This window comes from Streptomyces sp. NPDC058371, from assembly GCF_042723265.1.
Classification (GTDB): domain Bacteria; phylum Actinomycetota; class Actinomycetes; order Streptomycetales; family Streptomycetaceae; genus Streptomyces.
On record NZ_JBHXJC010000001.1, the window covers coordinates 218625 to 275979 of the forward strand.

The following is a 57355-nucleotide window of genomic DNA, read 5'->3' on the forward strand; positions in this document are numbered from 1 at the left end:
TTGATCTTGTTCACCTTCCGCTCCCGAAAGGGGGAAGAGGAGATGTGTTTCGCCCCCGCCCCTTCCCTCTCCCCACTGGTGGTCTCCCTCCCCCCCCCCCCCCCCCCGACGCCGGTCGTTCGCCGCCCGGAGGCGGCGCAGTGGTGCGCCGGACGCACCGGACGTACGGCCGCCCAGGCCCGAACGCCCGCCTCGGAGCAGGGAGTCGACCTGGTCCGAGTGCGGCCGCAGCCGGCTAGGCGCCGTCTTCGGACGCGTCGGCCGATGGGGACGCCGCAGGGTGGACGACCGCTTCGGCCAGCTCTTGCACTGTCGCGTAGCGCGCGGTGCGCGGCAACCGCTCAAGGGGTTCCACGAGGCCGTCCGGCGCGTGCTTCTCGCGCAGCACGCCGATCAGCTCCCGCGGACCCGCGGGGAACGAGGTCCGGCCCAGGATCCGCGCCAGCTCCAGGCGCACCGCCTCCAGGGAGGCGGACGCGCGACCCGGTGTGACGGGTCCGCCCGCGATCGTCGGGTCGTCGTCGGCGGTCGGCTCCGGGTCGTTCCACTCCTCGGCCCGGGTGGGGTGCCCCGACCTGAGCAGACCCTGCAGTTCGTGCTTCATTTCGTCGTCCCGGTGGACGCTCAGCCGGTCGCTGCCTCGCTGCATTGTGTTCCCTCCAGAGGTTCGGGAGTGGTCGACGCGTACCCGAGGACCCGGAGCCAACACGTTGGTCCGCCTGCCGGTGCGAGACCCGGAGCGCGGGGCTGAAGCGGACGGCCCCGGGCCCCGGCGCCCCACGTCGCCGGAGCCCGCGCAACGGCGCCGGAGCCCGCCCGACCGGCTACTTCTTGTCGCGTCCCGGCAGGAACTCCTGGACCTTGGCCTTGAGGCCCTGGCGGATCACGGAACCGCGGTCGGCGTCGCCCTTCAGGATGGAGGAGGCGGTGGACTCCATCTGGTCCCAGGTGGCGTGCGGCGGGATCGGCGGCACGGCCGGGTCGGTGAGGAACTCGATCACCGTCGGACCATCGGCCGCCAGGCCCGCGCGCCAGGCCGTCTCGACGTCCTCCGGCTTCTCGACGCGGATGCCGGTCAACCCGAGGGAGCGGGCGAACGCGGCGTACTGCACGTCCGGCAGTTCCTGCGAGGGCAGGAACGAGGGGGCGCCTCCCATGGCGCGCAGCTCCCAGGTGACCTGGTTGAGATCGCGGTTGTTCCACAACCCGACGACCAGCCGCGGGTCCTCCCACTGGTCCCGGTACTTCGCCGCGGTGATCATCTCGGCGAGCCCGTTCATCTGCATCGCGCCGTCTCCCACCAGCGCGATCACGGGCCGGTCCGGGTGCGCGAACTTCGCGCCGATCGCGTACGGCACCGCACAGCCCATCGTGGCCAGCGTGCCGGACAGCGACGAGCGCATGCCGGGCCGCATCGTCAGATGCCGTGCGTACCAGTTCGCCGTCGACCCGGAGTCGGACGTGACGATCGCGTTGTCCGGCAGCAGCGGGTCCAGCGCGTGGGCGACGTACTCCGGGTTGATCGGGTCGGCCGACAGCTCCGCCCGCCGTCCCATCACCTCGCGCCAGCGTGTGACGTTCGCGCAGACCGTGTCGTACCACTCGCGCCCGCGGTTCCCGTCGAGCATCGGGATGAGCCGTTCGAGCGTCGCCTGCGCGTCCCCGACCAGATTCACCTCGTACGGATACCGCATCCCGACCATGTGCGGGTCGAGGTCGATCTGCACACCCCGTGCCTTGCCGAACTCCGGCAGGAACTGGGCGTACGGGAAGGAGGAGCCGATGGTCAGCAGCGTGTCGCAGTCGCGCATCAGCTCGTACGACGGACGGGTGCCGAGCAGCCCGATCGACCCGGTGACATAGGGCAGCTCGTCGCTCAGCGCGTCCTTGCCGAGCAGCGCCTTGGCGACGCCGGCGCCGAGCAGCTCGGCGATCCGCTCCACCTCGGCCCGCGCCCCGGCCGCGCCCTGGCCGATGAGGATCGCCGTCCTGTCGCCGGAATTGAGGACCTCGGCGGCCCGCTCCAGGGACTCCTGGGAGGGCACCGTGGTCCACGAGCCGCGGTCCAGGCTGGAGGGGACCATCTTGAACTCGTGCGTGGGCGCGGAGTAGTCCAGCTCCTGCACATCGCCCGGGATGATCACGGCCGTCGGGGCGCGGCGCGCGTACGCCGTACGGATCGCCCGGTCCAGCACGTTCGGCAGCTGCTCGGGAACGTTCACCGTCTCCACGAAGTCGGAGGCGACGTCCTTGAAGAGCGAGTGGAGATCGACCTCCTGCTGGTACGAGCCGCCCATCGCCGTGCGGTGCGTCTGGCCGACGATCGCGAGCATCGGGACATGGTCCAGCTTGGCGTCGTACAGGCCGTTGAGGAGATGGATGGCGCCGGGCCCGGAGGTGGCCACGCAGACGCCGAGACGGCCGCTGAACTTGGCGTAGCCGACCGCCTCCAGCGCCGACATCTCCTCGTGCCGCGCCTGGACGAACCGCGGCTGGTTCTCGGCCCGCCCCCACGCGGCCAGCAGCCCGTTGATGCCGTCGCCGGGATAGCCGAAGACCTGCTCCACGCCCCACTCGCGCAGGCGCTGCAGGATCTGGTCGGCGACCTTGGTGCTCATAACGGGACCTCCTGAAGGAACGGGCGGGGACTGCATCTGCCGAGTGACCCTCGCTCACCTCGGAAAACCTGTGGGTGTTTGGCGTACCGCACTCGGGGCAGGCGCGTGTCAGTGCTTCGGACAGGAGGCACGTCCGTGGGAGCGATGTTCCGCGCCACGGGTGTACCCGTCCGGCGCACGGGTCCGCTCCCACGGTGACTGTCCATACAAGGCACCCCCCAAGGGAGTTGCGACGCACCATGCGAACTCAAGCGAGCGTGAAGCCCCACCCGCACGACGACGCCCCCGACACCGCCGAGTCATTCCGCAGGCTCGCCATGCTCCCCCCGGGTCAGCAGCGTGACGCTCTCCGTGAGGAGATCGTCGAGGCCTGGCTGCCGATGGCCGAACGGCTCGCGGGACGTTTCCGCAGCCGCGGCGAGAGCTTCGAGGACCTGCGCCAGGTCGCGGCCCTCGGGCTGGTCAAGGCCGTCGACCGGTACGACCCCGAGCTCGGCAACGCCTTCGAGAGCTATGCCGTGCCGACTATCACCGGTGAGATCAAGCGTCACTTCCGTGACCACATGTGGACCCTGCACGTGCCCCGCCGGGTCCAGGACCTGCGTAATCGCGTGCGGTTCGCCAGCCAGGACCTGGCGCAGACCATCCCGGGCCGCAGGCCCACCGTCGCCGAGATCGCCGAGCACGCCCGGATGAGCGAGGACGACGTCCGTACCGGCCTGGAGGCCCTGGAGAGCTTCACCGCGCTCTCCCTCGATGCCGAGCTGCCGGGCAGCGAGGACGGCTACTCGCTCAGTGACGCCCTGGGCTCGGCCGATCCGGCGCTCGACACCGTGATCGACCGGGAGGCCGTGAAGCCGCGGCTGCAGGCTCTGCCCGAGCGGGAGCGCACGATTCTCTACATGCGCTTCTTCGGCGACATGACCCAGAGCAGCATCGCCGACGAGCTCGGTATTTCGCAGATGCATGTGTCCCGGCTGATCAGCCGGTGCTGTGACCGGCTGCGGGATCAGATCATGCGGGACGCCGTGTAGGTGCCCCTGGGGGCCGGGGCCCGTCGTTTCGGCTCCGTGCGGTGCCTGGTGCGGGTGCTCCGTGGCTGGACGCGCGATTCCCCGCGCCCCCCGTGGGGTGTCCGTCGCTGTTCGGGCGCGGGTGCGTCGGGGCTGAGCGCGCGGCCCCGGTGGGGCGCTCCTTCGGCGTGCGTGTCACCCGGGCGGCGGTCGGCCGCGGGCGGTGGGGGGCTGGGCGGGCTGTGATGGGGTGGGGGCACGACGGCCGTGCCCCGACGGAGAGCCGGCCGAAGGAGCTCATCCCATGCGCCGAACCGCCCGTGTCCTGTTCGCCACCGCCCTGGCCGGTGCCGTCGTGGGCGGGTCCGCCTCGGCCGCGTTCGCGGATCCGGCCGCGGAGGTCAGCCCCCGTACGGTCGCCCCGGGCGGCACGGTCACCGTCTCCGTGTCCTGCGACGCGGCCGACGGCACCACTCCACCCGAGTACATCGACGCCACGTCCCAGGGTTTCGAGGACGGCAAGGTCCGGCTGCACCGGGTCGCCGGCAGCGACGACAGCACGGCGGGCGCCGCCTACAGCGGGACGGCCCGTATCCCGTCGGGCAGCGCCGACCGGTCCGACGGAGCGGGCAACGACAGCAATGACCGCAGGAGTACGGCGGAGACGGACGCCGGTGACACCGGTGCGAGCGGTGATGGTACGGCGGTCCCGGACGCCGTGGCGCCTTCGGATGCCGGCGGGCGGGGTGAGGTGGGCGCGGACGTCGGTCCTGATGCCGTCGGTCCCGATTCCGTAGAGGTGGAGACGGATGTGGCCGGTACGGATTCTCCGGGGGCCGACGGCGGGGGACACGGTGACGTGGGCCCGGACGCGGTGGAGGCCGACGGCGAGTGGGATGTGGACGGGGCCTGTCCCGGCGGGGCGGGTGCCAAGGAGAAGGACTGGAGCGCCTCGTACTCCGTGTCGCGTGACAGCACTGGATCCCACGAGACGACGACCCCGCGGCACGACAGGGGCGAGGATGCCGTCGTCGGTGCCCAGCGCGGCGTGCACGCGGGAGAGGGCGGCACCTTCACCGACTCCCTGCCCGCCCTGATCACCGGCAGCGTCCTGATCGCGGGTGCGGTCGGCGCCGCCGTCTACCGGCTGCGCCACCGGAACTCCTCCGCCGAAGGCTGACGCTGTGACGGGCGCAACCATCCGGCCACCCATGGGTCGGCCGGTCCCGGGGTACTGAGAGTTTGGAACACCTCCCTCCCCGTCGGCCACACGGATCACAGACCAAGGAACTGCAGGCCACGGACGGGGAATCGGGGCACGGCACCGGAACAGAACACGGCACCACGGACTGCGCGGAGGTCACGTATGCGGCGGACGCATCCGGAGGGGCACGGTCCCGTTCGCTACGGTCCACCCCTCCCCGACCAGGGACTGCCCGTGCTGCCCGCGCTCTCCGCCGTGCTCGCCGCGTCGGCCGGCCTCGCCGGTGCGGGACCCCCCGCGGCCCAGCCCTCGGGCGGCGGCCCCGCCCTCCTCGACGCCGCCTGCGGCTACTGGGACCGCCGTGGCCTGGCCGCCACCCCCGACCGGGTGGCGGCCGCGCCCGGCGCCTCCGCGCTGCTCCTCGCGCTGACCGCCGCGCTCGGCGGTGACGTCCTGCTCCCGCGGCCCTGCGCCGCCTGGTGGGCACCGCAGGCCCGGCTGCTGGGCAGATCCGTCTTCCATGTGCCGACGCCCCCCGAGTGCGGTGGCGTTCCCGATCCGTACGCCCTCCTGGAGACCGTCCGCAGGGTCCGGGCCGAGGGCGGCGATCCCCGGCTGCTCGTGCTCTCCGTGGCCGACGACCCCACCGCCACCGTCGCGCCGCCCGAACTCGTCCACGAGACCGTCGAGGCCGCCGCCGGCGAGGGCCTGCACCTGGTCAGTGACGAGACCTGGCGCGACACCCTGCACCACCCGCTCGACACCGTGCTGCTCAGCCCCGCCGAGATGCTTCCCGACCAGGTCACGGTCCTCACGGATCTCTCCGGTCCGTTCCTGCCGCTCGGCTGGCCCGCCGCCGTCGCCCGCTTCCCCGACAACCCGGCGGGCTCCGGGCTGCGCGCCCGCGTCCTCGACGTACTGACCGCGCTCGGTGCCCGGCTCGCCGACCCGGTCGCCGCCGCCGCCGCGTACGCACTCGAAGAGCCCGACGAGATCACCGAGCGGCTCGTCGCCGCCGCGCGTCTGCACGCGCGCGTGGCCGCCGCCCTGCACGGCGCGGTAGTCGGCGCGGGCGCGCACGCGCTGCCACCGCAGGCCGGCCGGCACCTCTACGTGGACCTCGGCCCCCTGCACACCGGACTGGCCGCGCACGGCGTCGGCGACGCCCAGGAGTTGGAGGACTTCCTCACCGTCCGGCTCGGCCGGCCCGTGCCGGGCGGCCACCGGTTCGGGGACGACCTCGGCCGGCTGAGGGTGCGCCTGTCCACCGGCCCGCTGCTCGGTACGACGGCCGAGGAGCGGGCGGAATGCCTCGTGTCCCCCTCGCCGTTGGAACTGCCACACGTGCAACGCGCGTTGACCCATTTGGGATCGGCCTTCGACGATCTCCGCGACGACGCTCAGCGATGGGAGTCACCCCGATGACGCAGCAGTCCGAGTCGACCACGACGACCCAGGAGGACATCGCCGCACCGGTGTCCTCGCCGGCCGCCGTGGGCGCCCGCCCTTCCCCACCCGCTTCTGCCGAGTCCCTGGTCGCACCCCCCGAGTCCCCCGCGCTCCCTCCGGAGCCCGCCGATCCCCTCGCACCCGCCGCCCCGCTCGCCGCGCCCCGGCCGCTCGGTGAACGGCGGCTCTGGCCGCGGTCGTTCGTGAACCGGCTGACCGCACCGCTGCCCGGCCTGCGGTCCTTCGCGCGGTTCGCCCGCGAGGGTGCGGTGCGGCCCGGGCCCGAGGGGCTCGCCGACATCCCGCGGCTGCCGTTCGCGCCGGGTCCGCTGCCCCGGGTCGACGCCCGCACCATCGCCGTCTCCTGGGCGGGACACGCGAGTTGGGTGGTCCGCATCGGCGGCCTCACCGTGCTCACCGACCCGGTCTGGTCCCGCCGGATCATCGGGACGCCGGCCCGGATCACACCCGTGGGAGTGGCCTGGAGCGCGCTGCCGAGGGTGGACGCGGTCGTCATCAGCCACAACCACTACGACCACCTGGACGCCCCGACCCTGCGCCGGCTCCCGCGCGACACACCGGTGTTCGTGCCCGCGGGGCTCGCCCGCTGGTTCCGGCGCCGCCGGTTCACCCGGGTCACCGAGCTCGACTGGTGGGAGGCGGCCGAACTGGACGGCGTCCGCTTCGACTTCGTCCCCGCCCACCACTGGTCCAAGCGCAGCCTCGTCGACACCTGTCGCACTCTGTGGGGCGGCTGGGTCCTGACGGCGCCCGACGGACAGCGCGTGTACTTCGCGGGCGACACGGGATACGGCCACTGGTTCTCCCGCATCGGCGCCCGGCACCCCGGGATCGACCTCGCCCTGCTCCCCATCGGCGCGTACGACCCCCGCTGGTGGCTCAGCGACGTGCACTGCGACCCCGAGGAGGCGGTGCAGGCCGCGGTCGACCTGGGCGCCCGCCGGATGGCCCCCATGCACTGGGGCACGTTCGTCCTCTCCGCCGAGCCGGTGCTCGAACCGCTGACGCGGGTGCGAGCGGCCTGGGAGAAGGCGGGCCTGGACCGCGACGACCTGTGGGACCTGCCGGTGGGCGGCTCACGGGTGCTGGCCGGCTGAGGCACCGGAGCCCGGTGACCCGATCCCGGCCCACGGCGTTACGCGACCGCCCTGCGAACCCGGCGCCACAGCCCCGGTCCCACGCTGATCAGCAGGGTCAGGGCGACGGCCGCCAGCACGCCCTCCCACGGTTCCCGGAAGAGGGAGCCGCCGAGGATGCCGATGACCTGATAGGTGACGGCCCAGGCGAGACAGGCGGGGATGTTGCCGCGCGCGAAGGTGCGCAGCGGCATCTTCGCCATCAGACAGGCGAGCATCACCGGGATGCGACCGGCCGGGATCAGCCGGGACAGGACCAGTACGGCGACGCCGTGGTCCTCGAGCTTCTGCTGAGCCTGGGCGAGACGGTCCTCGGGGGCCCGGTCGCGGATCGCGGCCAGCCAGCGCGAGCCGTTCTTGGAGCCCATGCCCCGCTTGCCGAGCCAGTACAGGGCGACATCACCGAGGAACGCCGCGAGCGAGGCCACCCCGAAGAGCAGCGCCAGCGAGACGGGCGACTCCTGGTGGAAGGCCACCACCGCCGCCGAACTGACCAGCGCACCCGTCGGCACCACCGGCACCAGCGCCCCGATCAGCACCAGCAGGAAGAGCGACGGATAGCCGATCGCCTGCTGCGTGGACGCGGGGGTGACGGCGATGCCCGAGACGGACAGGACGACCGCGGACCGGGATATCACCGGGCGACCTCCGGCCGGACGCTCTCGCCGTGGCCGAGCCGGTGCACCGCGACCTCGGGCGCGCACTCCGCGGCACGGCGCACGAACTCCTCGCCCGGCGTGTGGAATTCGTGGGGGCGCACGTGGTCCATTCCGATCGGCCAGTACGTGCCGTAGTGCACCGGGACGGCGCTGCGCGGCGCCAGCCGGGCCAGTGCCTGCGCGGCCCGCCCCGCGTCCAGGTGCCCCTCGCCGAGATACGGGCCCCAGCCGCCGACCGGCAGCAGGGCCACGTCGACCGCGCCGACCTCCTCCGCCATCGAGTCGAACAGTCCGGTGTCCCCGGCGAAATACGTCCGCGCCTCGCCCTCGATCACGAACCCGAGCGCGGGGGAGCGATGCGGTCCGACCGGCAGCCGCCGACCGTCGTGCGCCGCGCGCACCACCCGGATCCGCAGGTCGCCGACCGGCACCGTGGTGCCCGGCTCGACCTCCGTCAGCCGGAGATGACCGAGTCTGCGCAGCCCCGGCACGGCTCGTGGTGCGCCCCGCGGCACCAGCAGCCGGGTGCCCGGTTCGAGGCGGGCCAGCGACGGAACGTGCAGGTGGTCGGCGTGCAGATGGGAGACGAGCGCGACGTCCGCCAGCGCCGCGGCGGGCGGGGGCGGCGCACCACGGCGGCGCCGCAGATGCGCGAGCCGGCGTGCGAAGAGCGGGTCCGTGAGCACGCGCGTCCCCGAGTCCTCCACCGTGCAGGTGGCGTGACCCCACCAGGTGATCTCCACCGGCACTCCCTTTGCCTCCTTCGCGCGACTCCCCCCGAGCCTACGGGCAGGAGTAGGGTCGGCGGCGAAACCCGGAGGTGAGGGGGGACGCCATGGGAGATACGCGCAGTACCTCGGGCATGCCTCGCCCCCGTCCCACGGCTTCGCTCGACCACGGGGGGCCCTTGGTGCGTGTCACGGCGATCGCCAGTCTGACTCCCCTGGAGGAGCTGGACGCGGATCCCTTCCTCGTCGACTCCCGCAGCCAGCACGCGATGTGCGCCCGCTGGGCCGCCGAGCGCGGCTACGTCGTCACCCGCGAACTCCTCGTCGGTGGGCTGCGCTCCGACCACTGCGCGCTGTGGGAGGACGTCGAGGCGGGCCTCGTCGACCTGTTCGTCGCGCCCAGCCGCCGCGTCCTGGAGCGCGCCCTCGCCTCCGTCGACGAGTTCACCGCCGAGTGCGCCCGGCGCGGGGTACGCGTCGAGACGGTCGGCCGCGCCGAGCCCTCGTACGACGCCCAGATGAAGGCCCAGGTCCACCGCCGGCTGTCGATGCCGACAGCGGGGTACGACGGCCGCTGACCGGGGACACCGGGAGGGGTCCGCCCGTTGTGACAGGGTGGGAGACGGCTCGCGCACCGGACGGGCCGGGCGGGCTCGCGCAGTGCGGCGGGTCGGGACACAGAGGTGGGCTGGGCGTGGGCGGCGGGCGATGGCGGACCGTGCTGAGCGGTGTGTGGCGGAGCATCGCGGTGTGGGCCGTGTCCACGGTCACGATGCTCGTCCTGGCCGGGCTGCTGCCGGACTTCCAGGTGCAGGCGGACGACGGGGACAGCGCGACGCGGATCGCCGTGACGGCGGCGGCCTGTGCCGGCGTCTTCGGCCTGCTGTCCTCGCTCGTCTGGCCGTTGCTCGTCAGGGCGCTGCTCCTGGTGCCCGCCCTCGTGCTCGGACTGCTGGTCTTCTTCCTCAACGGGTCGTTGCTGCTGATCGCCCTGTGGATCAATCCCTCGGGGCGGGGTGAGGCCGCCCCCGAGACCGCCGTGGTGGTCGCCGCCGTCATGTCGGCCGTCGCCTCGGCGACCGGCGGCGCCCTCGCCGTACGGGACGACGACGCGTACCGGCGCCGGCTCTACCGCCTCGCGGACCGCCGCCGGCGCGGCGGCGGAGCGGGCCCGTCCAGCCCCGGCACCGTCTTCATCCAGCTGGACGGCGTCGGTCACGACGTACTGCGGGAGGCCATGGGCAAGGGCGTCATGCCGACCGTGGCCGGCTGGCTCGGGTCGCATCCCGGCAGCGGGCCGGCCGCCGCGCGGCGCGCGCCCCGCCCCACCCACCGGCTCACCGCCTGGCGCACCGACTGGTCCAGCCAGACCGGCGCCAGCCAGCTCGGCATCCTGCACGGCACCAACCACGACGTCCCCGCCTTCCGCTGGTACGAGAAGGACAGCCGGGAGGTGATGGTCTGCAACCGCCCGAGCAGTGCCGCCGAACTCCAGCGCCGGGCCGTCGAGCGCACCGGCGACGGCGGACTCCTCACCTTCGACGGCGCCAGCCGCGGCAACCTGTTCAGCGGCGGCGCCGACCAGCTCGCCCTCGTCCTGTCCATGGCCGCGCGGCGCGGCAAGGAGAACCGCTCCCGGGCGGGGTACGTCGCGTACTTCATCGACCCGGCCAACGCCGTGCGCACGGCCATGTCCTTCGTCGCCGAGGTCTTCCGGGAGATCGGTCAGTCCACCCGCGCCCGGGCCGGCAAGCGGCGGCCGCGGGTCAAGCGCGGCGGCCTCTACCCCTTGATCCGTGCCTTCGCGACGGTCGTCGAGCGGGACGTCGTGGTCGCCGCGGTGATCGGGGACATGCTCGCCGGACGTGCCGCCGTCTACGCGGACCTGGTGGCGTACGACGAGGTGGCGCACCACTCCGGGCCGCGCAGCCGGGACGCGGAGAAGGTGCTGCAGCGGCTCGACCGTTCGCTGGCGCTGATCGCGAACGTCGCCGAACACGCCCCTCGGCCGTACCGGATCGTGGTGCTGTCCGACCACGGCCAGAGCCCGGGGGAGACGTTCCTGACCCGCTACGGACTCACCCTCGGCAATCTGGTCCGGGCCGGCTGCGGGCTGCCCGTGCCGCGCAAGGCGCAGCGCACCCACAGCGGCGCCGAGGCGCGCTCCGCGGTGCGGGCCGCGCTGCGCAGGCCGGTCGAGGAGGGCGGCGAGCAGCACCGGCCGTCGAGCCGTCGTTCCGAGCCCATCGTGCTGGCCTCCGGCAACCTCGGGCTGGTCTCGTTCCCCGACGTGCCGCACCGGATGAGCCGGGAGGAGATCGACCGCCGCCATCCGGCCCTGCTGTCCACGCTCGCGAACCATCCGGGCATCGGGTTCGTGCTCGTACGGAGTGAGGAGCACGGCGGGCTCGTCCTCGGGGCGCACGGCGCACAGGCTCCCGTGGACGAGCTGACCGACGAACACCCGGGCCCGCTGGCCGACTTCGGGCCGGGCGCCGCCGACGCGGTACGGCGCACGCACTCGTTCCCGCACACGGCCGACATCATGGTCAACTCCTGGTACGACCCGGCCGAGGGCGAAGTCCTCGCGTTCGAGGAGCAGATCGGTTCGCACGGCGGACTCGGCGGCGCCCAGGGCCGGGCCTTCGTGCTGTCGCCGGTGGCGCTGTCGGCGCCGGTCGACGAGGACGCGGAACTGGTCGGCGCCGAGCGCGTCCACCACGTACTGCGGCGGTGGCTGCGGGAGTCCGACGGCCCGCAGGTGCCGCTGACGGCCCGCCGGGAGGACCGGCGGGCCGCCTGAGTCCGTACCGTGCGCCTACCGGGCCAGCGGGGCGACCACCCAGCGGAGGGTCTTGTACCTGCTGCCCTTCTCGCTGATCTCGATGAGCTTGCGAGCCGCCGGGAACGCCTCGTTGCCCTCGATCTCGTAGCCCACCTGGAGGGTGTCCGGCACGTCCTTGAGCTCCAGCCGACGCTGGACGTCGGCCGCCGGGCGCTCCTTGTCCGAACCCACCACGGCGAGGTGCTGCACCAGCCGGAGCTGGGCCGCTGCCAGGGACTCGGCCGGGTCCCGCGGTCGCGGTGCCGCCGCGGCCTTCTGGCCCTTCCCGGACGGCGGTGCGACAACCGAACTCGGCGTACGGGCCGCACCTGCCGGCTCCCGCGTGGACAGGTGCGCCTGCACCACCGTGCCGTCGTTGTCCAGCGCCACCCGGAGCTCGCCACGGCCCGGCGTGATGACGGGCACGCCGTCGAAGACCTGCCGGAACGTGACATGGGTTTGCAGCGACACCGGTTCGCCGAGCTGCGAGCCGTCCTTGGTGCCGGAGTTCTCCCACAGGTCGTGCACCGCGTCGACGATCAACTCGGCGCCGTCCGCGTGCTGTTCGGCGAAGGCGCGGGCCAGCTCGACGGCCCGGTCGGTGTCCAGCTGCCGGGTGTTGCGGCGATTGGCCTCGGCCAGCTTCACCCAGCGGGCGGCGAGCGGTGCGGTGGAGACGTACCGGTCACCGGAGTTGGCGCTGAGCACGCCCTGCCGCTCGACCTGGACCTCCTGGAGTGCGGCGGCCGGGAAGTCCGCGAGCTGCCCGAGCCGGGTGAGTTCGGCACTCGGGTCGCGCGGCGCGAGCTGAACGGTCTGCTTCGATACGGCGGTCGACGCGTCGCGCAGACTCGCGCGGGCGGAGTACCAGCGCCAGGCGTACCAGGCGTCGGACACGTGGTCGCGGAAGAACGTGCGCTCCGCGTTGAGTCGGTTGGTCGCCTCGGCCTGGGTCGGCCCGGTGGCGCACACCGAGGGCGCCTGCCCGTGGTAGATGTCCCACGACGCGTTGAGCCAGGCGTCGCAGTACGTCTGCCCGGCCCGCCACTTCTCCCAGAACTTCTTGCCGTAGTCCGGGCTGTCGATGCTCGTCGTCTCGAACCCGAAGATCATCCGGGAGCCGAGGTTGGGACCCGCCCAGGTGCGCACCGGCGAGTGCCCGCCCAGGACGCGCAGCGACTCGCAGGTGGACCAGAAGACGTAGTTCGCCCGCTCGTTGCCGAACGCCATCCGGGTGGACACCGCTTCGGAGCGGCCGTCCCAGGCGGCACCGAGCGGCGCGAAGAACACGCCGTTGCCGTCCATGCCGCCGTGCCCGGAGTGATAGACGGCGACCACGGCGTCCAGGCCGTAGCGGTCCTGCCAGTTGTCGTACGTCTCCTCGTACGCCCACGCCTGCGCGCCGCCGTCCGCGAACCAGAAGTTGCGGTCGTAGAACTGCTGAAGGTAGGCGAGCCAGCCGGTGGCGTCCTCGTGCGTGTGCGAGAGCGGGTTCTGGTTGACGAACTTCTGGATGCTGAACGCGCCCCACCAGCCGAACGTCGAGTCGCGCTCGGGCGCGCCCGGCTTGCCGGAATCGAGCGGCGAGGGACCGCGGTCGGAGTAGATCATGCGCATGGCCAAACCCCCTGAGATGTCCTCGCCCGCGCTCCGTACCGGAGGGGCGAGGGGGCCTCAAAGTGTCACCGCCGAAGGGGTTTGCCCAGCGCGGATACCGGCCATCGCGGCAGCGCCCCGCGGGTGCCGCCGTGCCCCACGCTGCCTACGCGGAACAGTGGCTCCGGGGCACGAGCCGGCCCAAGCGCCGCAGAGGCGCCCCGACTTCGGAGCCACCGCAGAAGGCCCTCTTCTGTCGAGTGCCGCAAGATGCCGAAAGAGTGGCGCGAAGGGCTCTGAACGCCCGTACGCCGCCTGCTGATCGACGCCGTGGAGGAGGAAACCGCGTCCTTCAGCCCGCCCGCCTCCGTCCGATCGTCCGTTTCCACAGCGCTGCCGGAGCCGTGGTGCCCGACGGAAAATGGGCTGCGCCGTGGCGCCCCCGCGCGGACACTGTTCGTATCGGACACCGCGCACCTGCGCGCCCCCTCTCGAACACCTTCTAGGAGTCGCTGCGTGCAGGCAGCCGTCACCGTCACTCCCGCCCGGATACCCGAACTGCTGCTCGGTCTCGCGACCGTGCGGCCGGTCTTCCTCTGGGGCGCCCCCGGCATCGGAAAGTCCTCGCTGGTCAGGGAGTTCGCCCAGGCGCTGGGACTGGAGTGCGTGAGCCTGCTCGGTACGCAGCTGGCGCCGGAGGACCTGATCGGCGTACCGCAGATCCGCGACGGCCGTTCGGTGTTCTGCCCGCCCGAGGCGATCGCCCGCGACGAGCCGTACTGCCTGTTCCTGGACGAACTGAACGCGGCGACGCCCGATGTGCAGAAGGCCTTCTACTCGCTGATCCTGGACCGCCGCATCGGCAACTACGAGCTGCCGAAAGGGTCGATCGTGATCGGCGCGGGCAACCGTGCCACGGACAACGCCCTGGCCCGCCCGATCGCCTCCGCACTGGTCAACCGCCTGGCCCATGTGCACCTGGCGGCCTCCTCGAAGGACTGGCTCCGCTGGGCCGCCGGCAACGACATCCACCCGTGGATCCTCGACCACCTCACCGACCGCCCCGACCACCTGTGGTCCAAGCCGCCCAAGACCGAGGAGCCGTTCTCCACGCCCCGTTCGTGGCACATGCTCTCCGACGCGCTGCACTCCTTCGGCCCCGGTCTCGACGAGGCGACCCTGAAGGTGATCGCCCACGGCACGCTGACGCCGGCGCACGCGGTCGCCTTCTGCGGCTACGTCAAGATCGTGCGCAGCCGGTTCGGCATCGAGGCGATCATCAAGGGCGAAGCCCGCTGGCCCAACCGCACCGAGGACCGCGACCTCCTGTACTACCTCGCGGAGTCGTTCCGCGGAAGGCTGATCAAGGAGCTGCCCGCCGCCAAGGAGCATGCGAGCGCCCACGGCAGGCAGACCGCCTACCGCGCCAAGTCGCTGCTCGTCCAGCTCGCCGAGATCTCCGTCGAGGTCGCCCAGAGCGTCATCGCGTCCGACGCCGACGGCAACCCCGTACTGCCCGCGTGGTTCCTGGTGGAGGCGGCGCGCGACATGCCGCGGCTCGTGGAGGCGCGGCGGTGAGCCGTAGCCGCAAGCAGGCGGAGCAGGAGAAGAAGCCGGACCCGGCCGCCGAGGCGTTCGCCGCCGGGATGCGGCTGGTGTGGGCGAATCCCGCCCTGGCCGCGATCGAGTTCGAGCTGTGCCGCGAGGAGGGCTGCGCGAGGGCGCCCCGCGACGGCCTCGTCCGCGTCGACTCCAACGGCCACCTCCACGCGCACCCCACCCGGCGCGCCGCCCCCGCCGAATGGGCCTGGGCCCTCGCGCACGGCCTCCTGCACCTCGGCTTCGGCCATGTCCCCGGCGCCAACGGCGAGCGCGTGCAGCCCGACCGCTTCGACCTCGCCGCCCGCTGTGTCGTCGTCAACCGCTTCCTGCTCACCTTCCCGGTCGGCCTCACCCCCGAGGACCTGCCCGCGTCCTACCCCGACGGCGACGAGGAGCAGCTCGCCGCCCGCTGGCGCCGCGACGGCGTGCCGGCCGCGTACGAACACTGCGGTACGGCGGCCGGCGCGCCGGACCAGCTGCTCGTGCCGTGGCAGGGCTGGCCCGGACAGCCCGTCGACTGGCAGATCGCCTTCGCGCACGCGCTGACCCGGACCATGTCCACGGCGATGGACATGGCGGGCGGCCGCCGAGAGTCCATGTACGGCGGACCGACCAGGCTGCGCCCCTGGGAGCGGGCGCTGAGCTGGTTCGTCTCCTCGTATCCGCTGCTCGGCGGCATCGCGGCCGGCATCACCGTCGTCGCCGACGCCGAACTCGCCCGCGCCCACGGCATTTCCGTCGCCGCCGTCGACACGGAGGCGGCCGAGATCTACATCAATCCGCTGCGCCAGTTCGACGACGAGGAATGGCGGTTCGTCCTCGCCCACGAGATGCTGCACGCCGCCCTGCGGCACGGCGACCGGACCGGCGGCCGCGATCCGTACCTCTTCAACATCGCCGCCGACTACGTCATCAACGGCTGGCTGTGCGAGATGGAGGTCGGCACGATGCCCGAAGGGCTCCTCCACGACCCGGAGTTGAAGGACCTGTCCGCCGAGGAGGTCTACGACCGCATCGCGGGCGACCTGCGCCGGATGCGCCGGCTCGGCACGCTGCGCGGCAAGGGCGTCGGCGACATCCTCGGCGGTCCCCTCGGCCCACCGCGCGACTACGTCGACCTCGACGAGTTCTACCGCCGGGGTCTGGGCCAGGGCCTCGACCTGCACCAGCAGCAGGAACGCGGATATCTGCCCGGTGGACTCGTCGAGGAGATCCGTGCCCTCAGCCATCCGCCGCTGCCGTGGGACGCCCGACTCGCGCGCTGGTTCGACGAGTTCGTGCCCCGTCCCGAGCCGCTGCGGACCTACGCCCGTCCGTCGCGCCGTCAGGCGGCGACCCCCGGCATCCCGCGTGCCGGCCGCTACTTCCCGCCCCAGGAGATCGCCCGCTGCACCTTCGGCGTGGTCCTCGACACCTCCGGTTCCATGGGCCACACGCTGCTCGGCAAGGCGCTCGGCGCGATCGCCTCGTACGCCGAAGCCCGTGACGTGCCGGCCGCGCGCGTCGTCTTCTGCGACGCGGCACCGCACGACGCGGGCTATCTGCCGGTCACCGAGATCGCCGGCCGCGTCCGGGTGCACGGCCGCGGGGGCACGGTGCTGCAACCCGGCATCGATCTCCTGCAGCGCGCCGACGACTTCCCGCCGGGCGCGCCCGTACTGGTGATCACGGACGGCTGGTGCGACGTCCTGCGGGTCCGGCGCGAGCACGCCTACCTGATTCCGGAAGGGGCCCGCCTCCCCTTCACGGCGGGCGGACCGGTCTTCAGAGTGCGCTGAGGCGGGCGCCGGCCCGGCCGACGCTGCCGGGCTGCCGCCCCGTCAGATGGGTGCGCCGCGCCCAGGTGTGGTCGGATGGTGGCTACGGAACCCGGGAACGGGACCACATTCGAAAGGACTCACCGTGGCTACCACGCGCTCAGCACACACTGTCTGGGAAGGCAACCTGTTCAAGGGCAACGGCGTCGTCACCTTCGACTCCTCCGGCAGCATCGGCGAGCAGCCGGTGTCGTGGGCGTCGCGCGCCGAGGAGGCGAACGGCAAGACCAGCCCGGAGGAGCTGATCGCCGCCGCCCACTCCAGCTGCTTCTCGATGGCCTTCTCGAACATTCTCGACAAGGCCGGCACCCCGCCGACCAAGCTGCTCACCTCCGCCGACGTGACCTTCCAGCCGGGTGAGGGCATCACCGGCATCCACCTCACGGTCGAGGGCACCGTGCCCGGCATCGACGAGGAGGCCTTCGTCGCCGCGGCCGAGGACGCCAAGGTCAACTGCCCGGTGAGCCAGGCGCTGACCGGCACCACCATCACGCTGTCGGCGAAGCTCGCCTGACCGCGTACGCGACACCCGTACGCCGATGCCGCGCCCCGGCCAAAGGGGCGCGGCATCGTCATGTCCCGGCCCCCGCGGGGCACTCGCCCCATTGACAAGCCAGTACGCGGGTTCTGTGCTGGAGGGCGGGCAGAGCCCTGGCGGAAGGGGACGGACATGGCACGTGCGGTCGGGATCGACCTCGGTACGACGAACTCGGTGGTGGCCGTGCTGGAGGGCGGTGATCCGTCCGTCGTCGCCAACGCCGAGGGAGCGCGCACCACGCCCTCCGTGGTGGCCTTCGCCAAGAACGGGGAGGTGCTCGTCGGCGAGGTGGCCAAGCGGCAGGCCGTGACGAACGTGGACCGCACCGCACGCTCCGTGAAGCGGTACATGGGCGACACCAGCTGGCGCTTCCCCGACCGGGGCGACGTCGACGGGACCCGCTACCGCGCGCAGGAACTGTCGGCGCGCGTCCTGCAGAAACTCAAGCGGGACGCCGAGGCGTACCTCGGTGAGGACGTCACGGACGCCGTGATCACGGTGCCCGCCTACTTCGACGACGCCCAGCGCCAGGCCACCAAGGAGGCCGGCGAGATCGCGGGCCTGACGGTCCTGCGGATCATCAACGAGCCGACGGCCGCCGCCCTCGCCTACGGGCTCGACCGGGGCGAGGAGCAGACCGTCCTCGTCTTTGACCTGGGCGGCGGCACCTTCGACGTCTCGCTGCTGGAGATGGGCGACGGGGTCATCGAGGTCAAGGCGACCAACGGCGACACCCGCCTCGGCGGCGACGACTGGGACCAGCGGGTCGTCGACCACCTGGTCGCCCGCTTCAAGGGCTCGTACGGCATCGACCTCGGCAAGGACCGGATGGCGCTGCAACGGCTGCGCGAGGGCGCCGAGAAGGCCAAGATCGAGCTGTCCAGCTCCTCCGAGACCACCATCAACCTGCCCTACATCACCGCCTCCGCCGACGGTCCCCTGCACCTGGACGAGAAGCTGACGCGCGCGCAGTTCCAGGAGCTCACCGCCGACCTGCTCGACCGCTGCAAGCCGCCCTTCCACCAGGCCGTGAAGGACGCCGGGGTGAAACTGTCCGCGGTCGACCACGTCATCCTGGTCGGCGGTTCGACCCGGATGCCCGCCGTGACCGACCTGGTGAAGGAGCTCACCGGCAAGGACCCGCACAAGGGCGTCAACCCGGACGAGGTGGTGGCCGTGGGCGCCGCGCTCCAGGCGGGCGTCATCCGTGGCGACGTCAAGGACGTGCTCCTCCTCGACGTCACCCCGCTGTCCCTCGGCATCGAGACCAAGGGCGGCATCATGACCAAGCTCATCGAGCGCAACACGACCATTCCCACCCGTCGTTCGGAGATCTTCACCACCGCCACCGACAACCAGCCCTCGGTCGGCATCCAGGTCTTCCAGGGCGAGCGGGACATCGCCGCGTACAACAAGAAGCTGGGCGTGTTCGACCTCACCGGGCTGCCGCCCGCGCCGCGCGGGGTGCCGCAGATCGAGGTCGCCTTCGACATCGACGCCAACGGGATCATGCACGTCTCCGCGAAGGACCTCGCCACCGAGCGGGTGCAGAAGATGACCGTCACCGGCGGATCGGCGCTTCCCAAGGACGACATCGACCGCATGATGCGCGAGGCGGAGCAGTACGCCGACGAGGACCGCCGGCGCCGCGAGGCGGCCGAGACCCGCAACCAGGCCGAGCAACTCGTCTACCGGACGGAGAAGTTCGTCGGGGAGAACGAGGAGCGCATTCCGTCCGACGTCAAGGCGGAGGTCGCATCGGCGGTCACGGAACTCAAGGCGCTGCTGGCGGAGCCGGCCGACACCGGCGAGCTGCGCGCCGGCGTCGAGAAGCTGGCCTCGGTGAGCCAGAAGGTCGGCCAGGCCCTGTACGCCCGGGCCCAGCAGACACCGCCCCAGGAGTCGGGCGGCGAGCACGCACCGGGTGACGAGGAGAGCGTGGTGGACGCGGAGATCGTCGACGAGGAGCGGGGCGACGGGGGTGACGGAGACGGCGGGGACGCGAAGGGCGGTAGCGCCTAGACGTCCGTCCTCTCCCAGCCCCGGCGCGCGGGCCGCGGTCCCAGCTGCTCGGGGTCGCGGCTGCGGTACACCACGTACGGCCGGAACAGGTACTGCACCGGCGCGCTGAACATATGGACCAGGCGCGTGTACGGGACCAGCGCGATCAGTGTCATGCCGACCACCGCGTGGACCTGGTACAGCACCGGCACGCCCTCCATCAGCTCCGTCCTGGGCCGGAGTGTGAACAGGCTGCGGGCCCAAGGGGCGATGGTGTGCCGGTAGTTGTAGCCCTCGCCCGACGCGTGTGTGAGCTTGGCGGTCATGCCCAGCACGATCGCGCCGAGCAGCACCACGTACATCAGCTTGTCGTTGGCCGTCGTCGCACGGAACACCGGCGCCTTCGTCCTGCGGCGGTAGAGCAGCAGCAGGATGCCGAACACCGCGAGCACCCCGGCCGCCGTACCGCCGTACAGGGAGAGCAGGTGGTACAGGCGCTCCTTGACGCCCAGCGCCTCGGTCCACGACTCGGGGACGAACAGACCCACCAGATGCCCGACGAGCACGAAGAGGATGCCGTAGTGGAACGCGGGCGAGGCGATGTTCAGCAGCTTCGACTCGTAGACCTGCGAGGACCGGGTGGTCCAGCCGTACTTGTCGTAGCGGTAGCGCCAGACCAGCCCCGCCACGAGCAGCACGAAGGCGACGTACGGCAGGGCGCCCCACAGCAGGGTCGTCATGGGCGGTCTCCGGTGAGGGTGACGGCGAAGGGTTCGAGGCCGACCTCTTCGCGGGGCGGGCCCGATCTGGCCAGCGCGAGTGCCTCGGCGCGGTCCTTCGGGGACGGGCCGGGCAGTGTCGCGCACACCGCGTCGAGGACCTGCGCGTAGGGCGTTCCGTGGTCGGTGAGCGCGATCCGCAGCAGCTCCAGGCCGCTGCGGTGCTCCCGGAGCAGCACCGGGCCGGCCAGCGCGGAGAACTCCAGCACCGCCGGCAGGAAGTCCGGCAGTTCCGCACCGCTGAACTCCAGGCCGTGCTCGCGGTACACCTCCTTGAAGCGCACCAGGGCCATGCCCCGCCGACGGGTGTCGCCGTCGCGCCACCAGCTCAGATAGAGGCTGTGCCGGCTTTTGAAGTCGAAGAGCCGGACGTAGTGCGCGGCGAGGTCGCCGGGGGGTGTGCCGGCCGCGTGGTCGAGGAACTCCCGTAGCTCCGGGGCCGCTTGGCGCAGCAGGGGCAGCCGCTCGAAGAACTCGTCGTCCGGATAGGACAGACAGTACGCGGCGGCCTGGTACAGCACGGCGTGGCGTGTCACGTGTCCTCCCGGTCCGCGGTCTGGCGCTTGCGCAGTGCGTGGAAGTTCTCCACCGACACCAGTGGGAGCTGCTTGCGGCCCGAGTCCTGGCCGAAGGGCCCGTCGCCGCCCATGCCGGGGCCGCCGTCGTAGTCGAGGCTGCACTCGTCGGGCAGCGCCGACTCCTCCAGGCGCTTGGCGTCCCCGACGGCCGCCGTCGGAATCACGTAGCGGTCCTCGTACTTGGCGATCGCCAGCAGCCGGTACATCTCCTCGATCTCCTCGGCCTTCATGTCGACGGACGCGGCGACCGACTCGTCGGGCGCCTCGCCGAGGTTGATGGCCCGCATGTGGGAGCGCATCGCGGCGAGTTTCTCCAGCGACGCCCGGACCGGCGCGACGTCACCCGCGGTGAAGATCTCCGCCAGGTATTCGAGGGGGATGCGCAGGGTGTCGATCGCGCCGAAGAGGTTGTCCAGGTCCTCGCCGTCGTGTCCGGTCTCGGTCAGCGCGTCCACCACGGGGGAGAGCGGCGGGATGTACCAGACCATCGGCATGGTGCGGTACTCGGGATGCAGCGGAAGCGCCACCTTGTACTTGCTGATCAGTGCGTGCACGGGGGAGCGGCGCGCCGCCTCGATCCAGTCGTGCGCGATCCCGGCCTCCTCGGCCGCCCGCCGCACGGCAGGGTCCTCGGGATCGAGGAAGACGCCCAACTGGGCCTCGTACAGGGCCTTCTCGTCCTTCGTGGACGCGGCCGCGGTGACCCGGTCCGCGTCGTAGAGGATCACCCCGAGATAGCGCAGCCGCCCCACGCACGTCTCCGAGCAGACCGTCGGCAGTCCGACCTCGATGCGCGGGTAGCACATCGTGCACTTCTCGGCCTTGCCGGTGCGGTGGTTGAAGTAGACCTTCTTGTACGGGCATCCGGTCACGCACATCCGCCAGCCCCGGCACTGGTCCTGGTCGACCAGGACGATGCCGTCCTCGGCCCGCTTGTACATCGCGCCGGACGGACAGGACGCCACACACGACGGGTTGAGGCAGTGCTCGCAGATGCGCGGCAGATAGAACATGAAGGTCTGCTCGAAGGAGAACCTGACCTTGTCCGCGGCCTGTTGGCGCACCTTCGCGACCATCGGGTCCAGCTCGCCGTACTCCGGTGCGCCGGCCAGGTTGTCGTCCCAGTTGGAGGACCACTCGATCTTCATCGGCTTGCCGTCGAGCTGCGAGACGGGCCGGGCCACCGGGTAGTCGTCACCGAGCGGGGCGTCGGTGAGGTTGCGGTACTCGTACGTCCAGGGCTCGTAGTAGTCCTTGATCTCCGGGAGCCGGGGGTTGGAGAAGATCCCCGCGAGCTTGCTGAAGCGTCCGCCGGCCTTGAGCTTCAGCGCGCCGCGTCTGTTCAGCTCCCAGCCGCCGCGCCACTTCTCCTGGTCCTCGTAGCGCCGCGGGTAGCCCTGTCCCGGCCGCGTCTCGACGTTGTTGAACCAGACGTACTCCATGCCGTCCCGGTTGGTCCACGCCTGCTTGCAGGTGACCGAACACGTATGACAGCCGATGCACTTGTCGAGGTTCATGACCATGGCGATCTGGGCCATCGGGCGCATCAGTACTCCACATCCTGCGAGCGGCGGCGGATGACCGTCACCTCGTCGCGCTGGTTGCCCGTCGGGCCCAGATAGTTGAAGGCCCACGACAACTGGGCGTAGCCGCCGATGAGATGGGACGGTTTGAGGATCAGCCGGGTCAGCGAGTTGTGGATGCCGCCGCGCTTGCCGGTCGTCTCGGTCTTCGGGACGCCCACGGTGCGCTCCTGGGCGTGGTGCATGTACACCGTGCCGGCGGGCATCCGGTGCGAGACGACCGCCCGGGCGACCACCACGCCGTTGCGGTTGACGGCCTCGATCCAGTCGTTGTCCCGCACGCCGATCGCGTCGGCGTCCTGCGGGGACATCCAGATGTTCTGCCCGCCGCGCGAGAGGGACAGCATGAACAGGTTGTCCTGGTACTCGGAGTGGATGGACCACTTGTTGTGCGGAGTGAGGTAACGGACCGTCACCTCCCGTTGTCCGTCGGCTCCGAGGCGCGGCTCGCCGAAGAGCCGGTGCATGTCCAGGGGCGGCCGGTAGACGGGCATCGCCTCGCCCAGTTCATGGATCCAGTCGTGGTCCAGGAAGAAGTGCTGGCGTCCGGTGAGGGTGTGCCAGGGCTTGAGGTGCTCGGTGTTGAGCGTGAACGCCGTGTAGCGGCGGCCGCCGGCCTCGCTGCCGGACCACTCCGGCGAGGTGATCACCGGAATGGGCGCCGCCTGGGTGTCGGCGTACGTGACGCGTTTGCCCTCGTGCTCGGCGGCGAGGTGGGCCATCTTCTGGCCGGTGCGTGCCTCCAGGGTGCGGAAGCCCTGGGTGGCCAGCCGGCCGTTGGTCGTCCCGGACAGCGCAAGGATGGTGTTCGCGGCCTTCACCGCCGTGTCCAGCGCCGGCCGCCCGTCGGCGGGGCCGCCGCGCACGGCTCCGTTGCGTTCGCGCAGGTCGGCCACCTCCTCGTCGGGCCGGAGCGCGATTCCCTTGGCGGGCAGGCCCAGTTCCTCCACCAGCGGCCCGAGCGCCGCGAACTTCGCGCCGATCGCGGTGTAGTCCCGCTCCACCACCGTCAGGTTCGGCATGGTCTTCCCGGGCACCGGCTCGCACTCGCCCCGCTTCCAGTCCAGGACGACCCCGCCGGGCTGGGCCGTCTCGCCCGGGGTGTCGTGCTGGAGCGCGGTGGCGACCAGGTCCTTGCGGACCCCGAGATGCCCGGCGGCGAGTTCGCTCAGCCGCTCGGCCAGCGCCTTGAACGTGTCGAAGTCGGTCCGCGCCTGCCACGGCGGGTCCACCGCCGGGGTGAAGGAGTGGACGTAGGGATGCATGTCCGTGGTCGACAGATCGTGCTTCTCGTACCAGGTCGCGGCGGGCAGGACCACGTCCGACAGCAGGGTGGACGAGGTCTGCCGGAAGTCCAGCGAGAGCAGCAGATCGAGCTTGCCCTCGGGCGCCTCGTCCCGCCAGGTCACGTCCCGGGGGCGGACCTCGGGCTCCGCCTCCTCGGCGCGCAGTGAGGAATGGGTGCCGAGCAGATGCTTGCTGAAGTACTCGGCGCCCTTCGCCGAGGAACCGAGCAGGTTCGCCCGCCACAGGGTCAGCACCCGCGGCCAGTTCTCGGGCGCGTCCGGGTCCTCGCACGCGAACTTCAGGGTTCCGGCGCGCAGTTCGGCCACGGCGTGGGCGACCGGATCGCCGAAGGCGTCCCCGAGGTCCAGCGGATTGCGGTCGAACGTCGGATACGACGGCATCCACCCGGAGCGGGCCGACAGGGCGAGGCAGTCCGCGCCGGTCATGCCCTTGAAGCGGCCTTCGCCGAGCGGTGAGGCGAGCACGTCGGCCGCGAACCGGTCGTAGCGCCACTGGTCGGTGTTGAGGAACCAGTAGGCCGCGCCGATCATCTGCCGAGGCGGCCGGCTCCAGTCGGCGCCCCCCGCGAGCGTCGCCCAGCCGGTGACCGGACGGCACTTCTCCTGCCCGACGTAGTGCGCCCAGCCGCCGCCGTTGCGCCCCTGGCAGCCGGTGAGCTGGAGGAGGGCGAGGAAGGCGCGGTAGATCGTCTCGGAGTGGAACCAGTGGTTGGTCCCGGCGCCCATCAGGATCATGCAGCGGCCCTGCGACTTCTCCGCCGTCCGGGCGAACTCCCTGGCGATCCTCACGCACTTGGCCGCGGGAACGGACGTGTGGACCTCCTGCCAGGCCGGCGTTCCCGGTGACTCCGCGTCCTCGTACGAGGAGGGCCAGCTGCCCGGAAGGTCCGGCCGGCCCACCCCGTACTGGGCGAGCAGCAGGTCGAAGACCGTGGTGACGAGCGGTCCTCCGGCCCCGCCGAGACGGGTCGCCGGCACCCCGCGGCGCACGACGTCACCGCGTCCCTGACCGTGCTCCCCGCCCTCGGTGTCGAAGCGCGGCAGCAGCACCTCCAGGCCCTCGGTGAACTCGGTGCCGTACAGGCTCAACTGCGGCTCGATGTCTCCCAGTTCGAGATTCCAGCTGCCTTTGCCCGACTCGGTCCAGCGGAAGCCGAGGGAGCCGTTCGGGACGACGGCGCGGCCGGTCACGGAGTCCAGCACGGCCGTCTTCCACTCGGCGCCCTCGCCGTCCTGGCCCAGGTCGGTCGCGCGCAGGAACTTGGAGGGGACGTACGCGCCGTCCCGCTCGGTCAGGGTGACCAGGAACGGCAGGTCGGTGAACTTGCGTACATAGTCCGCGAAGAACGGCGTCTCGCGGTCGACGAAGAACTCCTTGAGGATCACCTGGCCCATCGCGAGGGCGAGCGCGCCGTCCGTGCCGGGGTGCGGGTGCAGCCACTCGTCGGCGAACTTGGCGTTGTCCGCGTAGTCGGGGGCGACGACCACGACCTTCTGGCCGCGGTAGCGGGCCTCGGCCATCCAGTGGGCGTCGGGGGTCCGGGTCACCGGGACGTTCGAGCCCCACATCATCAGATACGCGGCGTCCCACCAGTCGCCCGACTCCGGCACGTCGGTCTGGTCGCCGAACACCTGCGGGGAGGCGACGGGCAGGTCGGCGTACCAGTCGTAGAAGGAGAGCATCGGGGCGCCGATGAGGGAGTGGAAACGGGCGCCGGCCGCGTGCGACACCATCGACATCGCGGGGATGGGGGAGAAGCCGGCGATGCGGTCCGGGCCGTACGTCTTGATGGTGTGGACGTGGGCCGCGGCGACGATCTCCACGGCCTCGTCCCACGTGGCGCGGACCAGGCCGCCCTTGCCGCGGGCCTGCTGGTAGCGGCGGCGGCGCGCCGGGTCGCCCTGGAGGTCCGCCCAGGCCAGGACCGGATCCCCGAGCCGCTGCTTCGCCTCCCGGTACATCTCGAGGAGCACACCGCGGATGTACGGGTAGCGCACCCGGGTCGGCGAGTACGTGTACCAGGAGAAGGCCGCGCCCCGGGGGCAGCCGCGGGGCTCGTACTCGGGGCGGTCCGGGCCCACCGACGGGTAGTCCGTCTGCTGGGTCTCCCAGGTGATGATGCCGTCCTTGACGTACACCTTCCAGCGGCAGGAGCCGGTGCAGTTCACGCCGTGCGTCGAGTTCACGACCTTGTCGTGGCTCCAGCGGTCCCGGTAGAAGGCGTCCGCCTCACGGCCGCCGGTGAGACCGATGCTGTGCAGGTCGGGCGCCGGGGTGCCGGGCCGGAAGAACCTCCCGGCGCGCAGCAGCGCCGCGCCCGGCTCCGTGGGCGGTCCCTGCGTCTCGGTCACGGTGCGCTCCCTTGCTTGCCCGTAGACCGAACCTAGGGGCGAGCCGGGCCGCGCACCTGCTCAGGGCATCCGTACGGGTCAGGCCGGCAGGGGCGCCGTCCGCGGCTCAGTAGGCCTCGCGGTACTCGCACAGCAGCTTCTTGGTCCGTTCGGCGGAGGCGGCGCGGGCCGACATGTGGTCCAGCACCTCCAGGTGCTGGGAGACCTCGGCACGCGAATCGAGGTAGAGGGCACCGGTCAGGTACTCGCTGTAGACCATGTCGGGCAGCTCGGGCGCCCCGAACCGGAACAGGGTGAAGGACGTGTACGTCCCCGGATGCGGGCCGTCCGTGTACTCGGCGACCTGGAGCGTGATGTCGTCGCTCTCGGTCGCTTCGAGGAGCCGGTCGATCTGCTCGCGCATGACCGCACCGCGGATGCTGACCGGCCGGCGCAGCACGGTCTCGTCCATGATCACCCAGAAGTGCGGCGGGTGTTCGCGGGTGAGCAGCTTCTGGCGGGTCATGCGCAGGGTCACATAGCGCTCCAGGGACTCGGAGCCCGCCTGCCCGACCGTGCCGGCCTCGAGCACGGCGCGAGCGTAGTCCTCGGTCTGCAGCAGCCCGGGCACGAAGTGCGGCTCGTACGACCGGATCAGCCGGGCGGCGCCCTCCAGGCTGATGTGCATGCTGAACCAGTCCGGCAGGACGTCGTGGAACCGCTGCCACCAGCCCGGCCGGTTGGCCTCCTCGGTCAGGGCGACGAAGGCGGCCACCTCGCCGTCGGGCACGCCGTACGTCGTCAGCAGCACCTGTACGTACGGGACCTTCAGCGCGACCTCGGCCGTCTCCATCCGCCGTACGGTCGCCGGGGCCACGCGCAGCACGCGCGCGGCCTCCTCCCGCTTCAGCCCGGCGGCCTCCCGCAACTCCTGAAGCCGCCGCCCCAATATCACCTGCCCCACGGTGGGCGCGGGCCGCCGCTCACTCACGCCACGCCTCCCCACGCGCCGAAGTACGCGAGCAGTGTGTCATGTTCCGGCGAAACCCTCATGGGGGCGAGAGCGGCGGACGAGGTCAAGCGGAACCGGACGGTCCGTCAGATTCCCTGTGTCTGCAGGTACTTGGCCGTGGCGGGATCCGCCGGCAGGAACGTCTCGATGGCCAGCTCGGCGACCGTCACATCCATGGGGGTGTTGAACGTGGAGATGGACGAGATGAAGGAGAGCAGCCGGCCGTCGTGCTCGATCTGCATCGGGAGAGCGAAGTAGGGAACGGGTTCGGCCGGCTCGCCGGAATCGGGGCGGTCCGCGACCGGATAGGCCGCCACCTCCTCGTACAGGGCACGCAGCGCGTCCGAGCGGTGCAGGGCGATCTGCCGGTCCATCTGCGCGAGCAGGTGGTCGCGCCACTCCCGGTGGTTGCGGATGCGCGGCGCGAGCCCCGCCGGGTGCAGGGTGAGGCGCATCGCGTTCAGCGGCGGTACGAGGAGCCGCTCCGGGACGCCCTCCAGGAGCAGGGCGATGCCCCGGTTGGCGGCCAGGACGGTGTACGTGGCGTCGACCACGAGCGCCGGGTAGGGCTCGTAGCCCTGGATCAGGCGCTCCATGCCCTCGCGCAGGGCCGCCATCGAGGGGTCGTCGAGCGGGGTCTCCGGATAGTGCGGGGCATAGCCCGCGGCCAGCAGCAGGGCGTTGCGCTCCCGGACCGGCACGTCGAGGTGTTCGGCCAGGCGCAGGACCATCTCCTCGCTGGGCCGGGAGCGGCCGGTCTCGATGAAACTGATGTGCCGCGCCGACGAATCCGCCCGCAGCGCCAGCTCCAGCTGACTCACCCGCCGCTGCTCCCGCCAGCCCCGCAGCAGCGGGCCGATTCCCTTGTCGAAAGAGGCACTTGGGAGCCGGGCGGGGCCGGCCGCGACATTGCTCATACGAGGACCGTAGTCGAGGAGCGCGCGGTGCGGACGGCCAGGGACGGGTGCGCGCCCCGGTGGAGGGGGCAGGTTCCCGGCGCGGGAGAGCCGCTCGCGGGACGGTGTTCCAGGGTGTGCGTGCGGCGCCGGTCCCTGGGGACTGTGACAGGCTGAGGACCGGCCCCGAGGCATGCCGAAAGCATTCTCACGGGCACCCGCCGTCGGACGAAGGAGCGAGGTCATGGCCGTCGAACCGCTGTCGCAGAAGGAGATCGAGGACCGACTGGCGGAGTTGCCGGGCTGGTTGCTGGAGGGGGATTTGCTCGCCCGCTCCTACCGGCTCGGTTCGCACTTCGCGGCGGCCGCGATGGTCGTGCACATCGCCGCGGTGCAGGACGCACTCGACCACCACTCGGACCTCACGCTCGGCTATCACACGGTCTCCCTCACCGTGAACACGCACAGTGTCGGCGGGGCCGTCACCGAGCTCGACTTCGATCTCGCCCGCAGGGTGGAGGAGCTGGCCCCGACCCACGGTGCGAGCTGAGCCGCGTGCTGGACTACGACAGGGAAGCCGACGCGTACGACGCGACGCGGGGCGGTGAACCGCGGGCCGCGGCCGCCGCGGACGCCGTACTCGGACTGGTCGCCGAAGGCGCCCGCGATGATGGTGGGCGGTCACGTACTAGGGACCGGCCGACTCGGCCGCGTCCGGTCTTCGGCGGCCCGCCGGCCCCGAGGCGGTCGCCGGGATCGGCCGGAGGCCGTCGCCGGGATGTGCTGGACACGGTCGCCGGAATTTTGCTGTTCGAGCAACGCGACTGGCCGTTTCCGGGAGTGGCGAGGCACGCTGGCGGCATCCCGGACGAGAGGCTCGGACCATGCCACACGATCACCACGGACACCGCAACGGCCACACCCACGACCACACGCAGATCGACTTCGCCGAGATGCTCCCCCTGCTGGAGCAGGAGGCCGAGCTCTACTCCCCCCTCTACACGCGAGCGGCGAACTGGCTGCGGGAGCTGCGCCCGGAGCCCGAGCTCATCGTGGACGCGGGCAGTGGTCCCGGCGTCGTCTCCTGCCTCCTCGCCGACACGTTCCCGCAGGCGCGGGTCGTCGCGGTGGACGGCGTGGACCCCCTGCTGGACCGTGCCCGGGAGCGCGCCGAGCGGTTGGGCGTGGCCGACCGCTTCAGCACCCTGCGGGCCGAACTAGCCGACGGAATCGGCGACTTGGAGTACCCCGCCGACCTGCTGTGGGCCAGCAGGTCGCTGCATCACGTCGGTGACCAGCGAGCCGCGCTGGCCGGCTTCGTACGGGGACTCGCGCCCGGCGGCACCCTCGCCCTCCTGGAGGGCGGGCTGCCCACACGCTTCCTCCCGCGCGACATCGGCATCGGCCGCCCGGGCCTCCAGTCCCGGATCGACGCCGTCCACGAGCACTGGTTCGCGGAGATGCGGGCCGCGCTGCCCGGCGCGGTGGCCGAGACCGAGGACTGGCCCGCGCTGCTGACCGGCGTCGGTCTGCGGTACGCCGCGACCCGCAGCTTCCTGCTCGACCTGCCCGCACCGGTGTCCGACGAGGCCCGCGCCTTCGTCATCACCTCCCTCACCCGCCGGCGCGAGGGCCTCGCCGAGGACCTCGACGCCGACGACATCGCCACCCTCGACCGGCTCCTCGACCCGGACGACAAGGCGAGCCTGCACCACCGGCCGGACATCTTCGTCCTGACAGCGCAGACCGTGCACGTGGGCGTGAAGCCGGAGTAGTCCCCGGGGCCTGGCGGGCGCTCGCGCCTGGATGTGCGGGGCGATGCCGATGCCGTCCGGCCTGCCCCGACGGTCCTAACCGCTGGCGCCGGGCCGGGCCGCCGACGCGGTGTGCGACCGGGCGGGCGGCGGTGCGACCGCGGAGGAGTGGCGTACCCATCTGTCCGGGCCGGCCTTCCGGCGTACGTGCTGACTGCCCGACGCGGGCGTGCCGTCGTCGGACCACGCGCCGAAGGGGCGTGAGGCATGGGCGTCGAGTGCGTATCCGAAGGGGCGTTGAGACCGAGGCATCGGCTGTGGCGCCGAAGAGGCGTTGACATCGAGTGTGCTCGAAGTGATGGACTCCCGCCGTTCCCCGGTAGCGGGTGACGCACACAGGAACGTATGGGGGTAGTCATGGCCGACTCACCGGTCGCGCTCATCACCGGCGGCGGAAGCGGCATCGGGGCCGCTGTCGCGCGGCAGTTGCTGGACGCGGGACATCGGGTCACCGTCACGGGGCGGGGTGCGGAGCGGCTTCGGGGGTTCGCCGCGGAGCTCGGCGATCCGGAGGGTCTGCTGACGGTCGTCGGCGACGCGGCCGAGTACGCGGACGTACAGGCGGCGGTCGAGGCGACGCTCAAGAAGTTCGGGCGGCTCGACGCGGTGGTCGCCAATGCCGGGTTCGCCACCCATGACACCGTCGCCGAGGGCGATCCGGCCGGCTGGACGGCGATGGTGCTGACCAACGTGCTGGGACCCGCCCTGCTGATCAGGGCCTCCATCGACGCGCTGAAGGAGACCCGCGGGCGGATCGTGCTGGTGGGCAGCGTGGCCGGCCATGTGAACGGTCCGGGCAACATCTACGGCGCGACGAAGTGGGCCGTGACCGGACTCGCGGAGAACACGCGGCGGCAGGTCACCGACTTCGGGGTGGGGGTGACCCTGATCTCGCCGGGACGGGTGGAGACCCCGTTCTGGGACGCCTACGGGAGTCTGCCGCCCGGGCATCTGCTCACCGCCGACCAGCTCGCCGACTCCATAGTCTGGGCGATCGGGCAGCCGAGCGGTGTCGATGTGAACACCGTGGTGATCCGGCCGATCGGACAGGCCAACTGAATGCCTGAATGGCTGAATGCCTGAATGCCTGAACATCTGACCGCCTGCCGGCCCGGCATCGCGGTGCTGCGATGCCGGGCCGAACTCCCTGCCCGCTCCGGTCAGTTGTTCGCGATGAACTGCTTGGCCAGCGAGTCGCCGAGGGTCACGGCATTGCCGTGATTCTCGATGGGGGAGACCTGCGAGTTCTTGAACAGGATGTACGTCACGCCGGAGTCGGTGCCGCCGGTCTCCGGGTTCGGGTTGATACCGAGCGCGCTCGCCGTGGCGTACGAGGCCTCGCCGATGATCTGTGTGGGGCCGGTGTCGCCCACGACGGCGTACTCGACCTTGTTGTTGTAGATCACGGCGACCACTCCGCCGCCCTTGATGCCGGCGCTCGAGTAGTTCCAGATGCTGCTGCTGCTGGGCACGACGACGTAGGGGAGGGTGTCGGCGCGCAGCGGCTGGCCGTTGGACTGGTGGAAGGCGGTGTCGTCCTGGAACCAGGGGTCGGTGCTGCCGTTGCACTTGGTGGTGACCTGGCCGTCGCAGTCGATGTCCATGTCACCCTTCCAGAACACGGCACCGTTCTTGCCGCACACCGGAATCGTGGCCGAAGTCTCCTCGTCGGTCCGGTACTTGCCGTTCGATATCTGCGAACAGGACGTCACCTTGGCCAGCAGGGAGGCCGCGCTGACCGTGCCCTCCTGGGCGGAGGCCGGACCCTTTGCTCCGGAGGTGACAGCGGTCGAGGACGAGGGGAACAGGGCGGTGGCGAGCAGCGCGGCGCCGGAGGCCGCGGCGAGGGTCAGTGTTCGAGTGCGCACTGTGGGGGACCCTTCTATTAGGAAAGTTTCCTTACCGGGTGCCGTACAAGGTGGACCCGTTTACATGAGCGCGTCAAGGCCTTCAGTTGAGATCGTCCGTCGCCGTGTTCGCCGTCGTGCAATCACCGAGGTCGCCTCCGCGCGCGGGCACACAAAAGGCGCCCCGGTGTGAACCGGGGCGCCTGTGTGGGACCCGAACGGGGCTTTCCGCAGCCCTTACGGCCCGGGGTCGTGACGTCCGTCAGGCCATGGGCCCGTCAGGACATGTCGAAGGTGGCCGGGTCGGGACCCAGTCGCCGGTCCTCGCTCAGCGCGCTGATCGCCGAGATGTCCTCGTCGTCCAGGGCGAAGTCGAAGACCTCGATGTTCTCCTTGATCCGGGACGGCGTCACGGACTTGGGGATCACGACGTTGCCCAGCTGGAGGTGCCAGCGCAGCACGACCTGGGCCGGCGTGCGCTCGTGCTTGCGGGCGATGGCCACGATCGCCGGGACCTCCAGGAGGCCCTTGCCGGAGCCGAGCGGCGACCAGGCTTCCGTCGCGATGCCGTGCTTCGCGTGGAACTCCCGGGCGGCCTGCTGCTGGAGGTGCGGGTGCAGCTCGATCTGGTTGACGGCCGGCACGACCGACGTCGCCCCGAGCAGCTGCTCCAGGTGCTCCGGCAGAAAGTTGGAGACGCCGATGGCCTTGGCGCGGCCGTCCGCGTACAGCTTCTCGAAGGCCTTGTACGTGTCCACGTACGCACCCTTGGAGGGCAGCGGCCAGTGGATCAGATACAGGTCCACGTACTCGAGGCCGAGCTTGTCCAGGGACGTGTCGAACGCGCGCAGGGTGGAGTCGTACCCCTGGTCGCTGTTCCAGAGCTTGGTGGTGACGAAGAGGTCCGCACGGGGGAGGCCGGAGGAGGCGATGGCCTTGCCGGTGCCTTCTTCGTTGCCGTAGATCGCGGCGGTGTCGATGCTGCGGTACCCGGCCTCCAGTGCCGTGGCGACAGCCTGCTCCGCCTCGTCGTCCGGGACCTGCCAGACACCGAAGCCCAGCTGCGGCATCTCGACGCCGTTGTTCAGGATGATCGGGGGGACCTTGCTCACGAGCTCTCGATCCTTCAGTCGTCGGGTGGTACTCCCATCGTCAACGATCACGGCCCGTGATGCATTCCTGACCGGTGGATTCTCCGGGGGAATCGTGTGAGCGACCGCGGATCGACCAAAACGGATCCGACCTTCTCGGTCCGTACCATTGACCGGTTCCCGTCAATTCCGCGACTCTGTATCGCGGCATCGAACGCGTCGATGAACCCGATGCACGCATGTGAACACCAGCACCTGTCTGGGCTCTCCACCCCCCACCTTTCAGGAAGCAGGTACGCGCACATGAACGAGACGACCCTTGAGGTCCAGCACACGGAACGGCAGCACCAGGAAGCATCGGAGGAACGGGTCTGGGAGGCCCCGGGGTATTCGGTCGTGGAGACCGCCCTGGAGGTCACCGCCTACGCCCTCGGCGAGCGCTGACCGCACGGTGGCCGCAGCGTGACCATGGCATCCGTGCGCGACGACGGCGCCGCCGCCCCCTGGGCAGCACCCGAGTTCACCGAGCGGCTGCGCGCCGTCGCCGAAGAGCACTACCACGACCGTCATCCCTTCAACCTCCGCATGCACGAAGGTGAGTTGACGCCCGGCGAGCTGCGCCGCTGGATCGTCAACCGCTTCCACTACCAGCGCCACATCCCCGTCAAGGACGCCCTGATCCTCGCCGGGCTCGACCGGCCCGACCTGCGCCGGGCCTGGCTGCGACGGATCCGGGACCACGACGGGGACACGGACGGCGAGGGCGGCATCGAACGCTGGCTGCGGCTCGGCGAGGCGGCGGGCCTGGACCGTTCGGTGCTCTGGGACGCGTCCCGGGTGCTGCCCGGGGTGCGGCTCGCGGTCGAGGGTTACGTCAACTTCTGCCGGCAGCGCCCCGTGCTCGACGCCGTCGCCGCCTCGCTCACCGAGCTCTCGGCACCCGGGCTGATGCGGACCCGTATCGCCGCCTTCGAACGCCACTACCCGTGGATCGAGGCGGACGGGCTCGCGTACTTCCGGACCCGCGTCGACCAGGGGCGCCGCGACAGCGAGGAAGCCCTCGCGCTCGTGCTCGACCGGGCCCGCACCCGCGAACAGCAGGAACGCGCGGTGGCGGCGCTGACCTTCAAGTGCCAGGTCCTGTGGGCGCTGCTGGACGCGGTGGACCACGCCGGCAGCGGGCCGGGGCCCGTCAACGGAACCTCCGGAGGGGCGCCACCGGCACACCTCGTCACCGGCACCAGAACCGCCGAGGGCGCGCCACCGGACGCACCACACCACGCCGGCAGCAACGGGACCTCCGGAAGCGTGCCCCGCACGCCGACCCGCCCGGCGGGGCGAGCCCGTGGGGCGTCATGACCTGGCGACCCGCCCTCGCCCGCTCGGTGATGCTCCGTCATGACCGGGTACGGGACACCGACTTGCTGCTCATGCCCGAGAGGGTCGTCGTGCTGCACGGCGCGGCGGGCAGCGTCCTGCGGCTCTGCGACGGCAGTCGCGAGGTGCCCGAGATCACCGCCGAGCTCGGCGAACGGTTCCCCGGCGCACCGGTGGCCGACCAAGTCCCGGCGTTTCTCCGGTCATTGCGAAAGGAGGGCTGGCTCCGGTGACCGATCCTCCCTGGGCGCTGCTCGCCGAGCTCACCCACGCCTGTCCGCTGCGGTGCGCATACTGCTCCAACCCGGTCGAACTGGTCGGTCGGTCAGGGGAGTTGTCCACGGAGCAGTGGACGGACGTGCTGCGTCAGGCGGCCGACCTGGGCGTCGTCCAGACCCATCTGTCCGGCGGGGAACCGCTTCTCAGGCGCGATCTGGTGCCGATCGTCGCGGCGGCCGACACCGCCGGCCTCTACACGCAGCTCGTCACCAGCGGTGTGGGCCTGCATGAGCGCCGGCTCGCGGAGCTGCTGGACGCCGGCCTGCGGAGCGTCCAGCTCTCCGTCCAGCACACCGATCCGTCCGTCGCCGAACGCATCGCCGGCGTCCGCTCGTTCGCCGCGAAGGAGCGCGCGGCACGCCTGGTCCGGGCCGCCGGGCTCCCGCTCGGCCTGAACGTCGTGCTGCACCGGGCGAACATCGACGCGCTCGACGACCTGATCACCCTGGGCGTCACCTGGGGCGTGGACCGGATCGAGCTGGCCAACACCCAGTTCTACGGCTGGGCGCTGGCCAACCGCGCGGCGCTCCTGCCCACCCGGGAGCAGGTCGAGCGCGCCCGTACGACAGTGACCCGATGGCGTGAACGCCTGCATGGAACAACGGAGTTGGTCTGGGTCGCGCCCGACTATCTCGACGGCACCGCGAAGCCCTGCATGGGCGGCTGGGGCGCGGTCTCCCTCACGGTCGCCCCGGACGGGACGGTCCTCCCGTGCCCGGCGGCGGGGACGCTCCCCGGGCTCGACCCGCCGAACGTGAAGGACCACCGGCTCGACCGGATCTGGTACGAGTCGACGGCCTTCACCCGCTACCGCGGCGAGAGCTGGATGCGCGACCCGTGCCGAGACTGCGCCCTGCGTGCCACCGACTTCGGCGGCTGCCGCTGTCAGGCGTACGCCCTCACCGGCGACGCGGCCCGCACCGACCCGGCGTGCCGTCTCTCGCCCGACCACCACCTCGTCCGGGATCCGGTGGACCGGACCGAGCCGGACACGGACATCGCGTACGTCTATCGGGAGGGCGGCTCGTGACGCGACGACGCGATCGGGCCGCCACCGTGGGACTGCCGACGGTGCCCGCGGCCTCGCCGTCGCCTCCACGGCCGTCCGGCAGCCCGACCGGTCGACCGCCTTCGCCGACTCTCCGCCGCACGCCGAGCACCCACGGCGGCTGGTCCCACCCGGTCGGCCCGTACCCCAGAAACCCTGAGAGGACGCACGCATGAAACCCACAAGAGCGCTGTCCTGGTGCCTTTCACTGGCCCTCGCCGTGCCGCTCGCCGGACTGACGGCCTCGGGAGCCGCGCAGGCGGCCACCGACCTCCAGGCCGAGGACGCCGCCATCTCGCAGGGCACCGTGGCCTCCGACCACACCGGATACACCGGCACCGGCTTCGTCGACTACACCAACATCACCGGTTCGTACGTGGAGTTCACGGTGAGCGCGGCCGCGGCGGGTCCCTCGTCGCTGGCCCTGCGTTTCGCGAACGGAACGGCCACCGACCGGCCTATGAACATCTCCGTCAACGGCACGGTGGCCGCCTCCGGCGTCTCCTTCCCGGCCACCGCCAACTGGGACACCTGGGTGACCAGGACCCTGGACGTTCCGCTGGCCGCGGGCACCAACAAGATCCGGGCGACCGCCACCACGGCCAACGGCGGGCCCAACCTCGACCGGATCAGCATCGGCGCGGCGGCCGACACCCAGACCCCCACCCGGCCGGGACAGCCGAGCTGTTCGGCGATCGGCGAGAACGGGCTCACCCTCTCCTGGGGCGCCTCCACCGACAACGTGGGCGTGAGCGCCTACGACGTCTACGAGCACGGGAACAAGCTCGGCGAGGCGCCGGGCGACGCGACCTCGAAGGCGCTCACCGGACTGACCGCCAACACGACCTACAACCTGACGGTCATCGCCCGCGACGCGTCCGGCAACGCCTCGCAGGCCAGCCCGGTCGTGGACTGCACGACCGCCCGCAGCTCCGACACCAGTCCGCCGACCACGCCCGGCACGCTGACGTCGTCCAACGTGACCGCCACCAGCGCCGATCTGAGCTGGGGCGCCTCGACGGACGACAAGGCGGTGACCGGGTACGACCTGCGCAGCGGAACGACCGTCTACAAGAGCGTGACCGGCGGCACGTCGACCACCCTGACCGGCCTCGCCTGCAACAGCCCGTACTCGCTGAACGTGGTCGCGCGCGACGCGGCCGGCAATGTCTCCCCGCAGAGCAACACCGTCGCCTTCACCACGCGGGCGTGCGTGACGGACGGCGGGGTGCCGTCGTCGATCGGTACGGTCTCCAGCGGCTGGACGGTCCCCTGGGGGACGTACTGGATGCCCGACGGTCAGACCGCCCTGGTCACCGAGCGGGACGACTTCCGGGTCTGGAAGGTCACGACGGACGGCACGCGGACCCAGGTCGGAACCGTGCCGAACGCGGTGACGACGAACGGCGAGGGCGGTCTGATGGGCGTTGCCGTCGACCCCCAGTGGGCGACCAACCACTACGTCTACTTCATGCACACGGCGGCCGAGGGCAACCGCGTCGTCCGCATGACCTACAACGGCAGCTCCCTGACCGGCTACACGATCCTCCTCCAGGGCATCAAGCAGAACCGCTACCACAACGGCGGCCGGCTCGTCTTCGGCCCGGACGGCTATCTGTACGTCTCCACCGGCGAGGCCCAGACACCCGCCCTGGCGCAGGACAAGAACTCCCTCAACGGCAAGATCCTGCGCATGACCACGGACGGCAAGGCCGCTCCGGGCAACCCGTTCGGGAACTACGTCTACAGCTACGGCCACCGCAATCCGCAGGGACTGGCCTTCGACCGCAACGGACGGCTCTGGGAAGCGGAGTTCGGCGACGTCTCCAAGGACGAGCTGAACCTGATCAAGCCGGGCGCCAACTACGGCTGGCCGACCTGCGAGGGCACGTGCAGCGTCGCGGGGATGACCAACCCGAAGAAGACCTGGAACACGTCCGAGGCCTCGCCCAGCGGGATCGCCATCGTCCGCAACGTCATCTACATGGCGTCCCTGCGCGGCGAGCGGCTGTGGCGCGTGCCGATCACCGGCGACACCGAGGAGGTCGGCACGGCGACGGCGTACTACGTGGGCACGTACGGCCGTCTGCGCACGGTCACCAAGGTGCCCGGCGTGGACCAGCTCTGGCTGTCGACCACCAACTGCGACAACGTCGGAGGGGCGGCGGACGGCTCGGACAAGATCTTCCGGGTGAGCATCAGCTGACCGGTCCGCACGGGGCGCTGTGCCGGCTCACGCCCGGTACAGCGCCTCGACCTCCGTCGCGTACGCGTTCTCGATCGCCTTCCGCTTCAGCTTCAGCGACGGCGTGAGCAGCCCGTGCTCCTCGGTGAACTGGTGGGCCAGTATCCGGAACGTACGGATCGACTCGGCCTGTGAGACCAGGGTGTTGGCGGCGACCACCGCGCGGCGCACCTCGGTCTCCAGGTCGGGGTCCCGCACCAGCTGGGCCGGGGACAGCTGCGGCTTGCCGCGCATCTGGAGCCAGTGCTCGACCGCCTCGCCGTCCAGGGTGACGAGCGCCGCGATGTAGGGCCGGTCGTTGCCGACGACGATGCACTGGGCGACCAGCGGATGGTCACGCACCCGCTCCTCCAGGATCCCCGGCGAGACGCTCTTGCCGCCGGAGGTCACCAGGATCTCCTTCTTGCGCCCGGTGATCGTGAGGTAGCCGTCCTCGTCGAGGGCGCCGAGGTCGCCGGTGGCCAGCCAGCCGTCGTGCAGGGTCGCGTCCGTCGCCTTGGTGTCGTTGAGATAGCCCTGGAAGACATTGTCGCCGCGCAGCCAGATCTCGCCGTCGTCCGCGATGTGCACGGTGGTGCCCGGGATCGCCTGGCCGACCGTGCCGAACCGGGTGCGCTCGGGCGGGTTGGCGGTTGCAGCCGCCGTGGACTCCGTGAGGCCGTACCCCTCGTAGATGGTCACGCCCGCACCCGCGAAGAACAGGCCGAGCCGCCGGTCCATCGCCGAGCCGCCCGACATGGCGTGCTTCACCCGGCCGCCCATCGCAGCACGCACCTTGGCGTAGACGAGCTTGTCGAAGACCTGGTGCTGCATCCGCAGGGCCGCGGACGGGCCGGGGCCGATGCCCCACGCCTTCGCCTCCACCGCGTCGGCGTACCGGACGGCCACTTCGACCGCCTTCTCGAAGGGCCCGGAGCGGCCCTCCTTCTCGGCCTTGCGGCGGGCGGCGTTGAAGACCTTCTCGAAGATGTACGGCACCGCGAGGAAGAAGGTCGGCCGGAACGCGGCGAGGTCGGGCAGCAGGGCCGCCGCATTGAGCTGCGGCTGGTGCCCGAATCTGACCCGGCCGCGGATCGCGGCGACCTGCACCATCCGTCCGAAGACATGTGCGAGGGGCAGGAACAGCAGCGTCGCGGCCTCGTCGCCGCGCTTGGTGTGGAAGACCGGCTCCCAGCGCTCGATGACCGTGTCCGCCTCGAACATGAAGTTGGCGTGCGTGATCAGACAGCCCTTGGGGCGCCCGGTGGTGCCCGAGGTGTAGATGATCGTGGCGACCGACTCGGGCGTGATCGCGACCCGGTGCCGGTGCACCACGTCGTCCTCGATGTGCGCGCCCGCCTCGTACAGCTCCTGCACGGCGCCCGCGTCGAGCTGCCACAGCTTGTGCAGCTGCGGCAGCCGGTCGACGACGGTGGCGATGGTCATCGCGTGGTCCTCGTGCTCCACCATGACGGCCGACACCTGGGCGTCGTGCAGCATCCAGAAGACCTGCTCGGCCGACGAGGTCGGATACACGGGCACGACCTGGGCGCCGATGGTCCACGACGCGAAGTCGAACAGGGTCCATTCGTAGCGGGTCCGGCACATGATCGCGATGCGGTCGCCGAAGCGGACGCCGTGCGCGAGCATGCCCTTGGCCAGAGCCAGTACCTCGTCGCGGAACTCGGCGGCCGTCACATCACGCCACTGCCCCTGGTCGTCCTTGCGGCCGAGGGCGACGCGCAGCGGGTCTTCCAGGGCATGGTCGAACACGACGTCGGCCAGACCGCCCATCGGCGGCGGTGACGCCAACGGAGGGTTGGTGAACTCGCGCAATCCCGCTCCCGGTGGCTCAGCACAGCGCCGTGAAAGCTACCCCACCGGACGGCCGCGCGGGAGGGGGGACGGAACGCCCGGGGCGGGATATATGTACTGCTCAGTCCTCGACAATGCGCCCAGATGGGGAAGGGCCGGACAGAATACTTACGGTTCGGTAAGTTTCGATACCGTAATCTCCACGGAATCTGTACGACCCGGTGACATAGGGGGCAGGACCCCGGTGGGGCCCGCGCCCGGCGCCGGCCGCCGGGTCCGCACCAACACCAGTACCAGCGCACCGGCGACCGCCCCCGTCACCCCCGCGGCCACGGACGCCGCGTTCAGACCGGAGGCGAACGCGGCCCGCACGGTGTGCTCGGACAGCGTTCCGCGCAGGGCTTCCGCACCGCCGCCCGCCAGCGTATGGGCCGCGTCGTGCGGAAGGGTCTCCTGGATCCGGGAGGTCAGCACGGCGCCGAAGAGGGTGACCCCGAGCGCGTACCCGAGCTGCCGGACCGTGTTGACGGCGCCGCCCGCCATGCCCGCCCGCTCGGCCGGTACCGCGGCCAGCGCGGCGCCCGCGATCGCGGGGGAGACGAACCCGGTGCCGATGCCCACCAGGACCAGGCCCGGCACCAGCACCGTCCAACCCGTGCCCGCGTCGAGCACGGCCTGGCAGAAAGCGCCAGAGCCGATGAGCAGCAGCCCGCCGCCTATCGTCAGCCGCGCCGGCACCCCGTGCAGCAGCTTGCCCGCGAGGATCGCGACGACCACGGACGCGCCGGTCAGCGGCAGCAGCGTCAGCCCGGCGCGCACCGGACTCATCCCGAGCACCGTCTGCATCCAGAGGGAGAGATACGGGATCACGCCGAACGCCGCTCCGTTGAACGCGAGCGCGCCCAGCATCACGCCGACGAACGCCGGCTTGCGCAGCAGCGACAGATCGAGCAGCGGGTGGACCGCACGGCGCTCGACCAGCACGAAGCAGAGCAGGGCCAGCGCCGCGAGCCCGAACGAGCCCGCGGTGACCGCCGACGTCCAGCCGTCGGTCCCCGCCCGCACCACGGCGTACGTCATCGCCCCCGCGAAGCCGGCGAACGCCACCGTGCCCGCCCAGTCGATGGTCGCCCACGGACGGCTCCCCGCCCCGCGGGGGCCGCGCGACTCCGGCACCACCCGCAGCGTCAGCCACACCGACGCCACGCTCACCGGCAGGTTCACGAAGAAGATCCAGCGCCAGCCCGGCCCCTCGGTGAGAACACCGCCGAGCACCGGCCCGACCGCCGCCGCGCCGCCGCTGACCGCGCCCCACACCCCGAGCGCCGCCGACCGCTGCCTGCCGTGGTAGACCGAGCCGAGCAGCGGCAGCGTCGTCGCGAACATCGCGGCGGCGCCGACCCCCTGCAGCCCGCGCGCCGCGACCAGCATCCCGGGCCCGGACGCGAGCCCGCACAGCAGCGACGCCACGGCGAACAGCACCACGCCCGCCACATGCACCCGCCGCCGGCCGAGGATGTCGGCCGCCGCCCCGACGCCCAGCAGCAGCGCGGCCAGGGCCAGCGCGTATCCGTCGATCACCCACTGCAGATCGCTCAGTGACGCATGCAGCGCCCGCGCCATGTCCGGCAGTGCGACGACCGCGATCGTCACGTCCAGCAGCAACATGAACGTCCCCAGGCACACCGCCGTCAGCGGCCCCCATGTACGCATGTCCTCAACTCCCCTGTGTCCCGGATGCGTCTGACTCCGTACGATCGGGGCTGCCCGGACGATCGAGAGGGTCACCGTCGCCGGTGCGCCGGAATCCGACAGAAAGAGGGTCATGGACAGGGGATCCCACGCATTCGACGAGCTGGATCTACGGCTGCTGCGGGCCCTGGAGATCGACGGCAGGGCGTCCTTCAGCCGGATCGGGGCCGTCCTCGGCGTCTCCGACCAGACCGTCGCCCGGCGCTACCGCCGGCTCTGCGCCGAGGGCGGCGTACGCGTCGTCGGGGTGCGCAACGCCGAAGCGCTGGGCCAGGAGCAGTGGATGCTGCGGCTGCGCTGCACGCCCGACAGCGCCGGGACGATCGCCGACGCGCTCGCCAAGCGTCCCGACACCACCTGGATCGGCCTCACGTCCGGCGGCACCGAGGTGGTCTGTCTGACCCGGCCGCGCAGCCGGGGCGACCACGACGACCTGCTGCTCGGCAAGCTGCCCAGGACCCCGAGCATCGTGGAGATCCGGGCCAACCAGCTGCTCCATCGCTTCTTCGGCGGCCCGGACGGCTGGCTCGGCAAGTTCGCCGCGCTGACATCCGCCGAGGAGAAGGCCCTGCGTCCCGACTGGCAGCCGAAGGCGGGACCCGCCCGGCTGGAGCCGGAGGACGCGTCGCTGCTGGCCGCGCTGGAACAGGACGGGCGGGCGACCTTCCCGGAACTCCAGCGGGCCACCGGCCGCTCCGAGTCGGCCGTCAAACGCCGGCTGACCGGTCTGCTCGCCTCGGGCGCGGTCTACATCGACCTCGACTACCCGCCCGAGCTCATCGGCTACCCCGTCGCCGCCATCCTGTGGATCACGGCCGCCCCCTCGGCGCTGCACTCCGTCGGCAGGGCGCTGGCCGCCCACGACGAGATCGCCTACGCCGCCGCCACCGCCGGCGCGTCGAACGTGGTCGCGACCGTCGTCGTCCGTGACACGGCGGGACTGTACGCGTACCTCAGCGGCCGCCTCGGCACCCTGGAAGGCGTCCAGCACGTGGAGACCGCGCCCTATCTGCGCCGCGTCAAACAGCTCACCTATCCACGTCCGCAGCCCTAGGCCGGTGCAGCTGGTCCCCGCCGCCCAGGATCGCTGCGGCGAGCGCGTCCGCCGCGCCCTGGGAGGAGGTCCGGCGCCGACCGTGCACCAGCACGAAATCGACCTCGCCCAGTTCGGGCAGTCCCGCCCGCTCCGGCATCCGGACCAGTCCGGGCGGGACGAGGCCCCGGGAGTGGGCCATCACGCCGAGGCCCGCGCGGGCGGCCGCGATCAGCCCGCTCAGGCTGCCGCTCGTGCAGGCGATGCGCCAGGGCCGGCCCTGGCGTTCGAGCGCCTCCAGGGCGAGGGCGCGCGTGATGCCCGGCGGCGGGTAGACGATGAGCGGGACCGGGCGTCCGGGGTCCAGCCGCAGCCGCTCCGAGCCGATCCAGACCAGCCGGTCGTGCCACACGAGCTCGCCGCGCGGCTCCTCGGGACGGCGTTTCGCCAGGACCAGATCGAGTTTCCCCGCGGCCAGCTGCTCGTGCAGCGTGCCCGAGAGCTCGACGGTCAGCTCCAGATCCACCTCGGGGTGGTCGAGGCGGAAGCGCTCCAGGATCTCGGTCAGCCGGGTCAGGACGAAGTCCTCCGACGCGCCGAAGCGCAGCCGGCCGCGCAGCCGCGTCCCCGTGAAGAAGGCCGCCGCCTGCTCGTGCACCTCCAGGAGCCGGCGCGCGAAACCGAGCATCGCCTCGCCGTCCTCCGTGAGCTCCACGGAGTGGGTGTCCCGCGAGAACAACTGCCGTCCGGCGGCGTCCTCCAGCCGCCGCACATGCTGGCTGACCGTCGACTGGCGCAGCCCCAGCCGGCGGGCGGCCTGCGTGAAACTCAGCGTTTGAGCCACCGCGAGGAAGGTACGCAACTGTGTCGGGTCGTACATATCCGCACGCTATCGCGGAACGTGATGACAGTCAGTGCGGTATGACGGTTTCCTGATCGCGCAAGGAGGAGGACGATGGAAAGGGCACGTCCGAACCCGAACGAACTACGTACAGAACTCAGCAGTGGAGCACCGTGAAACGCCTGCAGTGGCCGAGTTGGATGCCGATCGACCCGTACATCCTGCTGTTGCTCGGGACAGTGGGCCTGGCGGCCCTCCTCCCGGCGCGGGGTGCGGCGGCCGATGTGGCGTCGGGCGCCTCCACGGCCGCGATCGCCTTCCTCTTCTTCCTCTACGGGGCGCGCCTTTCCACCCGTGAGGCGCTGGACGGGCTGAAGCACTGGCGGCTCCACGGCACCGTCCTCGCCTGCACGTTCGTCGTGTTCCCACTGCTCGGACTGGCCGCAGGCGGCCTAGAGCCGGTGTTCCTGACGGACCCGCTGTACCAAGGCCTGCTCTTCCTCACCCTGGTCCCCTCGACCATCCAGTCGTCGATCGCCTTCACCTCCATCGCGCGCGGCAACGTGCCCGCCGCGATCTGCGCGGGCTCCTTCTCCTCGCTGGCCGGGATCGTCCTCACCCCGCTGCTCGCGGCGGCGCTGCTCGGCAGCAGCGGCGGCGGGTTCTCCGCGGACTCCCTCGTCAAGATCGTGCTCCAGCTGCTCGTTCCGTTCCTCGCCGGACAGCTGCTGCGCCGCTGGATCGGCGCGTTCATCACGCGCCACAAGAAGTTCCTCGGATACGTCGACCGCGGCTCGATCCTGCTGGTCGTCTACACCGCGTTCAGCGAGGGCATGGCGCAGGGCATCTGGCACCAGGTCAGCGCCCTGCGGCTGGCCGGCCTGCTGATCGTCGAGGCGGTCCTGCTCGCCGTGATGCTGGCCGTGAGCTGGTACGGCGCCAAGGCCCTGGGCTTCCGGCGCGAGGACCGGATCGCCATCCAGTTCGCCGGCTCGAAGAAGTCCCTCGCGTCCGGACTGCCCATGGCCGGCGTGCTCTTCGGCGCGCACGCCTCGCTCGCCGTGCTGCCGCTGATGCTCTTCCACCAGATGCAGCTGATGGTGTGCGCGGTCATCGCCAAGCGCCGCTCCCGCGACCCCGAGCCGGCCAGGCAGCCTAGGCCAGTCGCAGAGTCACGAATCGCGGTCGGTACAGGGACACGTTCCGGCTGAGGTTCGCCTGCGCGGACGCGCCCGTCGCGTCCAGCCAGTTGACGTCGTAGCTGAGCACCCAGCGGCCGTCGCCGCTCAGCGTCGGATGGGTCTGCGGGTTGTACGCGGCCACCTCGCCCGGCGGAAGGGGCGGGCTGAAGCTCCCGGTGGGTCCGTGCCACGGCCCCGTCGGCGAGCACGCCCAGTAGGACGTGATCGTCGTCAGGCCCTCGGTGCCGGCCGCCATCGTGAACAGCACGTAGGTGCCGCCGTCGCGCACCACCGTGAACGCGCTGCCCACGCCCTCGCGCTGTCCGTCGCCGAGCACCGCCGCCGGGCGGCCCCGGGCAGCCCACGCGGAGCCGTCCCAGTACTCCCAGGCGCCCGGTTCGGCGAGCCTGCCGCGCGGCACACGTGCGACATAGGCGTGCGAGGTGGGACGGGCGGCCGCCTGCCCGTCGTCGCCGCCGAAGACATACGTCCAGTCGCCGTCGTCGACCGCCGCGGTCCCGAACAGCACGCGCCGGGACGCGTCCGCCACGGAGCGCTGGTCCAGGACGGTCCGCACGCCTTCCAGCCGCAGGTCGGGCAGCGAGAGCGTGGCGACCTCGGTGGCCGTGGGGACGCCGTAGATCCACGGGGCCTGACCCGTCGTACGTGTCCACAGCAGGACCCGTACGACCTGTTCGGCGGAGCCGGGGGAGCGGGGCTCCACCCGGGCCGCCACCGGCCAGCGCCACTGCCCCGCACCGGGATCCGGGAACAGCGGGGCGGGCAGCGTGCGCTCCAGCCGGCCCGACTCGGACATCAGCACCGCCGAATTGCGCACCAGCGGCGCCGAGGTGTCCCGCCAGGCGTACGACTCGCCGACCGGGTTGGGCGGCCCGTGCACCTGGCCCAGATAGGTGTCCGAGAACAGCCACAGCACCCGGCCGTCCGGCAGCCGCACCGAGTGCGTACCGTCGCCGCCGGTCCAGTCGTCGGTGCGGGTCGCGTCGTCCCCGTAGCGCGCGAACTCGCCGGTGACCTTCGCGTCCGCCGTCCAGGACTTCACCGTGCGGGGCCCGCAGGTGCCGCCGCCCTCCCGGTCGTCGTCCGGGAAGGCGGTGAGCAGCACGGCTGCGCAGACCAGGGCGAGCAGGATGCCGAGCCCGGCCCCGTTCCGTCGTCGTGCTCCTGCGTCGTCGGGCACGGACGGGACGTTAGTGGCTGGCGCTCACGCGGTCCATGGGCAGCCACAGGACGGTGTCCCGTGTCACAGGGGCGTTGCGGGTGCGGACGGCGGTCAGCTCCTCGTCGCTCAACGCCCGGTCGTACACCCTGACTTCGTCGATTCCTCCGCTGAAGAACGCCCGGCTGTCCATGCGTTGGCCGATGTGCACCCCGAACGGCGAGTTACGGCTCGCCGATCCCGGCACGTCCGCGGTGCTGAGCGCCGTACCGTCGACGAAGAGCGTCAGCCGTCCGCCGCCGCGGCGCAGCGCCAGATGGTGCCACTGGCCGTCGTTGTACGCGCTCGTGGTGCGCACGGACGCAGAGGCCGGGGGCGCCGCGCCGTTCCTCGTGGTGATCAGCCCGGTGATCCGGTGGGAAGCCGGCTCGCCGCGCAGCCACACCTGCGGCTGGGACGTGCCGATCCCGCCCATCCACAGCAGCGGCTGCTCACCGGTCGTGGCCGTGTACCGGAACCACAGGGACGCCGTGAAGCCCTTTGTCCCGAGCGGCAGTCGGTCCTGATACGGCAGGCGTACGGCGTCGTCGGTGCCGTCGAGGGCGAGCGCGCCGCCGAAGACACCCGCTGTCTCCTGGGCGCCGCCGAGCACTGCGGCGCGAGAGGCGTGCGGGGCCCGGTCGGCGGTCGTCGGGTCGGGGCCGCGGCGCGGCGTCAGCCAGTCCTCGGTGAACCGGGCGAAGCGGATCTCGTCCCGCGCGTCGACCGCGCCGCCCTCGTACAACAGGCCCACGGTGTCGCCGTCGACGCGCACCAGGTCCGAGTAGCCGGACCAGTCCGTGGTGACGACCGTGCCGCGGTCCACGCTCTCCCAGGTGCGTCCGCCGTCGTACGAGGAGCGGATCATCATCGTGCGCCGGCGGTCCGGATCGCCGGGGCAGGCCAGCAGCATGCGGTCGCCGAGACGCAGCACGGACCCCTGGACCTGGGGCGTGTACAGGCCGGGGAGGTCCTCGAAGGGGGCCGCGAAGCTGTCGCCGCCGTCACGGCTGACGGCCTGGGTGCGATGACCGAGATCGGTGCCGTCCTGCTCGCGCCCGCTGACGAGGACCGAACCGTCGGTGCGTTCCGTGAGCGTCATCTCGGACGGCTTCTGGCGGAACGTGCCGTCGTCCGCGATCGGCCACGAGTCCGTCGCGCCGACCTCCCAGTGGTCGCCCCCGTCGTCGCTGGTGATCAGCGCGGCATGGTTGGCGGTGACCCGACTGCCGTTCCAGGTCTCGGTGTTGACGCCGAACACGAGCCGGCCGGCGTGCCTGCCGCGGGTGAGCTGGATGCCGTGCACAGGTCCGGTGGCGTACCAGGAGTTCCAGTCGGCCGGCAGGATCTCGTCGCTCAGATCGCGCGGCCGTGACCAGCTCAGGCCGTCGTCGTCGCTGTACTGAAGGTGCGGGGTGCGGTCACAGGGTATGGAGCAACTCCCGCTGTCCGTACGGCCCGTGTTGTACGTCTCGGCCAGGAGGATGCGTCCCGTCTCGCGGTCCACGACGGGCGTCGGGTTGCCGTGCGTGTCGCCACCGCCGTCGTTGACGACCTGGAGGGGGCTCCAGGTGCGCCCGCCGTCGGTGGAGCGCTTCACGACGATGTCGATGTCGGCCGAGTCGCCGCAGTTCAGGACGCGTCCCTCGGCGAAGGCCAGCAGCGTGCCCTCCGTGGTCCTCACCACCGCCGGGATACGGAAGCAGGCGTAGCCCGGGTCCTGGGACGCCCTGAAGAGCACATGCTGCTCGAACTCGCCGCTCGCCGCGGCCTGTTCGGCCCCCGCCGGGCTCGGTAACGCAAGCAGCGCGGTGGTGGTGAGAACGGCCGTGAGGGTGGATCTGAGACGTGCGCGGAGACTTGACGGCATGGTGCGGCCTGCCCTTCATGCGTCTCGACATCTGGACATCTGGACATCCCACGTCCAACGTTCCCGCCTCAGACGCTACTTGGGCTGTCAGGGGCCCACAAGAAGCGTGCACCGGTCGTGTTCACGCCAGATGTGCGGGCTCCCGGCGGCTGGTGACAGTGCGTCAGGTGCGCAGCACCACCTTGCCCAGGTTGCTCCGCGACTCGATCGCCTCGTGCGCCTTCGCCGCGTCCTCCAGGTCGAACTCCCCGTGCACGGCAGGCGCCAGCGCACCGTCCGCGAACAGCCGCCACAGCTCCTGGCGCCACAGCTCGTACACCTCGGGCCGGCCGCGGGCGATCCGCGCCATCTGGAAGCCGATCACCGACTTGGCGCCCACCAGTAGGTCGTACGCCTGGACGGTCCCGCCGCCCGAGCTGTACGCGACGAGGCGGCCGCCCGGAGCGAGCGCGGCGACGGCCGGGGTGAGCAGGTCGCCGCCGACCGCGTCGAGCACGTAGTCGACGGGCTCGCCCCAGGCGTCGGCGCCGTACGTGACGGTCTCGCCGCCGGCTTCGTACGCGACCGCCTCGTCGCCGCCGGCCCCGTACGTGACCACCTCGTCGGCGCCGAGGCCGCGTACGAAGTCCGCCTTGTCGGGCGTGGAGACGGCGCCCACCACGCGCGACGCCCCGCGCAGCCGGGCGAGTTGGACCGCGAGGTGCCCGACCCCGCTTGCCGCCGCGGTCACCAGGGCTGATTCGCCGGGCTCGGGGCGGGCCGCCGTCAGGGCGCCGAGCGCGACCAGTCCGCTGCGGACGAGGGCGACGGCGTCGACGGCGCTCGCGTCGGCCGGGACCGGGGTGGCCATGCCTTGGTCGAGGAGGGCGTACTCGGCGTATCCGTGCCCGAAGCAGAGCCCGGTGACCCGGTCGCCCACCGCGCACCGGGTGACGCCCGCGCCGGCCGCGACGACCTCCCCGGCGACCTCGCCCCCGAGGGGGATCGGCTCGGCCGCCTCCGTCACCTTGCGCACGACGGGCAGGGTCACTCCGACCGCCTCGGTGCGCACGAGGACCTCACCTGGGCCGGGGACGGGTACGGCGACCTCTTCGAGGAACAGGGGGCCACCGGAGCGCTCGTACCGGACACGACGCATCGCACCTCCAGAATTACCGAATACCGTTGGGAGTCCCAACGGTATTCGGAACTCATGGGGAAGTCCAACGGTATTTTCGTTAGGCTCCTCCCATGTCCGCCCCCCTGCCCGAGATCCGCGGCCTCCCCAGCTGGCTCCTCGGCCGGGCCGCCGCCCGCGGCCGCGCCCTGGTCACCGAGGCGCTGGCGGCCGAGGGCCTGAAGATGTGGCACCACGTCGTGCTCTCCGCCGTCTTCGACCTCGGCCCGGTCGCCCAGGCCGAACTCGGTCGCGGCATCGGACTCGACCCCAAGGACCTGGTCGGCGTTCTGAACGACCTGCAGGCCGGGGGGTGGGTCGTCCGCGCGCCGGATCCGAAGGACCGTCGCAAGAACGCGGTGTCGATCACAGAGGAGGGCGGCCGGCTGCTGAAGCGCTGCGAGCGGGCCGCCCGGACGGCGAACGACGCGCTGATGGCCCCGCTCGCGGCGGCCGAACGTGAGCAGTTCATGGAGCTGTTGATCCGGATTTCCGGTACGGACGGCTGACGCGGGCTAACGTTCCGTCATGACCGCACCCGAAGCCGAACCTCGTCTCGCCCTCGACCCCGCGCGCACCGCCCTGGTGCTCGTCGATCTGATGGACCGCATTGTCGGACTGCCCCTGGAACCCCGCAAGGGACCCGAACTGCTTTCCGTGGCCGAGGAGTTGGCCCGGTCCTTCCGGGCGGTCGACGCACCCGTCGTCCTCATCCGGGTCGAACGGCCCGGAGTCCCCGAGCAGCCGCCCGGCAGCGGGCTGGTCGCCGGGCTCGCGGCGGACGGTGACATCGAGATCGTGAAACGGACCATCGGCGGGTTCCAGGGCACCGGTCTGGACGAGCGCCTGCGTGAACGCGGTGTCACCACGCTGGTGTTCGGCGGCATCGCCACCAACCTCGGCGTCGAGTCCACCGCTCGCGCCGCCGGCGACCTCGGCTACGACCTCGTCTTCGTCGAGGACTCCATGGCCGCTCTCACCGCCCCCGAGCACGAGGCCGCCGTCGCCCTCAACTTCCCGCGCCTGGGCACGGTCGTGACCTCGCCGGAGGTGCACTTCATCGCCGGATGACGCCGGACCGGCAGCGAGCCGCCGTCGATGACGGAGATCGCCACCGAGGACCGGGACACCGTGTGAGGCGGGCCGGGCAGGGCTGAGGCGGGGGCCCTCCGGCGCAGGGGGCGCTCCCCGCCGGTCGGGGCCCCGCCGCCGTGACGCGGGGGGCCGGTCAGCTCTGAGTGGCCGGGGCCCGCAGAGCGATCCGGTGATCACCCGCGTACACGTTCATGGAGGCCCCCCGCAGGAAGCCGACCAGGGTCAGGCCGGTCTCGGCGGCCAGGTCCACGGCGAGCGAGGACGGGGCGGAGACGGCCGCGAGCACCGGGATGCCGGCCATCACCGCCTTCTGCGCCAGCTCGAAGGAGGCCCGGCCCGAGACCAGCAGGACCGTGCGGGAGAGCGGGAGTGCGCCGTCCTGCAGCGCGCGGCCGACCAGCTTGTCGACCGCGTTGTGCCGGCCCACGTCCTCCCGTATGTCGACGAGCTCGCCGTCCTCGGTGAACAGCGCCGCCGCGTGCAGGCCCCCGGTCCGGTCGAAGACCAGCTGTGCCGCCCGCAGCCGGTCGGGGAGGCTCGCGAGCAGTTCGGGTTCGAGCCGGACCGGGGGAGCGGTGGCGCCCGCCGTGTCGTCGATCGGCCAGCGGGCCGTCGTACGGACCGCGTCCAGACTCGCCTTGCCGCACAGACCGCAGGAGGACGTCGTGTAGACGTTGCGCTCCAGGGTGATGTCGGGGAGGACGAGACCGGGTGCCGTCCTCACGTCCACGATGTTGTACGTGTTCGAGCCGTCCACCGTCGCGCCGGCGCAGTAGACGATGTTCTGGAGCTCCTCGGCCGTGCCCAGCACCCCCTCGCTGACCAGGAAGCCCGCCGCCAGCGCGAAGTCGTCGCCCGGTGTGCGCATCGTGATCGCGAGGGGTTTGCCGTTGAGGCGGATCTCCAGGGGTTCCTCGGCGACCAGCGTGTCCGGGCGGGTGCTCACGGCCCCGTCCCGGATGCGGATCACCTTGCGTCGTTCTGTGACTCGTCCCATGTCCTGATCAGCCCCGGTTCTGTACGTGCTGGTAGCCGAAGCGGCCCTTGCTGCGGAGATCGCCGCGGGTCACCGGATGGTCGTGCGGTGAAGTGACCTTCACGATCTCATTGTCCTGCACGCGCGGAGTGGGCGTGCAGCCCACTCCGCGGTATGCGCCCACGGTGGCCGTCCCGGTCCGCGCCGGCTCGTCCCGCGTACCCGCCGCCCGCATCTCGGACTCCGCCGCCCACGACGGCGCTCCCGTCTGCTCATGCGGCGGTCCGCAGGGCGAGCAGGTCCGAGATCGCGTGCACGGTGCGGAGCGTGGGCACCGGGACCCCGGTGATCTCGGCCAGTTCCACGACGGCCGCGAGCAGCACGTCGAGTTCGAGCGGTTTGCCGCGCTCCAGGTCCTGGAGCGTGGACGTGCGGTGGTCGCCGACGCGCTCGGCGCCGGCGAGGCGCCGCTCGATGGAGACGCCGACCTCGCAGCCGAGGGCCTCCGCGACCGCGAGCGTCTCGGTCATCATGATCTCGATGACCTTGCGGGTGCCGCCGTGCAGGCACATCTGGCGCATCGTCGCGCGGGCCAGCGCGCTGATGGGGTTGAAGGAGATGTTGCCGAGGAGCTTGAGCCAGATGTCGTTGCGCAGGTCCGGCTCCACGGGGCACTTGAGGCCGCCCGCCTGCATGGCCTCGCTGAACGCGCTGCACCGCGCCGAGACCGAGCGGTCGGGCTCGCCGATGGAGAACCGGGTGCCTTCGAGATGGCGGACGACTCCCGGCCCTTCCAGCTCGGTCGCCGCATAGACGACACAGCCGATGGCCCGTTCGGGCGCGAGCACCGCACTGACCGCGCCGTCCGGGTCCACGCTCTCCACACGGTGACCGTCGTGCGGTCCGCCGTGCCGGTGGAAGTACCACCAGGGGATGCCGTTCTGGGCGGCCACCACCGCCGTGGTGTCGTGCAGCAGTGGCTCGATCAGCGGCCCGCACGCCGCGTACGAGTTGGCCTTGAGGCCGAGGAAGACGAAGTCGACCGGTCCGATGTCGGCCGGGTCGTCGGTGGCATGGGCGCGCGCCGTGAAGTCACCGCGCGCGCTGAGGACTCGGACTCCGTGCTGCCTCATGGCCGCCAGATGCGGTCCACGGGCGACGAGATGCACATCGGCGCCTGCGCGGTGCAGCGCGGCGCCGACATAGGCGCCGATCGCACCGGCGCCGAGAACTGCGACTTTCACTGGGAGAGCTCCGTTCGGTCGAGGGTACCGAGGAACTGGCTGAAACTGTCGACTACATATTGTCTACAGGATGGAATTCCGGGCAGCAAGGGTTCGGGCAGTACCCGGGGGAGGCCTTTGCGCGGCCACCGGCGACCGCTCGTCCGGCGTCGTCGACCGTTCGTCGTGTCAGCCGGACCGCTCATCGCATACGGTCGACCGTTCGTGTCGCGTGCCTTCCCAAACGGGGCAACCGCTTCCTATCGTTCCGGATCATGAGCCCCCCTGTCGCACCACCGGGCTGGAGCCGCTGGCTCGTTCCCCCGGCCGCGCTCTCGGTCCACCTCGCCATCGGCCAGGCCTACGCCTGGAGCGTTTTCAAGCCGTCTCTGGAGTCCGCGCTAGGTCTGAGCGGCACCCAGAGCGCGCTGCCCTTCCAACTCGGCATCGTCATGCTGGGGCTGTCCGCCGCGTTCGGCGGCACCCTCGTCGAGCGCAACGGACCGCGCTGGGCGATGACCGTCGCCCTCATCTGTTTCTCGTCCGGATTCCTGATCGCCGCACTCGGCGCCGCCACCGAGCAGTACTGGCTGATCGTCTTCGGCTACGGCTTCGTCGGCGGGATCGGCCTCGGCATCGGCTACATCTCGCCCGTCTCGACCCTGATCAAGTGGTTCCCGGACCGGCCGGGCATGGCCACCGGCATCGCGATCATGGGCTTCGGCGGCGGCGCGCTGATCGCCTCGCCCTGGTCGGCCCAGATGCTGGAGTCCTTCGGCGCCGACTCCTCCGGGATCGCGCTCGCCTTCCTGGTGCACGGACTGACGTACGCGGTGTTCATGTCGCTCGGCGTCCTGCTGGTGCGGGTGCCACGCGGCGAGAAGCCGGCCACCGCCGCCGCCGGCCCGAGCTCCCTCGACGGAGTGCAGGTGTCCGCCCGGAACGCCGTACGCACCCCGCAGTTCTGGTGTCTGTGGGTCGTGCTCTGCATGAACGTGACAGCGGGCATCGGCATCCTGGAGAAGGCCGCCCCGATGATCACGGACTTCTTCGCGGACACGTCCACGCCGGTGTCGGCGTCCGCGGCCGCGGGCTTCGTCGCGCTGCTCTCGGCGGCCAACATGGCGGGCCGTATCGGCTGGTCGTCGACGTCCGACCTGATCGGGCGCAAGAACATCTACCGCGTGTATCTCGGTGTGGGCGCGGTGATGTACGCGCTCATCGCCTGGTTCGGGGACTCGTCCAAGCCGCTGTTCATCCTGTGCGCGCTGGTGATCCTCTCCTTCTACGGCGGCGGCTTCGCGACGATCCCCGCGTACCTGAAGGACCTCTTCGGCACCTTCCAGGTGGGCGCGATCCACGGCCGGCTGCTCACCGCCTGGTCCACGGCGGGCGTCCTCGGACCGCTGATCGTGAACTGGATCGCGGACCGGCAGGAGGAGGCCGGCAAACACGGCTCCTCGCTCTACGGCACCTCGTTCCTGATCATGATCGGCCTGCTCGTCGTCGGGTTCGTCGCCAACGAGCTCGTGCGACCCGTCCATGCCCGTCACCACATTCCCGCCCAGAGGGAGGCCACCGATGTCGAGCGAGAGCAGTCCGAGTCCGCCTAGCCGCCGCGGACTGATCGCGTTCTCCTGGCTGTGGGTGGGAGCGCCCCTCTGCTACGGCCTGTACGAACTCGTCCTGAAGGCGAAGCAACTGTTCACGGGGTGAGGCAGGTCACTCCGCGCCGGGGCACGGGCAGGTGTACGGGAAGTGCTCGGGCGTCCGAGGGCCTGACGGAAGCCGACAAGGCCGGGGCCGCTTTCCTGTGGCATCAGCTGCCGCCGTACCCGTGAGTCACTGTTCAGACTGGTGAATCCCGCTACCCAAGGCAACGATGGGACACCCATGAACGGCTCACGCATCGCCGCCGTCGGCCACTACCAGCCCGCCAAGGTGCTCACCAACGAGGAGCTGGCGGGCCTGGTCGACACCAGCGACGAGTGGATCAGAAGCCGGGTGGGCATCCGTACGCGCCATATCGCCGGGCCCGACGAGCCGGTCGACGAGCTGGCCGCGCACGCCGCGGCCAAGGCGCTCGCGGCGGCGGGCCTGGCCCCGGGCGACATCGATCTGATCCTGGTCGCCACCTCCACGGCCGTCGACCGCTCCCCGAACATGGCCGCGCGGGTCGCGGCCCGCCTCGGTGTCCCGTCGCCGGCCGCGATGGACGTCAACGTCGTCTGCGCGGGGTTCACGCACGCGCTGGCCACCGCCGATCACACGATCCGGGCCGGTGCGGCGACCCGGGCGCTGGTCATCGGCGCCGACAAGATGTCCGACGTCACGGACTGGAGCGACCGTACGACCTGTGTGCTCGTCGGCGACGGCGCGGGGGCCGCCGTGGTCGAGGCGTGCGCGCCGGACGAGGAGCCCGGGATCGGTCCGGTGCTGTGGGGCTCGGTGCCCGAGATGGGGCACGCGGTACGCATCGAGGGCACGCCCGCCCGGTTCGCGCAGGAGGGCCAGAGCGTCTACCGCTGGGCGACGACCCGGCTCCCGCCCATCGCCCGCAAGGCCTGCGAGCGCGCGGGGCTCGCTCCGGAGGACCTCGCCGGGGTCGTGCTGCACCAGGCGAACCTGCGCATCATCGAGCCGCTGGCCGAGAAGATCGGTGCCGTGAACGCGGTGGTCGCGCGCGACGTAACCGACTCCGGCAACACCTCGGCGGCCAGCATCCCGCTCGCCTTCTCCAAGCTCGTGGAGCGCGGTGAGGTCTCGACGGGGGACGCGGTGCTGCTGTTCGGCTTCGGTGGGAACCTGTCCTACGCGGGACAGGTGGTGCGCTGCCCCTAGGGGCCGGTGCGGGGGCCGGCGCCGGGCCGTGCCGGAGCCGGTTTCCGGGCGCTTCGGTTCCGTCGGCGCACCGGGGGGTGACACCGGGTGCGGGGGCCCGGGTGTGAGAACCCCAACTCCTGTCCGTTCCGGCCCTTTGTGCGCCGTAGACTGTAGACGAAAGGCAATCCATACTGGCTGTCCGGATGCCATGCTGCCGCCGCTGTGCTCACCGGTGCCGCCGCTGCCTAGGAGGGGGACCGCGATGTTGTCGACCGGACTGCCGCAGGGGGCGGTGCCGAAGCTCGAACGGCCCGGCCCGCTGCGCGACCGTGTCTACGAGGCGCTGCTCGAACTGATCATCACCGGTTCCCTCCAGCCGGGCCAGCACCTGGTCGAGAGCGAACTCGCCGGGCATCTCGGAGTGTCCCGGCAGCCCGTGCGCGAGGCCCTCCAGCGGCTCAACACCGAAGGCTGGGTCGACCTGCGCCCCGCCCAGGGCGCGTTCGTCCACGAGCCCACCGAGGAGGAGGCGGACCAGCTCCTGACGGTGCGTACGCTCCTGGAGGCCGAGGCGGCCCGGCTCGCCGCGGCGAAGGCGGGCAGCGCGGGCATCACGGCGCTCGAGGAGCTGTGCGCGGAGGGCGAGCGCGCGGTCGCCGCCGACGACGTGGACGGCGCGGTCGCGATGAACGCCCGCTTCCACGCGAAGGTCATGGAGCTCGCCGGCAACGCGGTCCTCGCCGAGCTGGCGGCACAGGTGGACCGGCGCGTCCGCTGGTACTACACACCGGTCGCCCGGCAGCGCGGTCACCAGTCCTGGATCGAGCACCGCGACCTGATCGCGGCGATCGCGACCCGGGACGAGCAGCGGGCCACGTCGGTCTCCCGCGCCCACACGGAGCACACCCGCAAGACGTACCACGAGCGCGAGAAGTAGCCCGGCGTCACGCCCGGTTGGGGCGTGACAACCAAGCCGGCCCTGCGTCGAGTTCCCGGCCCGTCAGCCGTCCCCAACGGGGGCCAGTGGCGGGCCGCTTCCGTGCGCGGCCGCCGCGAACCGCAGCTGAGGGCGCTGCCGTCCCGTCGTACGGGACGGTCGTACGGGACAGCGGGACGCTCGTCTTTGTCCTGTGAGTGGAGAAAGTTGACGGTAATTACTGCTCAACTTCTTCCCACTCCCGGCACCCGCTGCTACGTTCCCCTCGAAAGCCCGACGGATCAGGCCGATTGAGGCGGGGAGGGACACGTGAGACGCATGACGGCTCGACCCGCGAACGCGCATCAGGCGCGACTGCTGCGCCTGCTGCGGGACGGCGGCCCCAACTCCCGTGCCCAGCTGGGCGATCAGGTCGACCTCTCGCGGTCGAAGCTGGCCGTCGAGGTGGAACGGCTGCTGGAGACCGGCCTCGTGGTGGCCGACGGACTCGCCGCATCCCGCGGTGGCCGACGGTCGCACAACATCCGGCTCGCCCCGGCCCTGCGCTTCCTCGGCGTCGACATCGGCGCGACCTCGATCGACGTGGCCGTGACCAACGCCGAACTGGAAGTCCTGGGGCACCTCAACCAGCCCATGGACGTACGCGAGGGCCCGGTCGCGGTCTTCGAGCAAGTCCTGGCCATGGCAGCCAAGTTGAGGGCCTCCGGGCTCGCGGAGGGGTTCGACGGCGCCGGCATCGGCGTCCCGGGGCCGGTCCGCTTTCCCGAGGGCATCCCCGTCGCACCGCCGATCATGCCCGGCTGGGACGGCTTCCCGGTCCGCGAGGCGCTCAGCCAGGACCTCGGCTGCCCGGTCATGGTCGACAACGACGTGAACCTGATGGCGATGGGGGAGCAGCACGCGGGCGTCGCACGCTCCGTGGGCGACTTCCTCTGCGTCAAGATCGGTACCGGCATCGGCTGCGGCATCGTCGTCGGCGGTGAGGTCTACCGCGGTACGACGGGCAGCGCGGGCGACATCGGGCACATCCAGGCCGTCCCCGACGGCCGGCCGTGCGCCTGCGGCAACCGGGGCTGCCTGGAAGCCCACTTCAGCGGCGCGGCACTGGCGCGCGACGCCACGGAGGCCGCCCAGCAGGGGCTTTCGGGGGAGCTCGCCGCACGCCTGGAGGCGGCGGGCAGCCTGAGCGCCGTCGACGTCGCCGCCGCGGCCGCCGCGGGTGACGCCACCGCGCTCGATCTGATCCGCGAGGGCGGCAACCGCACCGGCCAGGTCATCGCGGCTCTGGTCAGCTTCTTCAACCCGGGTCTCGTGGTGATCGGCGGCGGAGTGACCGGTCTCGGCCACACCCTGCTCGCCGCGATCCGCACCCAGGTCTACCGCCAGTCGCTGCCGCTGGCGACCGGCAACCTGCCCATCGTGCTGGGGGAGTTGGGCCCCACCGCCGGAGTCATCGGCGCGGCCCGGCTCATCAGCGACCACCTGTTCTCGCCCGCGTAGGACTGAGCCCGTACGGCGTCCTCAGGACGTCGAGTCGCCCCACCCGTACAGCGCCCTGCTTCGCCCTGCCCTGCAACCGGCCCGCACGCCTGCCAAGGGGAACCGCCATGGCATCAGAACCACCGCTGCTCACCATGTCCGGCATCACGAAGTCGTTCCCCGGAGTCCGGGCCCTCGACGGCGTCGACCTCGACGTCCAGGCCGGCGAGGTGCACTGCCTGCTCGGACAGAACGGGGCCGGAAAGTCCACGCTCATCAAAGTCCTGGCCGGTGCCCACCAGCCGGACGACGGCACGATCGGCTGGCGTGGCGAGAACGTCACGCTCAGGTCGCCGATCGCCGCCATGCGCCTCGGAATCGCCACCATCTACCAGGAACTCGACCTGGTGGAAGGCTTGTCGGTGGCCGAGAACGTCCACCTCGGGCACGAGCCCACGGCCGCCGGCTTCGTCGTACGGGGAAAGGTGGCGCGGGAGTCGACGGCCGCACTGCTCAAGCGGCTCGGGCATCCGGAGATCGATCCGGCGCGGCTCGTCGGTGAACTGTCGGCGGCCCAGCAGCA

The 57355-nt window shown here is 71.6% G+C and carries 48 protein-coding genes and 3 pseudogenes (1 of these 51 running past the window's edge); 29 read left to right on the top strand and 22 right to left on the bottom strand.

What is annotated here, in order from left to right:
- Positions 1–235 precede the first annotated feature (235 nt).
- Both ACFWM2_RS00970 and ACFWM2_RS00975 read right to left on the bottom strand, forming a co-directional pair.
- On the bottom strand, positions 236–649 hold the full coding sequence (locus ACFWM2_RS00970) for a DUF2795 domain-containing protein (RefSeq protein WP_383271605.1): 414 nt from the start codon (positions 647–649) through the stop codon (positions 236–238).
- Between the two features lie 175 nt (positions 650–824).
- The gene (locus ACFWM2_RS00975) at positions 825–2618 is read right to left on the bottom strand and encodes a thiamine pyrophosphate-requiring protein (protein ID WP_383271607.1); all 1794 of its coding nucleotides are present in this window, start codon (positions 2616–2618) and stop codon (positions 825–827) included.
- 239 nt (positions 2619–2857) lie between these two features.
- Here ACFWM2_RS00975 and ACFWM2_RS00980 point away from each other — a divergent pair, with 239 nt between their 5' ends.
- From ACFWM2_RS00980 to ACFWM2_RS00995, 4 genes are all read left to right on the top strand, one after another.
- The gene (locus tag ACFWM2_RS00980) at positions 2858–3652 is read left to right on the top strand and encodes an RNA polymerase sigma factor SigF (RefSeq protein WP_383271609.1); all 795 of its coding nucleotides are present in this window, start codon (positions 2858–2860) and stop codon (positions 3650–3652) included.
- A gap of 283 nt (positions 3653–3935) precedes the next feature.
- Positions 3936–4811, top strand: coding sequence for a hypothetical protein (locus tag ACFWM2_RS00985; RefSeq protein WP_383271611.1), 876 nt, complete (start codon positions 3936–3938; stop codon positions 4809–4811).
- 186 nt (positions 4812–4997) lie between these two features.
- On the top strand, positions 4998–6260 hold the full coding sequence (locus tag ACFWM2_RS00990; RefSeq protein WP_383271613.1) for an aminotransferase class I/II-fold pyridoxal phosphate-dependent enzyme: 1263 nt from the start codon (positions 4998–5000) through the stop codon (positions 6258–6260).
- Complete coding sequence (locus tag ACFWM2_RS00995) at positions 6257–7402, top strand: MBL fold metallo-hydrolase (protein ID WP_383271615.1); 1146 nt, start codon at positions 6257–6259, stop codon at positions 7400–7402. The genes ACFWM2_RS00990 and ACFWM2_RS00995 overlap by 4 nt, the downstream gene beginning before the upstream one ends.
- A gap of 38 nt (positions 7403–7440) precedes the next feature.
- On the opposite strand, the gene ACFWM2_RS01000 is transcribed toward ACFWM2_RS00995, so the two are convergent.
- Positions 7441–8079: a DedA family protein gene (locus ACFWM2_RS01000; RefSeq protein WP_383271617.1), complete on the bottom strand. Its 639-nt coding sequence runs from the start codon at positions 8077–8079 to the stop codon at positions 7441–7443.
- Positions 8076–8849, bottom strand: a complete 774-nt coding sequence (locus ACFWM2_RS01005; RefSeq protein WP_383271619.1) for an MBL fold metallo-hydrolase — start codon at positions 8847–8849, stop codon at positions 8076–8078. Before ACFWM2_RS01005 ends, ACFWM2_RS01000 begins: the two co-directional genes overlap by 4 nt.
- A gap of 86 nt (positions 8850–8935) precedes the next feature.
- Here ACFWM2_RS01005 and ACFWM2_RS01010 point away from each other — a divergent pair, with 86 nt between their 5' ends.
- Positions 8936–9406 (top strand): hypothetical protein, encoded by a 471-nt coding sequence (locus tag ACFWM2_RS01010; RefSeq protein ID WP_383271621.1) that lies wholly within the window; start codon positions 8936–8938, stop codon positions 9404–9406.
- 116 nt (positions 9407–9522) lie between these two features.
- The gene (locus ACFWM2_RS01015; protein ID WP_383271623.1) at positions 9523–11631 is read left to right on the top strand and encodes a phage holin family protein; all 2109 of its coding nucleotides are present in this window, start codon (positions 9523–9525) and stop codon (positions 11629–11631) included.
- Positions 11632–11646: 15 nt separating this feature from the next.
- On the opposite strand, the gene ACFWM2_RS01020 is transcribed toward ACFWM2_RS01015, so the two are convergent.
- Positions 11647–13269, bottom strand: coding sequence for a DUF6345 domain-containing protein (locus ACFWM2_RS01020; RefSeq protein WP_383271625.1), 1623 nt, complete (start codon positions 13267–13269; stop codon positions 11647–11649).
- A gap of 495 nt (positions 13270–13764) precedes the next feature.
- Between ACFWM2_RS01020 and ACFWM2_RS01025 the strand changes: the two genes are divergently transcribed.
- From ACFWM2_RS01025 to dnaK, 4 genes are all read left to right on the top strand, one after another.
- Entirely contained in the window at positions 13765–14826 is a 1062-nt protein-coding gene (locus ACFWM2_RS01025; protein ID WP_383271627.1) for an ATP-binding protein, read from the top strand.
- Positions 14827–14894: 68 nt separating this feature from the next.
- Positions 14895–16628, top strand: coding sequence for a hypothetical protein (locus ACFWM2_RS01030; protein ID WP_383274042.1), 1734 nt, complete (start codon positions 14895–14897; stop codon positions 16626–16628).
- A gap of 124 nt (positions 16629–16752) precedes the next feature.
- On the top strand, positions 16753–17181 hold the full coding sequence (locus ACFWM2_RS01035) for an OsmC family protein (protein WP_383271629.1): 429 nt from the start codon (positions 16753–16755) through the stop codon (positions 17179–17181).
- Between the two features lie 156 nt (positions 17182–17337).
- Positions 17338–19227 (top strand): molecular chaperone DnaK, encoded by a 1890-nt coding sequence (gene dnaK, locus ACFWM2_RS01040; RefSeq protein WP_383271631.1) that lies wholly within the window; start codon positions 17338–17340, stop codon positions 19225–19227.
- Here dnaK and narI read toward each other — a convergent pair.
- The 6 genes from narI to ACFWM2_RS01070 form a co-directional block, all read right to left on the bottom strand.
- Positions 19224–19946: a respiratory nitrate reductase subunit gamma gene (narI, locus tag ACFWM2_RS01045; RefSeq protein WP_383271633.1), complete on the bottom strand. Its 723-nt coding sequence runs from the start codon at positions 19944–19946 to the stop codon at positions 19224–19226. The genes dnaK and narI overlap by 4 nt on opposite strands.
- The gene (narJ, locus tag ACFWM2_RS01050; RefSeq protein ID WP_383271635.1) at positions 19943–20521 is read right to left on the bottom strand and encodes a nitrate reductase molybdenum cofactor assembly chaperone; all 579 of its coding nucleotides are present in this window, start codon (positions 20519–20521) and stop codon (positions 19943–19945) included. The genes narI and narJ overlap by 4 nt, the downstream gene beginning before the upstream one ends.
- Positions 20518–22110, bottom strand: a complete 1593-nt coding sequence (gene narH / locus ACFWM2_RS01055) for a nitrate reductase subunit beta (protein ID WP_383271637.1) — start codon at positions 22108–22110, stop codon at positions 20518–20520. Before narH ends, narJ begins: the two co-directional genes overlap by 4 nt.
- A complete protein-coding gene (locus ACFWM2_RS01060) occupies positions 22110–25805 on the bottom strand; it encodes a nitrate reductase subunit alpha (protein ID WP_383271639.1) in 3696 nt (1231 codons plus the stop codon). The genes narH and ACFWM2_RS01060 overlap by 1 nt, the downstream gene beginning before the upstream one ends.
- 106 nt (positions 25806–25911) lie before the next feature.
- Positions 25912–26775 carry a helix-turn-helix domain-containing protein gene (locus ACFWM2_RS01065; protein WP_383271641.1) on the bottom strand — a complete coding sequence of 288 codons (864 nt, stop codon included), beginning with the start codon at positions 26773–26775 and terminating at the stop codon, positions 25912–25914.
- A 107-nt stretch (positions 26776–26882) separates the two neighbouring features.
- Complete coding sequence (locus ACFWM2_RS01070) at positions 26883–27713, bottom strand: helix-turn-helix domain-containing protein (protein ID WP_383271643.1); 831 nt, start codon at positions 27711–27713, stop codon at positions 26883–26885.
- Between the two features lie 223 nt (positions 27714–27936).
- Here ACFWM2_RS01070 and ACFWM2_RS01075 point away from each other — a divergent pair, with 223 nt between their 5' ends.
- The 4 genes and pseudogenes from ACFWM2_RS01075 to ACFWM2_RS01090 all read left to right on the top strand — a co-directional run bounded on the left by ACFWM2_RS01075 (position 27937) and on the right by ACFWM2_RS01090 (position 30565).
- Entirely contained in the window at positions 27937–28242 is a 306-nt protein-coding gene (locus ACFWM2_RS01075) for a 4a-hydroxytetrahydrobiopterin dehydratase (RefSeq protein WP_383271645.1), read from the top strand.
- Between the two features lie 5 nt (positions 28243–28247).
- A pseudogene (locus tag ACFWM2_RS01080) lies at positions 28248–28358 on the top strand (SAM-dependent methyltransferase); the annotation flags it as partial.
- 218 nt (positions 28359–28576) lie between these two features.
- Positions 28577–29467 carry a class I SAM-dependent methyltransferase gene (locus ACFWM2_RS01085; RefSeq protein ID WP_383271647.1) on the top strand — a complete coding sequence of 297 codons (891 nt, stop codon included), beginning with the start codon at positions 28577–28579 and terminating at the stop codon, positions 29465–29467.
- Between the two features lie 396 nt (positions 29468–29863).
- Entirely contained in the window at positions 29864–30565 is a 702-nt protein-coding gene (locus ACFWM2_RS01090) for an SDR family oxidoreductase (protein ID WP_383271649.1), read from the top strand.
- 101 nt (positions 30566–30666) lie between these two features.
- Here ACFWM2_RS01090 and ACFWM2_RS01095 read toward each other — a convergent pair whose 3' ends face one another.
- A complete protein-coding gene (locus tag ACFWM2_RS01095) occupies positions 30667–31374 on the bottom strand; it encodes a glycoside hydrolase family 75 protein (protein WP_383271651.1) in 708 nt (235 codons plus the stop codon).
- A gap of 257 nt (positions 31375–31631) precedes the next feature.
- On the bottom strand, positions 31632–32423 hold the full coding sequence (locus ACFWM2_RS01100) for an aldo/keto reductase (RefSeq protein WP_383274045.1): 792 nt from the start codon (positions 32421–32423) through the stop codon (positions 31632–31634).
- 324 nt (positions 32424–32747) lie between these two features.
- Between ACFWM2_RS01100 and pqqA the strand changes: the two genes are divergently transcribed.
- From pqqA to ACFWM2_RS01125, 5 genes and pseudogenes are all read left to right on the top strand, one after another.
- Positions 32748–32888: a pyrroloquinoline quinone precursor peptide PqqA gene (gene pqqA / locus ACFWM2_RS01105; protein ID WP_383271653.1), complete on the top strand. Its 141-nt coding sequence runs from the start codon at positions 32748–32750 to the stop codon at positions 32886–32888.
- Positions 32889–32912: 24 nt separating this feature from the next.
- Positions 32913–33632, top strand: a pseudogene (gene pqqC / locus ACFWM2_RS01110) (pyrroloquinoline-quinone synthase PqqC); the annotation flags it as partial.
- A gap of 167 nt (positions 33633–33799) precedes the next feature.
- Positions 33800–34054 (top strand): pyrroloquinoline quinone biosynthesis peptide chaperone PqqD, encoded by a 255-nt coding sequence (gene pqqD / locus ACFWM2_RS01115; protein WP_383271655.1) that lies wholly within the window; start codon positions 33800–33802, stop codon positions 34052–34054.
- Positions 34042–35130: a pyrroloquinoline quinone biosynthesis protein PqqE gene (pqqE, locus tag ACFWM2_RS01120; protein ID WP_383274048.1), complete on the top strand. Its 1089-nt coding sequence runs from the start codon at positions 34042–34044 to the stop codon at positions 35128–35130. Before pqqD ends, pqqE begins: the two co-directional genes overlap by 13 nt.
- Before the next feature lie 190 nt (positions 35131–35320).
- Complete coding sequence (locus ACFWM2_RS01125; protein WP_383271657.1) at positions 35321–37354, top strand: PQQ-dependent sugar dehydrogenase; 2034 nt, start codon at positions 35321–35323, stop codon at positions 37352–37354.
- 27 nt (positions 37355–37381) lie between these two features.
- On the opposite strand, the gene ACFWM2_RS01130 is transcribed toward ACFWM2_RS01125, so the two are convergent.
- A complete protein-coding gene (locus tag ACFWM2_RS01130) occupies positions 37382–39208 on the bottom strand; it encodes an AMP-dependent synthetase/ligase (RefSeq protein ID WP_383271659.1) in 1827 nt (608 codons plus the stop codon).
- 147 nt (positions 39209–39355) lie between these two features.
- Entirely contained in the window at positions 39356–40900 is a 1545-nt protein-coding gene (locus tag ACFWM2_RS01135; RefSeq protein ID WP_383271661.1) for an MFS transporter, read from the bottom strand.
- Positions 40901–41012: 112 nt separating this feature from the next.
- Between ACFWM2_RS01135 and ACFWM2_RS01140 the strand changes: the two genes are divergently transcribed.
- Positions 41013–41993, top strand: a complete 981-nt coding sequence (locus ACFWM2_RS01140; RefSeq protein ID WP_383271663.1) for an Lrp/AsnC family transcriptional regulator — start codon at positions 41013–41015, stop codon at positions 41991–41993.
- Here ACFWM2_RS01140 and ACFWM2_RS01145 read toward each other — a convergent pair.
- Positions 41968–42852 (bottom strand): LysR substrate-binding domain-containing protein, encoded by an 885-nt coding sequence (locus tag ACFWM2_RS01145; protein WP_383271665.1) that lies wholly within the window; start codon positions 42850–42852, stop codon positions 41968–41970. The two genes, ACFWM2_RS01140 and ACFWM2_RS01145, sit on opposite strands and share 26 nt — an antisense overlap.
- A 134-nt stretch (positions 42853–42986) precedes the next feature.
- Between ACFWM2_RS01145 and ACFWM2_RS01150 the strand changes: the two genes are divergently transcribed.
- A complete protein-coding gene (locus ACFWM2_RS01150; RefSeq protein ID WP_383271667.1) occupies positions 42987–44024 on the top strand; it encodes a bile acid:sodium symporter family protein in 1038 nt (345 codons plus the stop codon).
- On the opposite strand, the gene ACFWM2_RS01155 is transcribed toward ACFWM2_RS01150, so the two are convergent.
- The 3 genes from ACFWM2_RS01155 to ACFWM2_RS01165 form a co-directional block, all read right to left on the bottom strand.
- The gene (locus tag ACFWM2_RS01155) at positions 43969–45195 is read right to left on the bottom strand and encodes a DUF4185 domain-containing protein (RefSeq protein ID WP_383271669.1); all 1227 of its coding nucleotides are present in this window, start codon (positions 45193–45195) and stop codon (positions 43969–43971) included. The genes ACFWM2_RS01150 and ACFWM2_RS01155 overlap by 56 nt on opposite strands.
- Before the next feature lie 10 nt (positions 45196–45205).
- Positions 45206–47083: an exo-alpha-sialidase gene (locus ACFWM2_RS01160; RefSeq protein ID WP_383271671.1), complete on the bottom strand. Its 1878-nt coding sequence runs from the start codon at positions 47081–47083 to the stop codon at positions 45206–45208.
- Between the two features lie 163 nt (positions 47084–47246).
- Positions 47247–48221, bottom strand: coding sequence for a zinc-binding alcohol dehydrogenase family protein (locus tag ACFWM2_RS01165; protein ID WP_383271673.1), 975 nt, complete (start codon positions 48219–48221; stop codon positions 47247–47249).
- 92 nt (positions 48222–48313) lie between these two features.
- Between ACFWM2_RS01165 and ACFWM2_RS01170 the strand changes: the two genes are divergently transcribed.
- Both ACFWM2_RS01170 and ACFWM2_RS01175 read left to right on the top strand, forming a co-directional pair.
- Positions 48314–48748, top strand: coding sequence for a MarR family winged helix-turn-helix transcriptional regulator (locus tag ACFWM2_RS01170; protein ID WP_383271675.1), 435 nt, complete (start codon positions 48314–48316; stop codon positions 48746–48748).
- Between the two features lie 19 nt (positions 48749–48767).
- Complete coding sequence (locus tag ACFWM2_RS01175; RefSeq protein WP_383271677.1) at positions 48768–49310, top strand: isochorismatase family protein; 543 nt, start codon at positions 48768–48770, stop codon at positions 49308–49310.
- Positions 49311–49467: 157 nt separating this feature from the next.
- On the opposite strand, the gene fdhD is transcribed toward ACFWM2_RS01175, so the two are convergent.
- The 3 genes and pseudogenes from fdhD to ACFWM2_RS01190 form a co-directional block, all read right to left on the bottom strand.
- On the bottom strand, positions 49468–50331 hold the full coding sequence (gene fdhD, locus ACFWM2_RS01180; RefSeq protein ID WP_383271679.1) for a formate dehydrogenase accessory sulfurtransferase FdhD: 864 nt from the start codon (positions 50329–50331) through the stop codon (positions 49468–49470).
- A gap of 7 nt (positions 50332–50338) precedes the next feature.
- A pseudogene (locus ACFWM2_RS01185) lies at positions 50339–50638 on the bottom strand (Fe-S-binding domain-containing protein); the annotation flags it as partial.
- The gene (locus tag ACFWM2_RS01190; protein ID WP_383271681.1) at positions 50583–51554 is read right to left on the bottom strand and encodes a 2-dehydropantoate 2-reductase; all 972 of its coding nucleotides are present in this window, start codon (positions 51552–51554) and stop codon (positions 50583–50585) included. The gene ACFWM2_RS01190 and the pseudogene ACFWM2_RS01185, both read right to left, overlap by 56 nt.
- Positions 51555–51808: 254 nt before the next feature.
- Between ACFWM2_RS01190 and ACFWM2_RS01195 the strand changes: the two genes are divergently transcribed.
- From ACFWM2_RS01195 to ACFWM2_RS01220, 6 genes are all read left to right on the top strand, one after another.
- Positions 51809–53146: an OFA family MFS transporter gene (locus tag ACFWM2_RS01195; protein ID WP_383271683.1), complete on the top strand. Its 1338-nt coding sequence runs from the start codon at positions 51809–51811 to the stop codon at positions 53144–53146.
- Positions 53115–53249, top strand: coding sequence for a hypothetical protein (locus ACFWM2_RS01200; protein WP_383271686.1), 135 nt, complete (start codon positions 53115–53117; stop codon positions 53247–53249). The genes ACFWM2_RS01195 and ACFWM2_RS01200 overlap by 32 nt, the downstream gene beginning before the upstream one ends.
- A gap of 177 nt (positions 53250–53426) precedes the next feature.
- Positions 53427–54374, top strand: a complete 948-nt coding sequence (locus ACFWM2_RS01205; protein ID WP_383271688.1) for a beta-ketoacyl-ACP synthase III — start codon at positions 53427–53429, stop codon at positions 54372–54374.
- A 244-nt stretch (positions 54375–54618) separates the two neighbouring features.
- Positions 54619–55293 carry a GntR family transcriptional regulator gene (locus ACFWM2_RS01210; RefSeq protein WP_383271690.1) on the top strand — a complete coding sequence of 225 codons (675 nt, stop codon included), beginning with the start codon at positions 54619–54621 and terminating at the stop codon, positions 55291–55293.
- A 318-nt stretch (positions 55294–55611) separates the two neighbouring features.
- A complete protein-coding gene (locus tag ACFWM2_RS01215; protein ID WP_383271692.1) occupies positions 55612–56793 on the top strand; it encodes an ROK family protein in 1182 nt (393 codons plus the stop codon).
- Positions 56794–56900: 107 nt separating this feature from the next.
- Positions 56901–57355, top strand: partial view of a sugar ABC transporter ATP-binding protein gene (locus ACFWM2_RS01220; protein ID WP_383271694.1) — the 5' end (the start) only. It continues 1084 nt past the right edge of the window; only the first 455 of its 1539 coding nucleotides appear in the window; the start codon lies at positions 56901–56903; the stop codon falls past the right edge of the window.

Excerpts from the sequence above, each read along its gene's own strand:
- ACFWM2_RS01010 (WP_383271621.1), top strand. The coding sequence starts at position 8,936 with ATGGGAGATACGCGCAGTACCTCGGGCATGCCTCGCCCCCGTCCCACG.
- ACFWM2_RS01140 (WP_383271663.1), top strand. The coding sequence starts at position 41,013 with ATGGACAGGGGATCCCACGCATTCGACGAGCTGGATCTACGGCTGCTG.
- ACFWM2_RS01135 (WP_383271661.1), bottom strand. The coding sequence starts at position 40,900 with ATGCGTACATGGGGGCCGCTGACGGCGGTGTGCCTGGGGACGTTCATG.
- ACFWM2_RS01195 (WP_383271683.1), top strand. The coding sequence starts at position 51,809 with ATGAGCCCCCCTGTCGCACCACCGGGCTGGAGCCGCTGGCTCGTTCCC.
- ACFWM2_RS01020 (WP_383271625.1), bottom strand. The coding sequence starts at position 13,269 with ATGCGCATGATCTACTCCGACCGCGGTCCCTCGCCGCTCGATTCCGGC.
- ACFWM2_RS00980 (WP_383271609.1), top strand. The coding sequence starts at position 2,858 with ATGCGAACTCAAGCGAGCGTGAAGCCCCACCCGCACGACGACGCCCCC.
- ACFWM2_RS01090 (WP_383271649.1), top strand. The coding sequence starts at position 29,864 with ATGGCCGACTCACCGGTCGCGCTCATCACCGGCGGCGGAAGCGGCATC.
- ACFWM2_RS00975 (WP_383271607.1), bottom strand. The coding sequence starts at position 2,618 with ATGAGCACCAAGGTCGCCGACCAGATCCTGCAGCGCCTGCGCGAGTGG.
- ACFWM2_RS01100 (WP_383274045.1), bottom strand. The coding sequence starts at position 32,423 with ATGCCGCAGCTGGGCTTCGGTGTCTGGCAGGTCCCGGACGACGAGGCG.
- ACFWM2_RS01165 (WP_383271673.1), bottom strand. The coding sequence starts at position 48,221 with ATGCGTCGTGTCCGGTACGAGCGCTCCGGTGGCCCCCTGTTCCTCGAA.
- ACFWM2_RS01210 (WP_383271690.1), top strand. The coding sequence starts at position 54,619 with ATGTTGTCGACCGGACTGCCGCAGGGGGCGGTGCCGAAGCTCGAACGG.
- ACFWM2_RS01160 (WP_383271671.1), bottom strand. The coding sequence starts at position 47,083 with ATGCCGTCAAGTCTCCGCGCACGTCTCAGATCCACCCTCACGGCCGTT.
- ACFWM2_RS01030 (WP_383274042.1), top strand. The coding sequence starts at position 14,895 with ATGCGGCTGGTGTGGGCGAATCCCGCCCTGGCCGCGATCGAGTTCGAG.
- fdhD (WP_383271679.1), bottom strand. The coding sequence starts at position 50,331 with ATGGGACGAGTCACAGAACGACGCAAGGTGATCCGCATCCGGGACGGG.
- narI (WP_383271633.1), bottom strand. The coding sequence starts at position 19,946 with ATGACGACCCTGCTGTGGGGCGCCCTGCCGTACGTCGCCTTCGTGCTG.
- ACFWM2_RS01170 (WP_383271675.1), top strand. The coding sequence starts at position 48,314 with ATGTCCGCCCCCCTGCCCGAGATCCGCGGCCTCCCCAGCTGGCTCCTC.
- ACFWM2_RS01145 (WP_383271665.1), bottom strand. The coding sequence starts at position 42,852 with ATGTACGACCCGACACAGTTGCGTACCTTCCTCGCGGTGGCTCAAACG.
- ACFWM2_RS00985 (WP_383271611.1), top strand. The coding sequence starts at position 3,936 with ATGCGCCGAACCGCCCGTGTCCTGTTCGCCACCGCCCTGGCCGGTGCC.
- ACFWM2_RS01085 (WP_383271647.1), top strand. The coding sequence starts at position 28,577 with ATGCCACACGATCACCACGGACACCGCAACGGCCACACCCACGACCAC.
- ACFWM2_RS01200 (WP_383271686.1), top strand. The coding sequence starts at position 53,115 with ATGTCGAGCGAGAGCAGTCCGAGTCCGCCTAGCCGCCGCGGACTGATC.
- ACFWM2_RS01075 (WP_383271645.1), top strand. The coding sequence starts at position 27,937 with ATGGCCGTCGAACCGCTGTCGCAGAAGGAGATCGAGGACCGACTGGCG.
- ACFWM2_RS01215 (WP_383271692.1), top strand. The coding sequence starts at position 55,612 with ATGACGGCTCGACCCGCGAACGCGCATCAGGCGCGACTGCTGCGCCTG.
- ACFWM2_RS01125 (WP_383271657.1), top strand. The coding sequence starts at position 35,321 with ATGAAACCCACAAGAGCGCTGTCCTGGTGCCTTTCACTGGCCCTCGCC.
- ACFWM2_RS00970 (WP_383271605.1), bottom strand. The coding sequence starts at position 649 with ATGCAGCGAGGCAGCGACCGGCTGAGCGTCCACCGGGACGACGAAATG.
- ACFWM2_RS00990 (WP_383271613.1), top strand. The coding sequence starts at position 4,998 with ATGCGGCGGACGCATCCGGAGGGGCACGGTCCCGTTCGCTACGGTCCA.
- ACFWM2_RS01205 (WP_383271688.1), top strand. The coding sequence starts at position 53,427 with ATGAACGGCTCACGCATCGCCGCCGTCGGCCACTACCAGCCCGCCAAG.
- pqqD (WP_383271655.1), top strand. The coding sequence starts at position 33,800 with ATGACCTGGCGACCCGCCCTCGCCCGCTCGGTGATGCTCCGTCATGAC.
- pqqA (WP_383271653.1), top strand. The coding sequence starts at position 32,748 with ATGAACGAGACGACCCTTGAGGTCCAGCACACGGAACGGCAGCACCAG.
- narH (WP_383271637.1), bottom strand. The coding sequence starts at position 22,110 with ATGCGCCCGATGGCCCAGATCGCCATGGTCATGAACCTCGACAAGTGC.
- ACFWM2_RS01175 (WP_383271677.1), top strand. The coding sequence starts at position 48,768 with ATGACCGCACCCGAAGCCGAACCTCGTCTCGCCCTCGACCCCGCGCGC.
- ACFWM2_RS01070 (WP_383271643.1), bottom strand. The coding sequence starts at position 27,713 with ATGAGCAATGTCGCGGCCGGCCCCGCCCGGCTCCCAAGTGCCTCTTTC.
- ACFWM2_RS00995 (WP_383271615.1), top strand. The coding sequence starts at position 6,257 with ATGACGCAGCAGTCCGAGTCGACCACGACGACCCAGGAGGACATCGCC.
- dnaK (WP_383271631.1), top strand. The coding sequence starts at position 17,338 with ATGGCACGTGCGGTCGGGATCGACCTCGGTACGACGAACTCGGTGGTG.